The 57,671-nt window shown below is 33.4% G+C and carries 43 protein-coding genes and 1 tRNA gene (2 of these 44 running past the window's edge); 35 read left to right on the top strand and 9 right to left on the bottom strand.

The features are described from left to right. Window positions 1-263, bottom strand: the start of a protein-coding gene (locus JJQ60_RS07130) for a geranylgeranylglycerol-phosphate geranylgeranyltransferase (RefSeq protein WP_201918117.1). The gene continues 640 nt to the left of window position 1, outside the view; 263 of the gene's 903 nt are visible here — the first part of the coding sequence; its start codon is at window positions 261-263; the stop codon falls past the left edge of the window. 243 nt (window positions 264-506) lie between these two features. Between JJQ60_RS07130 and JJQ60_RS07125 the strand changes: the two genes are divergently transcribed. The 6 genes from JJQ60_RS07125 to JJQ60_RS07100 all read left to right on the top strand — a co-directional run bounded on the left by JJQ60_RS07125 (window position 507) and on the right by JJQ60_RS07100 (window position 7,388). Next, window positions 507-1,910, top strand: coding sequence for a sensor histidine kinase (locus JJQ60_RS07125; protein WP_201918115.1), 1,404 nt, complete (start codon window positions 507-509; stop codon window positions 1,908-1,910). Between the two features lie 5 nt (window positions 1,911-1,915). Continuing rightward, on the top strand, window positions 1,916-2,596 hold the full coding sequence (locus tag JJQ60_RS07120; protein WP_201918113.1) for a response regulator transcription factor: 681 nt from the start codon (window positions 1,916-1,918) through the stop codon (window positions 2,594-2,596). A gap of 50 nt (window positions 2,597-2,646) precedes the next feature. Beyond that, window positions 2,647-3,429 carry a CPBP family intramembrane glutamic endopeptidase gene (locus JJQ60_RS07115; protein ID WP_201918111.1) on the top strand — a complete coding sequence of 261 codons (783 nt, stop codon included), beginning with the start codon at window positions 2,647-2,649 and terminating at the stop codon, window positions 3,427-3,429. A gap of 60 nt (window positions 3,430-3,489) precedes the next feature. Then, the gene (locus JJQ60_RS07110; RefSeq protein ID WP_201918109.1) at window positions 3,490-3,930 is read left to right on the top strand and encodes a hypothetical protein; all 441 of its coding nucleotides are present in this window, start codon (window positions 3,490-3,492) and stop codon (window positions 3,928-3,930) included. A 26-nt stretch (window positions 3,931-3,956) separates the two neighbouring features. Continuing rightward, entirely contained in the window at window positions 3,957-4,370 is a 414-nt protein-coding gene (locus JJQ60_RS07105) for a hypothetical protein (RefSeq protein WP_201918107.1), read from the top strand. A 144-nt stretch (window positions 4,371-4,514) separates the two neighbouring features. Then, entirely contained in the window at window positions 4,515-7,388 is a 2,874-nt protein-coding gene (locus JJQ60_RS07100; RefSeq protein WP_201918105.1) for an RICIN domain-containing protein, read from the top strand. A gap of 19 nt (window positions 7,389-7,407) precedes the next feature. Here JJQ60_RS07100 and rlmH read toward each other — a convergent pair whose 3' ends face one another. Then, a complete protein-coding gene (gene rlmH / locus JJQ60_RS07095) occupies window positions 7,408-7,881 on the bottom strand; it encodes a 23S rRNA (pseudouridine(1915)-N(3))-methyltransferase RlmH (RefSeq protein ID WP_201918103.1) in 474 nt (157 codons plus the stop codon). A 149-nt stretch (window positions 7,882-8,030) separates the two neighbouring features. Here rlmH and nadC point away from each other — a divergent pair, with 149 nt between their 5' ends. The 7 genes from nadC to priA all read left to right on the top strand — a co-directional run bounded on the left by nadC (window position 8,031) and on the right by priA (window position 14,906). Next, complete coding sequence (gene nadC / locus JJQ60_RS07090; RefSeq protein ID WP_201918101.1) at window positions 8,031-8,888, top strand: carboxylating nicotinate-nucleotide diphosphorylase; 858 nt, start codon at window positions 8,031-8,033, stop codon at window positions 8,886-8,888. A 3-nt stretch (window positions 8,889-8,891) separates the two neighbouring features. Next, window positions 8,892-9,809, top strand: a complete 918-nt coding sequence (locus JJQ60_RS07085) for a YihY/virulence factor BrkB family protein (protein WP_201918099.1) — start codon at window positions 8,892-8,894, stop codon at window positions 9,807-9,809. Window positions 9,810-9,852: 43 nt separating this feature from the next. Next, a complete protein-coding gene (locus tag JJQ60_RS07080; protein WP_201918098.1) occupies window positions 9,853-10,413 on the top strand; it encodes a chalcone isomerase family protein in 561 nt (186 codons plus the stop codon). Between the two features lie 163 nt (window positions 10,414-10,576). Next, on the top strand, window positions 10,577-11,143 hold the full coding sequence (locus tag JJQ60_RS07075) for a chalcone isomerase family protein (RefSeq protein WP_236669059.1): 567 nt from the start codon (window positions 10,577-10,579) through the stop codon (window positions 11,141-11,143). 101 nt (window positions 11,144-11,244) lie between these two features. Next, on the top strand, window positions 11,245-11,667 hold the full coding sequence (locus JJQ60_RS07070) for a DUF2147 domain-containing protein (protein ID WP_201918096.1): 423 nt from the start codon (window positions 11,245-11,247) through the stop codon (window positions 11,665-11,667). Between the two features lie 68 nt (window positions 11,668-11,735). Beyond that, window positions 11,736-12,302 (top strand): chalcone isomerase family protein, encoded by a 567-nt coding sequence (locus JJQ60_RS07065; protein WP_201918094.1) that lies wholly within the window; start codon window positions 11,736-11,738, stop codon window positions 12,300-12,302. A gap of 150 nt (window positions 12,303-12,452) precedes the next feature. Further along, entirely contained in the window at window positions 12,453-14,906 is a 2,454-nt protein-coding gene (gene priA / locus JJQ60_RS07060) for a replication restart helicase PriA (RefSeq protein WP_201918092.1), read from the top strand. Window positions 14,907-14,955: 49 nt separating this feature from the next. On the opposite strand, the gene JJQ60_RS07055 is transcribed toward priA, so the two are convergent. Then, on the bottom strand, window positions 14,956-15,669 hold the full coding sequence (locus tag JJQ60_RS07055; RefSeq protein ID WP_201918090.1) for a LytR/AlgR family response regulator transcription factor: 714 nt from the start codon (window positions 15,667-15,669) through the stop codon (window positions 14,956-14,958). Between the two features lie 164 nt (window positions 15,670-15,833). Between JJQ60_RS07055 and rpsF the strand changes: the two genes are divergently transcribed. The 16 genes from rpsF to JJQ60_RS06975 all read left to right on the top strand — a co-directional run bounded on the left by rpsF (window position 15,834) and on the right by JJQ60_RS06975 (window position 47,231). Beyond that, window positions 15,834-16,172: a 30S ribosomal protein S6 gene (rpsF, locus tag JJQ60_RS07050; protein WP_201918088.1), complete on the top strand. Its 339-nt coding sequence runs from the start codon at window positions 15,834-15,836 to the stop codon at window positions 16,170-16,172. Then, window positions 16,172-16,471 carry a 30S ribosomal protein S18 gene (rpsR, locus tag JJQ60_RS07045; protein WP_201918229.1) on the top strand — a complete coding sequence of 100 codons (300 nt, stop codon included), beginning with the start codon at window positions 16,172-16,174 and terminating at the stop codon, window positions 16,469-16,471. Before rpsF ends, rpsR begins: the two co-directional genes overlap by 1 nt. An 18-nt stretch (window positions 16,472-16,489) precedes the next feature. After that, window positions 16,490-16,942 (top strand): 50S ribosomal protein L9, encoded by a 453-nt coding sequence (gene rplI / locus JJQ60_RS07040; protein WP_201918086.1) that lies wholly within the window; start codon window positions 16,490-16,492, stop codon window positions 16,940-16,942. Between the two features lie 109 nt (window positions 16,943-17,051). Continuing rightward, window positions 17,052-20,264: a TonB-dependent receptor gene (locus tag JJQ60_RS07035; RefSeq protein ID WP_201918084.1), complete on the top strand. Its 3,213-nt coding sequence runs from the start codon at window positions 17,052-17,054 to the stop codon at window positions 20,262-20,264. A gap of 165 nt (window positions 20,265-20,429) precedes the next feature. Further along, complete coding sequence (locus JJQ60_RS07030; protein ID WP_201918082.1) at window positions 20,430-20,909, top strand: DUF6495 family protein; 480 nt, start codon at window positions 20,430-20,432, stop codon at window positions 20,907-20,909. Window positions 20,910-21,168: 259 nt separating this feature from the next. Then, complete coding sequence (hisS, locus tag JJQ60_RS07025; RefSeq protein ID WP_201918079.1) at window positions 21,169-22,539, top strand: histidine--tRNA ligase; 1,371 nt, start codon at window positions 21,169-21,171, stop codon at window positions 22,537-22,539. A 61-nt stretch (window positions 22,540-22,600) separates the two neighbouring features. After that, complete coding sequence (locus JJQ60_RS07020) at window positions 22,601-23,071, top strand: hypothetical protein (protein ID WP_201918077.1); 471 nt, start codon at window positions 22,601-22,603, stop codon at window positions 23,069-23,071. A gap of 253 nt (window positions 23,072-23,324) precedes the next feature. Next, window positions 23,325-28,109 carry a hypothetical protein gene (locus JJQ60_RS07015; protein WP_201918075.1) on the top strand — a complete coding sequence of 1,595 codons (4,785 nt, stop codon included), beginning with the start codon at window positions 23,325-23,327 and terminating at the stop codon, window positions 28,107-28,109. A 138-nt stretch (window positions 28,110-28,247) separates the two neighbouring features. Continuing rightward, window positions 28,248-30,287, top strand: a complete 2,040-nt coding sequence (locus JJQ60_RS07010; RefSeq protein ID WP_201918073.1) for a fibronectin type III domain-containing protein — start codon at window positions 28,248-28,250, stop codon at window positions 30,285-30,287. 2 nt (window positions 30,288-30,289) lie between these two features. Next, window positions 30,290-33,808, top strand: a complete 3,519-nt coding sequence (locus tag JJQ60_RS07005; protein WP_201918071.1) for a T9SS type A sorting domain-containing protein — start codon at window positions 30,290-30,292, stop codon at window positions 33,806-33,808. A 73-nt stretch (window positions 33,809-33,881) separates the two neighbouring features. After that, window positions 33,882-35,237, top strand: coding sequence for a PKD domain-containing protein (locus tag JJQ60_RS07000; RefSeq protein ID WP_201918069.1), 1,356 nt, complete (start codon window positions 33,882-33,884; stop codon window positions 35,235-35,237). A gap of 53 nt (window positions 35,238-35,290) precedes the next feature. Then, entirely contained in the window at window positions 35,291-41,533 is a 6,243-nt protein-coding gene (locus tag JJQ60_RS06995) for an EndoU domain-containing protein (protein WP_201918068.1), read from the top strand. Further along, window positions 41,530-41,979: a hypothetical protein gene (locus tag JJQ60_RS06990; RefSeq protein WP_201918066.1), complete on the top strand. Its 450-nt coding sequence runs from the start codon at window positions 41,530-41,532 to the stop codon at window positions 41,977-41,979. The genes JJQ60_RS06995 and JJQ60_RS06990 overlap by 4 nt, the downstream gene beginning before the upstream one ends. A 101-nt stretch (window positions 41,980-42,080) precedes the next feature. Beyond that, window positions 42,081-42,728 carry a hypothetical protein gene (locus tag JJQ60_RS06985; protein ID WP_201918064.1) on the top strand — a complete coding sequence of 216 codons (648 nt, stop codon included), beginning with the start codon at window positions 42,081-42,083 and terminating at the stop codon, window positions 42,726-42,728. Window positions 42,729-42,899: 171 nt separating this feature from the next. Next, on the top strand, window positions 42,900-44,678 hold the full coding sequence (locus JJQ60_RS06980) for a hypothetical protein (protein WP_201918062.1): 1,779 nt from the start codon (window positions 42,900-42,902) through the stop codon (window positions 44,676-44,678). A gap of 177 nt (window positions 44,679-44,855) precedes the next feature. Then, entirely contained in the window at window positions 44,856-47,231 is a 2,376-nt protein-coding gene (locus JJQ60_RS06975) for a hypothetical protein (protein ID WP_201918060.1), read from the top strand. Window positions 47,232-47,293: 62 nt separating this feature from the next. On the opposite strand, the gene JJQ60_RS06970 is transcribed toward JJQ60_RS06975, so the two are convergent. Beyond that, window positions 47,294-47,367, bottom strand: a tRNA-Met gene (locus JJQ60_RS06970). A gap of 187 nt (window positions 47,368-47,554) precedes the next feature. Here JJQ60_RS06970 and JJQ60_RS06965 point away from each other — a divergent pair. Together JJQ60_RS06965 and JJQ60_RS06960 are read left to right on the top strand one after the other, a co-directional pair. Beyond that, window positions 47,555-47,947: an START-like domain-containing protein gene (locus tag JJQ60_RS06965; protein WP_201918059.1), complete on the top strand. Its 393-nt coding sequence runs from the start codon at window positions 47,555-47,557 to the stop codon at window positions 47,945-47,947. 59 nt (window positions 47,948-48,006) lie between these two features. Continuing rightward, complete coding sequence (locus JJQ60_RS06960) at window positions 48,007-48,855, top strand: aminotransferase class IV (protein ID WP_201918057.1); 849 nt, start codon at window positions 48,007-48,009, stop codon at window positions 48,853-48,855. Here the strand turns inward: JJQ60_RS06960 and JJQ60_RS06955 are convergent. From JJQ60_RS06955 to JJQ60_RS06935, 5 genes are all read right to left on the bottom strand, one after another. After that, window positions 48,852-49,412 (bottom strand): YqgE/AlgH family protein, encoded by a 561-nt coding sequence (locus JJQ60_RS06955; protein WP_201918055.1) that lies wholly within the window; start codon window positions 49,410-49,412, stop codon window positions 48,852-48,854. The two genes, JJQ60_RS06960 and JJQ60_RS06955, sit on opposite strands and share 4 nt — an antisense overlap. A gap of 133 nt (window positions 49,413-49,545) precedes the next feature. After that, window positions 49,546-49,818 carry an HU family DNA-binding protein gene (locus JJQ60_RS06950; protein ID WP_024769076.1) on the bottom strand — a complete coding sequence of 91 codons (273 nt, stop codon included), beginning with the start codon at window positions 49,816-49,818 and terminating at the stop codon, window positions 49,546-49,548. 187 nt (window positions 49,819-50,005) lie between these two features. Next, window positions 50,006-50,953 (bottom strand): methionyl-tRNA formyltransferase, encoded by a 948-nt coding sequence (gene fmt, locus JJQ60_RS06945; protein ID WP_201918227.1) that lies wholly within the window; start codon window positions 50,951-50,953, stop codon window positions 50,006-50,008. 5 nt (window positions 50,954-50,958) lie between these two features. Continuing rightward, complete coding sequence (locus tag JJQ60_RS06940) at window positions 50,959-52,860, bottom strand: RecQ family ATP-dependent DNA helicase (RefSeq protein ID WP_236669058.1); 1,902 nt, start codon at window positions 52,858-52,860, stop codon at window positions 50,959-50,961. Between the two features lies 1 nt (window position 52,861). Next, entirely contained in the window at window positions 52,862-53,419 is a 558-nt protein-coding gene (locus JJQ60_RS06935) for an AAA family ATPase (RefSeq protein WP_201918053.1), read from the bottom strand. A gap of 179 nt (window positions 53,420-53,598) precedes the next feature. On the opposite strand from JJQ60_RS06935, the gene JJQ60_RS06930 reads away from it, so the two are divergent. The 4 genes in view from JJQ60_RS06930 to JJQ60_RS06915 are tightly spaced (at most 20 nt apart) and all read left to right on the top strand, a layout consistent with a single transcriptional unit that may run on beyond the window. Further along, window positions 53,599-54,060, top strand: coding sequence for a (2Fe-2S)-binding protein (locus JJQ60_RS06930; RefSeq protein WP_201918051.1), 462 nt, complete (start codon window positions 53,599-53,601; stop codon window positions 54,058-54,060). 20 nt (window positions 54,061-54,080) lie between these two features. Next, window positions 54,081-56,234, top strand: a complete 2,154-nt coding sequence (locus JJQ60_RS06925) for a xanthine dehydrogenase family protein molybdopterin-binding subunit (RefSeq protein ID WP_201918049.1) — start codon at window positions 54,081-54,083, stop codon at window positions 56,232-56,234. Between the two features lie 11 nt (window positions 56,235-56,245). Then, window positions 56,246-57,316: an XdhC family protein gene (locus tag JJQ60_RS06920; protein WP_201918047.1), complete on the top strand. Its 1,071-nt coding sequence runs from the start codon at window positions 56,246-56,248 to the stop codon at window positions 57,314-57,316. Further along, window positions 57,267-57,671 carry the 5' portion of a nucleotidyltransferase family protein gene (locus tag JJQ60_RS06915; protein ID WP_201918045.1) on the top strand. It continues 240 nt past the right edge of the window, so the window shows 405 of its 645 coding nt (coding positions 1-405); the start codon lies at window positions 57,267-57,269; its stop codon lies off the right edge, out of view. The genes JJQ60_RS06920 and JJQ60_RS06915 overlap by 50 nt, the downstream gene beginning before the upstream one ends.

The following is a 57,671-nucleotide window of genomic DNA, read 5'->3' as shown; positions in this document are numbered from 1 at the left end:
ATAAACAGTTTATTGGCTGTTTTTTCAGGGATTGTGTTCTGAATTAAATTTTTAGGATTTGTATCAGCTTGGTTATAAATCTCAATAATGATATTTCCGGCTGCCGCAATTGAAATTGTAGCGATAATTAATAGAGCAATACCAAAACCATTTAGAGTAATAGCAATACCAAAAGGATCAAAAAGGCCATATTTAATACATAATTGCGCTAAAGCTATAATGAGTAAATTATCAAATTTTATAAGTTTTAGATAGGATGACATAGAGGTGATAGGTTATTTGGAAGCAAATGTAATAATTAATACCAATTTCTAAGGCATTAACATTCATCTTCAAAATGCCTGTATACAAGAGTTTTTAAGAATATTAACGTTAATGCACGGTTAACGGTTCTAATTTTTATGCGATCAATGCTCCTTTATTTTAATTTTGATGATATCATCAATCAAAAATCGAACAGTTATTTAATCTAAAACCATAAAGACCCAAAAAATAATCGCATACTAATGAAAAAACAAAAAATAAATATCCTGATTATTACTTCTATTCTGGCTTTGATAGCCTTGTCTGGGATTCAGGGGTATTTAATTTATAATACATATCAATTAAAAAAGGATGTGTTTATTAAAGAAACAAAGAAAGCAGTGTCTAGTATTGATAATACTAAAGAGATGGATTCTCTAACAGAATTATGGTATAACTCATTATCTGAAAATCTTGTAGAGTATAAAAGGAATAAATACCTTAAAAAAGAAGTTATTACCAAGTTTAAACCAATTACCGATTCATTGAATACCGTTTTTAAGGATTATTACACAAAAGAGATTAGCAAAGTTAATTTGGGTCATGATCTTAAATACAAAAAGACGATACAAAGTGTTATTTTATTTGATAATGATGCTCGAGATACTATTTTTTCTTCAAAAGAGGGGAATGATTTTTTTCTGTTCGGAGAAAATTTTCCAGATGAAGAAGGAAATATGATTAGCAAAGCCCGATGGTTTACAGAACATGATTATGAAGACGATCAAATCGGTAATGGTGATGTTTTTAAAACCACATTAAATATTGAAATTAGAACGCAAGATACCATAAATATAATAGGCTGGAAACGTATCATTTTTGGTCAGATGACAAGCCTTTTTATATTTTCTGTGATACTACTATTGTTTGTTGTGGCTTTGCTCTTTTATTCTATAAAAACATTAATTCAACAAAAGAAAATAGTAGAGGTGCGCAATGATTTTATTAATAATATTACGCACGAGTTAAAAACACCTTTGGCTACCCTGGGTATTGTATCTAAAAGCTTAAGAAATAAAAAGATTCAAGATTCTGTAGCGTCATTTTCTAATTCGCTGGACATTTTGGATAGACAAAATAATCGATTACAAAAGCTAATCGATCAAGTAATGAGTAATACTCTTGGATCCGAAGAAATTGTGTTGTCTAAAGAAAAAGTAAAAGATGATCAATATTTCAATGAAATTATTGAAGATTTTAGGTTGTCTGTTAAAAATAAGGATATTGAGTTTAATGCTGTATTAGAATTGGAAGAAGTAGATCTTACTATTGATAAATTTCTTTTCACTACAGCTCTTTTTAATATTATGGAAAATGCAGTAAAATACGGTAGAGAGAAAAAAGAAATTAATCTAAAAACAGAACGTAATAAGAATACATATAAGATTTTGATCCAGGACAATGGTATCGGAATACCGGAAAAAGAACAGCAAAAGATCTTTGAAAAATTTTATAGAGTTACCACAGGAGATGTCCACGAAGTAAAGGGGTTAGGTTTAGGGTTGTTTTATGCCAATCAAGTTATTAAGGCACATCTAGGAAGTATTGAGCTTGAGAGTAAACCAAATGTAGGAACCACATTTATAATAACTATACCAATAATTTAATCATAATGAAACACATATTATTAGCAGAAGATGATTTTGATTTTGGAAGTATTCTCAAACAATATCTAGAACTTCATGAGTATGACGTTACCTGGGTGAAAAACGGAGAAGAAGCTCTAAGTACGCTAGGAACAAATAACTTTGATATATGTGTGTTTGATGTAATGATGCCCAAAATGGATGGTTTTACACTGGCAGAAAAAGTAATCGAAATTAGACCCGAAATTCCTTTTGTTTTTCTTACAGCAAAAAAAATGAAGGAAGATAAAATTAGAGGGTTGAAATTAGGTGCAGATGATTATATCGTGAAACCTTTTGAAGCTGATATTTTAGTTCTCAGACTTCAAAACATTTTAAAACGAACAAACAAAACTCAATCGATTAAAACAGAAACGGTTTCCATTGGGAAATATAGTTTTGAGCCGATTAATCATAGATTGAAATTTGAAAATGAATCTCAACGATTAACTGAAAAAGAAACTATTCTAATACAATATTTGTGGGAACATAAAAATAGTATGATAAAGAGGGAAGATTTGCTTAAAGATGTTTGGGGTAATGATGATTTTTTCTCTGGTCGCAGCATGGATGTGTTTATTAGTAGGTTAAGAAAATATTTTAAACAGGATAGTCATATCGCTATAGAAAGTGTTAGGGGAGTAGGACTCACCTTTAAAATTGAATAATTAATATCAGTCATCAATCAATAACAATCATCAATCAAAAAACGAACATTATGAATAAAATTAATAAACCACCTATAGTCGTATTTCTGTTTGTCACTATTTTATCACTTGTTTTAATAATAAGAGATCAAATACATGAAGCTTTGTTTAACATAGGGTACGATACATATGCTCAAGGTATAAGTATACGGCTTCTTGTAAATGTTTTATTGATAGTAGGAGCTTTGATATTGATTAAGAAGTATAAATTATCTAATCAAGCAGGAATCGGAAACCTAAAAGCCAAGAATTGGTTATTATTACTTTTTCCTTTTTATATAGTGATTTTAAATTTCATGAATTTAGATGAAATTAAGGATTCTAATTGGCTGAATTTTATTCTGTTTCTTGTATACGTAATCTCTATAGGTTTTTCTGAAGAACTTTTGCTCAGAGGTTTTTTACAGTCTTATTTGATTAAGATATCCAAAAAAACGAAAAGAAATACTGTTTTTGCAGTCGTAGGATCGGCATTCATATTTGGTCTGTTACATCTAATACATTTTGATAAAGGAATTTATGGCGAATTGACACAGGTTGGATTTGCAACTTTTATTGGAGTAATGTTCGGAGGAATTTTACTTAGAACTAATAATATGTTTGGAATCGCTATGCTACATGCACTTATCGATTTTGCAGCTAAGCTTGATGGCGTAGGGATTCCGGTTGACTTTAATAAGGTTATTGAAGAAGATTCTCTTATCAATAGTTTATTAATTTTAGTCATTATATCTCCATGTCTTATCTATGGCTTAATACTTACAAAAAAAGCTAAACCAAGCACAATACAATAATCATCAATCATTAATCCTTTTCGAGAATTCAAGAATTCAAGAATTAAAAAATGAACAATTATGAAAACATTAGTTTTGATTTTAGTCAGCTTAATTATAGGTTTACTTTCAGCAACAGCACAAACAACAACTACCACAACTTCTACATCATCAACCAAGGTTACGGTTAATAGCAATGATAATGATAAGAAGTATTATCGTTCTTTTGCAATAATTGATATGGATGATTCTTTTAGAGTGAAAATTAAGTTTTTAGAATCACTCCAAAAAAATGTGAAATTATATCTTATGGATCAGCTAGGTAAAGATAATATGGTTGCTGATTCTGAATCATATTTGTGGAGAAAAGAATTGGAGAATGAAGAGATGTATGAGGTACAACTTAAAGAAAACAAACTGCGAATTCATGTAAATAAAGAGTTGGCTTCTGATAAACTACTTAAAAAATTCAAACAGATGGGAAAAGAGCTTAAATCTTTAACCTCAAAAAAAGGAAATTAATCAATCATCAATCTAAAACGAACATCATGAAAACAATTATTTGCGTATTAAGCATTGCGTTTGCCATATCTATGGGAAATGCACAAAAATCATCAAAATCAAAGGTGTCAATACATTATTCTGATGATGAATCAGGGAATAATTATAAGGTGAATATCTCTATTACCAATACTGACGACTCTTATGTTTTGAAAGCAGATTTTCCAACACCAAAAACCGAAAAACTTAAGAAGTTTTTAAAAAATCATTTAGAAACAACTATGGTTAAAAAAGGTTCAGAGTACATATGGAGTTATACTAAAAAAGATAAATTGGCTCATACTGTAAAATTGAAGGAAGGAAAACTTGATGTGTACATGAATAAAAAGAATGTGTCAGCCGATTTTGTAGAAGATTTTATAGACATTTTTAGTGATCTAAAAGAGATTGTGAAAGAGTAAACACCACATTTTTTATGGTAAAAGCATTGAGTTATGATTTTTCTTTAACTCAATGCTTTTTGTTTTACAATTGTTTGTGATAGAGTATTGAAATATTTTTAGAAATATCCGTTATGGAGTTACTAACCATAACAAACTCACACAATGAAAAGAATTATTATTCTAGTCTGCATTGTTTTTTCTTTACAGGCTTATTCACAAAGATCTCAGAAGCCATGGACTAATAACCCTAATTACAAAGAGAGTTTTCAAAAAATTAATCAAGATCAAATCAATTTGAAGTATCTTAAGAGATATTTTCAAAAAAACAACCAGAATTCTAAAAAGATCTTGAAAGACACAAAAAAAGGATCCAGAGCAATAGATGGTATTTCATTTGTTAATGGAATTAATCTAGCCTGGATAGAGTATGGGCGCGATGTAGGCGTAGATCCCTTTTTTTCGAGTAATCAATACCATCCAAACCTTATCAAGTTTGGAGAAGTAATGGATTTTGTGAAAGACAGAGGGGGCAACGTAGTGCGATGGTGGTATCATACAAATGGTTCTACCAATCCAATTTTTGATAATAATCAAAAAGTAAAACCAAACCCTTCTTTCTTTCATGATGATGTAAAAGCTATTTTAGACTTGGCGCAAAGTAAAGGACTCAAAGTACAGATTTGTCTATGGTCTTTTGATATGTTAAAAGATCAGTGGGGAGTCGATGCTTCTGCAAACAAAAAACTGCTTACTCAAGATAGCTATATGAATGCATATATTGATAATGCATTATTGCCTTTAGTAAATTTTATAGGCAATCATCCAGCTCTTTTCGCCTGGGAGATTTTTAATGAACCAGAGGGAATGACAAATGAATATGCCGGTCATTGGCCTGGATTTAAAGAAAGAATTACCATGGCTAATATCCAACGTTTTGTAAACAAAACCGCTGGAGCAATTAGAAGAGCGCAACCCGGTGTTCAGATTACTAATGGAGCTTTGGGGTTTCTAACAAATGTTGAAGATTCTTCAAACGGATTTTGGAATGCCTATTCTGATGCAAACTTGCAGTTTCAAGGAAATGATCAAGATGGATATCTTGATTTTTACAATATACATTACTATAACTGGGCACGCTCTAAAGGGTCGCCGTTTCACAATAATTACAATGCTAATAAAATAGACAAAGAGGCAATTATTGGAGAGTATTATCCAGATGATTTATTTTTTAATCAACAGGGTGGAGATAATGATCATACTATACCAACAGTACGTGCTACAGATTTAGGAACTACGCTTTTAAATAAAAAATGGGCTGGCTCATTGGTGTGGTCCTGGACGGATAGAAATTCTTCTGATGAGAGAAATAGAATGGGAACCATTATCAAAAATATAAGTGATAATATCGGTGAAGAAATTATTGATAACGTTTCATTTAATAATCCATCTAATTCAATTATACCTCAAAACTCATATATATTTGCTATTGATTACACTGCGGCAACAGATCGTGAAATTGTTGTAGAGTTTTGGGCATCAGATAGGTGGTTGGGAGAAAATGTAGAGCGTGTATCAAAAGGTTCCGGAACACAATCGATAACAGTTAATCTTTCAAATCCACCTGAAGTTGGCTCAGGTTATTTTTATAAAGCGTATATACGTCCTGTTGGGACCACTTGGAGAGAGGCACTATATAGGACAGAATTTACCGACGTAATTGTAACCAATGCCTTAAGTGATGAGTTAGCATTCAAGAATCCTTCTTCAAATATAGAACCACAAGATTCGTATACTTTTGCTATAGACTACTCTGCTACAATCGATCGAGAAATTGTGGTTGAGTTTTGGGCTCCTGATCAATGGTTAGGAGAAAGTGTAGAACGTGTTTCTTCAGGTACAGGAACACAACCTGTAACAGTAAATCTGGCGAATCCACCACAGCCAGGTTCAGGTTACTTTTATAAAGCATATATACGACCGGTTGGAACCACTTGGAGAGAAGCGCTGTATAGAGTAGAGTTTACCGATGTTACTGTAGCACTTACTCTAAATGATGAAGTAGCTTTTAATACTCCTCTTTTACGCATAGAACCTATGACTTCATACACTTTTACAATTGATTATTCGGCTTCTACAGATCGCGAAATTGTTGTAGAGTTATGGGCACCTGATCGATGGCTTGGAGAAGGTATGGAACTTGTTTCTGCGGGAACAGGAACCAAAGAAGTTACCATAAATCTTACGAATCCGCCGCAGCCAGGTTCAGGTTATTTTTATAAGGCACATATTCGTCCGGTTGGAACTACCTGGCAAGAAGCTATTCAAAGGATTGAATTTAATGATGTTACTGTAGGGATTGAGCAGTTAATTGAAGAAGGAACATATTATATAACTTCTACACAGTCAAATCAAAGAATTGCATCGAGATGGTGGGAAAATTATAATGCCAAAATGTATACTCCAGAAAATACTAATAATGAACGCTGGGTTTTTGAACATCTTGGGAATAATGTATACACGATTAGAGATAGAGCATATAATAGATATCTTGAGGTACGAGATGCCAGATGTGCAAATAGAAGTAATGTAATGTCCTGGAGAAATGCTAATGATGATCATCAAAAATGGAAAGTAGTAGCGAATGGTAATGATGTTTTTTCGCTACTGCCAATGCATTGTCAACAAAAAGCACTAGATAGAGCAGGAGGCAGTTTAAATGCTAATGTGCATTTGTGGGATTTTAACTCTTCTAATAATAATCAACAATGGAAAATCATTTCGTCAACAAGAAATATAGTAAGTTCTGATGCGATTAATGATAAAATTACAATGTTTCCTAATCCAGCTCAAGAACAAATACACCTTGTTGGTCTTGAGAGAGGAGATAGAATTATAATATATAACCTAATCGGAAAAATAGTCAAAAAGATCACAGCAAAAGATACTAAAGAAATGGTTTCAATACGAGGGCTGAAAACCGGCTACTATAGTGTTTCTGTTGTTGGTAAAACAAAACTTACACTATTAAAAAAATAACTTTAAGAATAGATGAGTCTTATCGATGGTGATAAGGCTCATTTTTCAAAATGGTAAATCCCCTATAAAGTTGTTCCGTAAAAAATAAACGTATCATTTGATGAGAAAACGTCATCCTAGATAATGATAGTTTACCGTTTGCACGATTATATACTTCAGGACTAAAACCATAAGGTCCACCAATTACAAAGATTAGTTGTTTGATACCACTATTCATATGTTTTTGTAATAATTCAGAAAAACCTACAGAATCGTATTGTTTTCCATTTTCGTCTAAAAGGATTAAAACATCAGAATTGGATAATTGATCCAAAATCAACTTACCTTCTTTTTCTTTTTGTTGTGCTTCGCTTAGATTTTTTACATTTTTAAGATCCGGAATAATTTCAAAATTAAACTTAATATAAAAACCTAATCTTTTGATATAGTTGTCAGTAAGATCTTCTAATTGTTTATTATCTGTTTTGCCTATAGCCAGTAATTTAATATTCATTTTGTTTATTTTTTTACAATAAGAAAGTGTATATGGTTTCTACTTGTGCTACATATAGTAAAAGTATAATGAGGAAGATTATGTTATTTATGTTTCCGACTTCGTACTTACGACTTCTTTTTTTACATTAGCAAAAATAACCATTCAATATGATTAGTAAAGCTCAATTCGATAAAGAAATTGATTTAATTATTGCCAATGCTATTAGAGAAGATGTAGGAGATGGTGATCATAGTTCGTTAGCATGTATTCCAACTTCGGCTACTGGTAAAGCAAAGCTTTTGGTAAAAGATGAAGGGGTTTTGGCAGGAGTAGAATTTGCCAAGAAAGTTTTTGATTATGTTGATCCCAATATGGATATTGATGTAAAAATAGAAGATGGTTCACAAGTAAAATATGGTGATATCGCCTTCTTTGTGTCAGGAAGCTCGCAATCAATCCTTAAAGCAGAGCGATTAGTTCTTAACGCGATGCAGCGTATGAGTGCAATCGCTACCAAAACCAATTATTTTGTAAAGCTTTTAGACGGCACAGGAACTAAAATTCTGGATACTCGTAAGACCACACCAGGTATAAGAGCTCTTGAAAAGTGGGCAGTTACTATTGGTGGCGGAGAAAACCATAGATTTGCTTTGTACGATATGATTATGCTAAAAGATAATCATATTGATTTTGCAGGTGGAATTACTAGTGCTATAGAAAAAACCAAAAAGTACCTTTCAGATAATGATCTTGATCTTAAAATTATTGTTGAAGCTCGTAATCTTGATGAGATTCAAGAAATACTCAAAACACCCGGAGTATATCGTATATTAATTGATAATTTTGATTATGATGATACCCGAACAGCAGTAAAGCTTATAGGCAATACATGTCTTACCGAATCCAGTGGTGGTATCAATGAAAAGACAGTAAGAAAGTATGCAGAATGTGGAGTCAATTATATTAGTAGTGGTGCTTTGACACATTCGGTATATAATTTGGATTTGAGTTTGAAAGCAGTATAATATATGTCTAAAACAGTTGAGGATAAACTGCGTAAAATTCCTATAATCAATTTTTTGGTTAAATTAGGTAAAAAGCTTGTGCTTCCGGGCTTTGAGGGGTTGTCTGTCTATGATTTGATAGAAATCTATACTATAGGAATTGTAAAAGGCACCTTTTCTGCAAGAGCTAGTGCAATATCCTGGAGTTTCTTTTTATCCTTATTTCCATTTTTATTGTTCCTTTTAAACCTTATTCCATATGTGCCCATAGATAATTTTGAAAATAATTTCTTCGAATTCATTAATGGTGCTTTGCCAAAGCAATCTTCTGATTTTTTTGCTGGAATTTTTGAAGATATAGCCTCTAACCCAAGGGGAGGTTTATTATCTACTGTATTTATTCTTTCGATTTTATTTATGACCAATGGAATTAATGCAGTTTTTTCAGGATTTGAATACTCTTATCACGTTAGTCTTAATCGAAATTTCTTTAGACAATACATTGTTGCGTTAGGAGTTTCTATTATTGTGGCATCGTTATTGCTAATTACGGTGATAGGAACGTTATATTTTTCATATTTAGTGGACGACTTAAGTACAATTGGAGTAGTAGACGATACGGTTTTTTGGTTAACTATAGGCAAATATTCATTATTTGTTTTCATGATATTTGTAATCGTAGCTACATTATTCTATTTTGGCACTTCAGAAGGAAAACAAAATACGTTTTTTTCGCCAGGAGCCTTTATGACCACTTTTTTGATTATTATAACGACCTATTTATTTGGTATTTATATTGATAATTTTTCGAATTATAATCAATTATATGGATCAATAGGCGCAATGCTGATTTTAATGCTATATATATGGCTTAATGCAAATTTATTATTATTGGGTTTCGAACTTAATGCCTCGTTAATCCAATTAAGGAAAAAATTTTAACACTTAATTTTACTAATACAAACACTTAAATTATTATTTAAAAATGAAAAAACTTAGCATATTATTTTTTATCTTAATGTCTGTAACTACTTTTCAAGCACAAACCAAAGTTGGAGATGCCACATTACCTAATAAAGTAGCTTTTAATGGTGAAGATTTAACTATTAATGGAGCAGGTATTAGAGAGAAATTCTTTTTTGACATCTATGCAGGTGGTTTATATCTAAAACAAAAAAGTAGTAATGCAACGGCTATTGCAGATGCAGATGAGACGATGGCGATTAAGTTGCATATATTATCAGGTATGATGTCTAGAAATAAAATGGCAGGTGCTTTAAGAGATGGATTTCAGAAAGCTACAAATGGAAATGTAGGACCTTTAAACGATAGAATAGAAAAGTTTATTGGCTTTATTAAGGATGAAATCGAAGTGAATCAGATTTATGATATCGTTTATGAAAAAGGAAAAGGAAGTGTAATTTATAAAGACGGTAAAGAGAAAGGATTTGTAAAAGGATTAGATTTCAAAAAAGCACTCTTTAAAATTTGGTTAGGAAATAAGCCTGCAGATAAGAATCTAAAGAAAAAGATGTTAGGATCTTAATCAATGATAACACTTAAAAACGGGATGAAAAGCATGATTTTAACGATAAAATACACTTTTTCGTCCTGTTTAATGTATTTTTGTTATGTCGGCATAGTAAAATAAACTATATTTACGCGATTTTTAAAATTAGTTATTAATTACCCCGCATAAATTATATCATATGATCAAAAAAATTACTTTAGTATTAGTAGCATTAATTTCGATTTCTGCTGCTACTGCTCAAATTAGGGTCGGTAAGGCTATTTTACCTTATGAAGAAAATTTTGCAGACACCGATTTAAAATTAAATGGTGCTGGGATGCGAGAAATGTTATGGATTGATCTGTATGCAGGAGGACTTTATTTACAGAACAAAAGTAAAGATCCAAAGGCGATATTGGATGCAGATGAAACTATGGCTATAAAACTTAATATAGTTTCTGGTTTTGTGACACAAAAGAAAATGATTAAGGCCGTTAGAGATGGTTTTAATAAAGCCACTTTCGGCAACACAAAAGCTCTTGATGAGAGAATAAATAAGTTTATAAGATTCTTTTCAGAACCTATAGTAAAGAATGATATTTTTGATATTGTTTATGTTAAAGATAAAGGAGTGAAAGCCTTTAAAAACGGAAAAGAACTTGGTGTAATAGAAGGTCGTGATTTTAAATACGCTTTATTTAAAATCTGGTTAGGAGACGAGCCTGCAAGCGAAGGAATAAAGAAAGGTATGCTTGGATTACAGTAGGAAACCTTACTTAACATATAAAAGCTATCTTAATCTAAAAGATAGCTTTTTTGTTTTTATTTTATATATTGAACCTATTAACAGTAAATCATAATAATACCATGAATTTTTTTAAAGTATTTCTTTTTTTAGTATTCATCTCTGCAGTTACAAATGCGCAGGATATAGTTGGTAAATGGAAAACTATAGATGATACTACCGGTAAAGAAAGATCCATTGTCGAAATCTATAAAAAAGGAGATAAGCTTTACGGAAAGATTGCTCGTATTTTAGATGAATCAGAAAGAGGAAACCTTTGTGAAGAATGTAAAGGAAGTGATCATAATAAACCTATAGAAGGTATGGTAATACTTAAAGGTTTAGAAAAAGATGGGGATGAATATGAAGATGGTACTATCTTAGATCCAGAAAATGGAAAGGTGTATCGATGTAAAATCTGGATTGATGAAGAAAACCCAAATGTACTTAATGTAAGAGGGTATATCGCTTTTCTATACAGAACTCAACAATGGTTAAAAGTTTAACATTTCTTTAGTGTTAGGTTTTTTAGTTTTTGAACACTAACCCAGGGTAATCTATAAAAAACTAAACCATGAAAAGAATAATTACCCTGATTGCTATACTATTTATTTCTAACATATCAATATCCCAAATACGAATAGGAGATGTTGTTGTGCCCGAAAAAGTCAATTTTGATGGAGAAGAATTGGTTTTTAATGGTGGTGCTATGCGTAAGGTACTCTCTTTTAAAACGTATTCGGGAACATTATACACTAAAGCTAAATATAATGATGATAAAAAGGTCTTAGATTCTGATGAGACTATGGCTATTCGATTAAATATAGCTTCTAAAAAGGTGACTAACGAAAGAATGATCAAAGTGTTTAGAAAAGGGTTTGATGATGCTATGTTTGGAAATACTCAAAGTTTAGATGCAAGAATCGAAGATTTTTTGAAGCTTTTTGATTCGCCAATGCAGATCAATGACTTTTATGACCTTGTTTATCTTAAGGGTAAAGGGATTAAAACCTATAAAAATGGCAAAGAACTTGGGTTTATAGAAGGCCGTGATTTTAAATATGCATTATTCAAAATTTGGCTAGGAAATGAACCTGCTTGCCAAATTATAAAAGGCGGAATGTTAGGATTAAGCAAGTAATACACAATAAATATATAGTGAAGTCCGATATAAATTTTATATCGGACTTTTTTTATTCTGATAATTGCAACATATACTAGCTGTTTAATCCAGGTTAAACTTGTATTTTTGTTTCATTAAGATAACTTTTCTACTATTCTGTAATTGGTAATGTCATATTTTATAGATGTAATTCTTCCGATACCTCTTGATAAAGAGTTCACGTATTCAATTACAGAGAATGAAGCCATATTTCTAAAGCCAGGAATGCGTGTAGCTGTACAATTTGGGAAAAGTAAAATATATGCAGCTTTAGTGACTAAGATCCATCGTGATCCACCACAGGTATATGAGGCTAAAGAGATAGAGCATATTTTAGATGAATCTCCAATTGTAACCAAAGAGCAGTTAGAGCTTTGGACTTGGATTTCTAAATATTATATGTGTACCAAAGGAGAAGTTATGAGAGCAGCTCTTCCAAGCGCATTTCTATTAGAAAGTGAGACTATTATTCTTAGAAACGATAAAATTTCTATTGATGAATCTCTTTTAAAAGATGATGAGTTTTTAATCTATGAAGCACTTCAGTATCAGAGTCTACTTCGTATACAAGAAGTGATTAATATTGTAAGTAAAAAGAATGTGCTTCCGGTAATAAAGAGACTGATAGAAAAAGACATTATTACTGTGCAAGAAGAGATTTATGAGCAGTATAAACCTAAGATGGTACGATATGTAAAGTTGCATCCAAATTATTCAAAAGAAGCGGCTTTGCGACCACTATTGGATTCTATGACAAGAGCTCCTAAGCAGAGAGAAGTGTTAATGCAGTTGTTTACGTTACAAGCAAAAGCTACCAAACCTATTAAAGTTTCAGAATTGATCAAACAGTCCAATAGCACTTCTGCAGTTATTAAAACATTGATTGATAAAGAAATTTTAGATGAATATCATTTACAAATTGATCGAGTACAATTTCAAGGCGAAATCCAGGATAACTTCAAAACACTTAATGAGTATCAGCTAAAAGCCTTTGATGAAATAAATCGAAGCTTCCAACAAAAAAGAGTATGCCTATTACACGGCGTTACTTCTTCAGGAAAAACAGAAGTGTACGTTAAACTTATTGAAGAAGTTCTTGTAACAGGAAGACAGGTTTTGTATTTGTTGCCAGAGATCGCACTAACTACTCAACTTATTAGTAGACTGCAAGAGTATTTTGGAGAGAAATTAACGGTATATCATTCTAAGTATTCTGTAAATGAAAGGGTTGAAGCATGGAATAATGTGAAAGAAGGAAAATCTAAGGCGCAAGTAGTTATTGGTGCAAGATCAGCAATATTTCTTCCTTTTGTTGATTTGGGATTAATTATAGTAGATGAAGAACATGAAAGTTCGTTTAAACAGTATGATCCGGCACCTAGATATCATGCAAGAGATACTGCTATCGTATTAGCAAAAATGTTTGAGGCAAAGATTGTGTTAGGATCCGCAACACCGGCAGTCGAGACATATTATAATGCAAAAGAAGGAAAATATGGGTTGGTAACACTTAATAGGCGTTATGGAAATGTACTAATGCCCGAAATTAATTTGGTCGATATAAAGACGAAATATCGTAAGAAGCAAATGACAGGGCATTTTAGTGATACGCTTTTAGAGGGAATTAATGATGCAATAAAAGAAGGAGAGCAGGTTATACTTTTTCAAAATAGAAGAGGGTATTCTCCAGTAGTTGAGTGTAATACCTGTGGGCATTCTCCTCAATGCCCAAATTGTGATGTAAGCCTTACATTTCATAGTCATAAAAATCAATTAAGATGTCATTATTGTGGATATCATATGGCTATGTTGCAACAATGTATGGCCTGTAGTAGTACTGAGCTGTCTACAAAAGGTTTTGGAACCGAACAAATTGAGAAAGAATTGATAGCTCTTTTTCCGGAGTATGTTGTTGGTAGAATGGATCAGGATACCACAAGAGGTAAGTATGGTTACGAAAAGATAATTAATAGGTTCGAACAAGGAGAGATAGATATTTTAGTAGGTACCCAGATGTTATCTAAAGGATTAGATTTTAGAAATGTAAGTTTGGTGGGAGTGATGAATGCAGACAACCTGCTTAATTTTCCTGATTTCAGGGCGCATGAACGAAGTTTTCAACTGATGCAACAAGTGGCAGGTAGAGCAGGGAGAACAAAAAAAAGAGGAAGAGTTTTAATTCAGACCTATAATCCTTTTCATCAGATTTTGCAGCAAGTTTCTGTTCATGATTATACAGGTATGTATAAAGATCAAATAGAAGAAAGACATCAATACAAATACCCTCCATTTTATAGATTAATTAAAATAACCGGGAAGCATAAAGATTATAACAAAGTGAATAATGCAATAAATTGGTTTGCAAAATCCTTAAGAAATGTTTTTAATGAAAATGTGCTTGGTCCAGAATTTCCTCCTATTTCAAGAATAAGGAATCAGTATCATAAAAATATATTAATAAAAATTCCTCAAGGTCAATCGTTAGCAAAAACTAAAGGAGTTATTAAAAAGATGCAGCTTACTTTTTCGAGCATTAAAGAATTCTCCGGAGTTCGAATAATAATAAATGTAGATAATTACTAAAAATTAAAAATCCCGCCAAAAGCGGGATTGTATATAAGTTCTGATTTGTCTAATTGTTCAAAGCTTCAATTAATGAATGCTTCTTGTGTCTACTTAGCGGTATTTTTTCATCCGCAATTTCTATATTACGACTATTGTATCTTTCAACCTTATCTAAGTTAACAATATATGATTTATGAATTCTTAGAAAACGATCGCTTGGTAACTGTGCTTCAAAAGATTTCATAGTTGCTAAAACTACTATTGGATCACCTTCTTCCATAATTAGCTTTACATAATCTCCTAGAGCTTCAACATATTTCAGCTGATTAAGAAATATTTTACGTTTTTTAAGGTTGCTTTTTACAAAAATATAATCATCATCTTCAACATTGGTACTTTCCGAACCTAAGCGCGACATACTTAATGCCTTTTCAACGGCAGCATTAAATCGATCTTTTTTAAGAGGTTTTCTTAAATAATCTACTGCATCATAATCAAAAGCTTTAAAGGCATATTTCGTTTTACCAGTAACAAAAATAATATGAGGTTTGTTCTCTAAATCATCTAAAAGGTCAAAACCAGTAAGTATTGGCATTTCAATATCCAGAAATAATAAATCTACCGGAGTATCTAATAAACCATTTTTAGTTTCAATAGCATTATTCCATTCTGCCACTAATTCTAGTGAAGGATGTTCATCAATTAGCTTAACTATAGCTAGTCTTTGGAGGCGAGAATCATCTACTACCGCACATTTTAATTGAGATTGTTCCACTTGCATAGGTTATATATTCCAAATACAATATTAATGAATATATCTTATTCTCACAAACAATTTTAGCTTTTTATCGATAAAAGTAGTGTTTCATCGAGATGATTTTTATGTTTGAAAATCCAAAAAATAATCTTACTTTTGCAGCCAATTTTAATTTAAATTAGATTTTTATGAATCAATACGAAACTGTTTTCATCTTGAATCCCGTTTTATCTGAAGAACAGATAAAGGAAACAGTTAAGAAATACGAAGACATTCTTGTTTCTAACGGTGCCAAGATGATATCAAAAGAGGATTGGGGGCTTAAGAAGCTTGCTTATGCAATCCAACACAAGAAAAGTGGTTTTTATCACTTATTTGAATACCAGGTGCCAGGTGATGCTATCAACGCACTAGAGGTAGAGTTTAGAAGAGATGAGCGAGTAATGCGTTATCTTACCGTACGTCTTGACAAGCATGCGATTGCTTGGGCAGAGAAAAGAAGAAATAGAAACAAACAAAAAGCTTAATTATGTCATCTATAGAACAACAAGCTAAAGGAAAAAAAGACGGAGAGATCAGATATCTTACTCCTCTTAATATAGATACTACAAAAAATAAGAAGTACTGTCGTTTCAAAAAATCTGGTATTAAATATATCGATTATAAAGATCCAGACTTTTTAATGGCATTTGTAAATGAACAAGGTAAATTGTTACCGCGTCGTCTTACAGGAACTTCGTTAAAATATCAAAGAAAAGTTAGTGTAGCTGTTAAAAGAGCAAGACACTTAGCTTTAATGCCTTATGTAGGTGATTTACTAAAATAAAACTAGTCATAACACATTATGGAACTTATATTAAAGAGAGACGTTGAGAATCTAGGATTCGCAGACGATGTAGTAGAAGTTAAAAATGGTTATGGACGTAACTATTTAATCCCTCAGGGGTTTGCTGTACTGGCAACTCCTTCTGCAAAAAAAGTGCTTTCTGAAACTTTAAAACAACGTGCTTTTAAAGAAAAGAAAGAGATTGAAGATGCTCAAAAAGTTGCAAAGAAACTTGAAGGATTCGAAATCAAAATTTCTGCAAAAGTTGGAACAGGTGATAAATTATTTGGTTCTGTTTCTAATGCAGATGTTGCAGAGGCTTTCGCTAAAGAAGGTGTAGAGATTGAAAAGAAATTTATTACTGTACCAGGAGGAACGATAAAACGTTTAGGTCAGTACGAAGCTTCAGTTCGATTACACAGAGAAGTGATTGCTCCGATTTCTTTCGAAATTGTTGCACAAGCAAAGTAATATATACTAACTCTGGTTAATAACCAGTGTATAAGAATAGAAAAAATCGCTCATTCGAGCGATTTTTTTGTTTTAAATTTATATGTAATTCACACAAAGTTTTTAGTATATGAAAAAAAATATCTTACTGTTTTTAGTGTTAGTAGGGCTAGCTGCTAATGCACAAGTGACAACTTCTAATATTTCAGGAGTGATATACGATAACAATAACCAATTGCTTCCTGGGGCTAATGTTACAGCTGTTCATCAGCCTACGGGAACATCATATGGAGGTGTGACTAACTTTGATGGACGATTTGATCTCATTAACCTTAGAGTGGGTGGTCCTTATAGAATAACAGTTAGTTACGTTGGGTTTAAAAAACAGCTGATAGATGATATTTCTCTTCAATTAGGTCAGACTTTCAACTTGGATGTGATTATGATTGAAGACGACAATCAACTTGAAGAAGTCGTTATAACATCAAGTAAAAGCACAACATTTAGTAGTGAGAGAACTGGAGCTGAAACAAGTATCGGTAATCGAGAATTAAAAACATTACCTACAATTACTCGTTCTGCGGCAGATTTTTATCGATTAGAACCAACAGCATCGAGCAATGGTTCTTTTGGAGGTAGAAATGATCAGTTTAATAATTTTAGTTTAGATGGATCAATTTTTAATAACCCATTTGGGTTAGATGCTGCTACACCAGGAGGTCAGACAAATGCTCAGCCAATTTCATTAGATGCTATTGATCAAATACAGGTGTCTACTGCTCCTTATGATGTTACACAAGCTGGATTTACGGGCGCATCTGTAAATGCGGTTACTAAGAGTGGTACCAATCAATGGAAAGGTACAGTATATGGGTTTTATCGTAATCAGGATATGACAGGTGATAAAGTTGGGGATGATGATATTATAGTTCCAGATTTAACGCAAGCCCAATATGGTATAAGTGTTGGAGGGCCAATAATAAAAAATAAATTGTTTGTCTTTGGTAACTTCGAACGTGACGATCGTGAAGATTTAGGATCTAATTTTTTGGCTGCAAGACCTGGTCTAACAGGGGCAAATGTCTCTAGGGTGTCGGCTGAAGATTTAGATTTTGTATCTCAGCAGTTAGGTGCTTTAGGGTATGAAACAGGGCCTTATGAGGGGTATACTCATGATACAGAATCTACAAAAGGAATTTTGAAATTAGATTGGAATATAAGTGATAAGCATCGTTTAGCATTGATTTATAATTTTCTTGATGCATCAAGAGATCTTCCTGCTAACCCTGAAGCTATTGGGCGTCGGGGACCCGATTTGACTACATTACAATTTAGAAATTCTGGATATACTATAAATAATAAAATTAATTCTTTCTTAGTAGAATTAAATTCCAACTTTAAAAGTAATATTACTAATAAATTTCAGGCCGGATATACATTTTTTGATGACAGTAGAGACCCTTTTTCTGCACCTGCTCCTCCAATTAATATTCAGCAAGGTGGAGTACGATATATTGTGGCAGGTCATGAGCCTTTTTCAATTAATAATCGCTTAGAGCAAAAAGTATTTCAGGTGACCAATAATCTAACTATTGTAACAGGAGATCATACCCTTACTTTTGGGGGTACTTTTGAGCGATTCGAGTTTGATAACTCGTTCAATTTAGGGGTATTTGATTTTGGTGGTGATGAAGACTTAGGTTTAGGTCCTGTTAGTACTTTTTTTGATGCGTTTCAAAGTGTAAGAATAAACCCCGCATCACCAGGAACAAGTTTTGAAGAAGCTATTAATAATGGAACAATTGCAGCGGCACTTGATAACGCTGAAAACGTATTTTTGGCAAATAATTTGGCTGATAGATGGGCGTTGGCTGAAACCAATGTAGGGCAATTTGCATTATATGCTCAAGATAAATGGAAAGTAAATGATAAGCTAACAATTACCTATGGCTTGCGGATAGATCAACCCTTGTATTTTGATACCGAAGATAAAATTGCTGAAAATATAATAAGAGCCGCAGGAGGTACTTTTCCTGATGGGAATTATCAACCGGGAATTACATATTTTGATGAAAATGGATCTCCTACTCAGTTAAATAGCTTGGATTTGCCAACCAGAAAAGTATTGATATCGCCTAGATTTGGATTTAATTATGATGTAAAAGGAGATAAAACTTTTCAAATACGAGGAGGGACAGGTATTTTTACGGGACGTCTTCCTTTTGTATGGATCGGAAATCAGGTGGCTAACCCTAATTTCTTCTTCTACACAACTACAGCGCCAGATTTTCAGTTCCCTCAGGTTTGGAGAAATAGTTTAGGAATTGATTATAAGTTTAAAAATGGAATCGTAGCAACAACTGATTTGATTTATACAGAGGATATTAATGCACAAATGGTTAGAAATTTTGGGTTAGGAACTCCCAGTGGTACGCTCAATGGGATAGATGATAGACCGGTATATTTAGCATCTGATAGAGCTCTTAATGAGTTTGGAGATCCTACTAATGCATATGTGTTTACGAATACTAATGTAGGGTATTCATTCAACTGGTCATTTAAACTGCAGAAAAACTTCAGTAACGGACTATTTGCAAGTGTGGCATATAATTTCTTAGAAGCTAAAGATGCTAGTTCATTAGATGCAGAGATTTCTAGTGATGCATTTGATAGAAATCCTGCTTTGGGTAATGTAAATCAAGCTGTTGAAACAAGAGCTAGATATGGCGATAAACATAGGATTGTTGGGCAAATAAACAAAGCTTTTAGTTACGGTAAAAACAAACAGTGGAGAACATCTATAGGAGCTTTTTATGAATATGCGCAAGGCGGAAGGTTCTCGTATACATATTCTGGAGATATAAATGGAGACGGTTCTCCTTTAAATGATTTGATTTATATTCCTACTCAAGAAGATTTGGCATCCTATAATTTTAGTGGGGATTTTACAGAGCAGCAAACACAAAGAGTAGCTTTTGAAGCTTATATTCAGCAAGATGAGTATTTGAGAGAGCGCAGAGGGAGTTATGCAGAGAAATATGCTATTTTAAGTCCTTGGCGAGGTCGTTGGGATGTAAAACTACTACAAGATTATGATTTCCAAATAGGAGATAGAACAAATACAATTCAATTAAGTTTAGACATTTTAAATTTTGGTAATTTAATAAGTTCTGATTGGGGTGTTATAGAAGTTCCGGTTAATGATCAGCCTATTGGAGTTAGTGTAGATGGTACGGGAACACCAGTTTATACTTTTGATACATCGCAGACAAAAACGTTTGGTAATGATTTTAGTTTAGATTCCAGATGGCAGGCACAAATTGGATTGCGGTACATATTTTAACGAAAAGAGAATCTTTGTAAATAGTAGAAAACCACCCGTTAGATGCAGGTGGTTTTTTTGTAATAGATTTCTAAAATTAAAATGCATGAAAGAATACATAATAAGTACTTCAAAATCGCATGTAATCATCTTTTTATAATTATTTTTGCACTCAATTTTTTTAGAATGAAGTATCAAAGATTAAGCAAAGAACAATTAGAAGAGTTGCATGTTGAGTTTATTAACTTTTTGGCAACACAATCAATTACTGCCGAAGAGTGGAGCGATATAAAGGTTAACAAACCTAATGTTGCTGAAGAAGAGCTAGATGTCTTTAGTGATTTGGTGTGGGAGAAGGTTCTTGCTAGTGCGAAGTATCTTGAGCATTTCTCAAAAGATCAGATTCATTTATTTGAATTAGAGGAGGATCAAATGTATTTAATAGCCGTGAAGGTTAATAATGATGCTGTAGATTTAACTACTAAAGAAGGGTATGCTTGGTTAAGAGATAACTTATTAAATGACGATGTAGTATTTTATAATGCATCCAAAGAGTATAGTAACGACAGAAACCTTGATAAATTTAAATTAATTCAACAAGGAGCAAACATAACCAAGGGAGAGTTATTTCATTATTTTGAAAAATTAATGCAAGGCAATTCTTAGAATTAGATTTCTTAATCGTTTTATAATCTAAATATAATTTTATAAGACAGGGATAATATTTCTGTTTTTTTTGCATGAAAACTATCGAATTTAGGTAAATATTCTCCAGATACCAGATTTTTACATTTTGTATTTACGGTCTTTGTACTTTTTTAGATATTTGCAGCCTTATTTGGTTTAGAGTTTCAAGTGTACAATTCAAAGTTTTTGATGTGCTATAACCTGGAAACCATAAACCTTAAACTATAAACTGATAAAAATGGCACAAAAACCATCAATCCCAAAAGGAACTCGAGACTTTTCGCCTATAGAAGTGGCAAAAAGAAACTTTATTATTGATACGATAAAGAAACAATTTCAACTGTTTGGTTTTCAGCCTATAGAAACTCCTAGTTTTGAGAATAGTGATACTTTGATGGGTAAATATGGAGAAGAAGGAGATCGATTAATTTTTAAGATATTAAATAGTGGTGATTACTTAAGGAAAGTTGATGATGCTTTATACGCAAGTAAGAATAGTACCAAAATGACTTCTAAGATAAGTGAGAAAGCTCTTAGGTATGATCTCACGGTACCTTTTGCTCGATATGTTGTTCAGCATCAAAATGAAATTGATTTCCCGTTCAAGAGATATCAAATACAACCAGTATGGCGTGCAGATAGGCCCCAAAAAGGACGGTTTAGGGAGTTTTATCAATGTGATGCAGATGTAGTTGGAAGTAAATCGCTATGGCAAGAAGTTGATTTTATCCACTTGTATGATAAAGTTTTTACAAAGCTCAATCTTTCAGGGGTTACAATCAAAATGAATAATAGGAAAATACTATCAGGTATTGCTGAAGTTATTGGAGCTAAAGATAAGTTAATTGATTTTACAGTTGCTCTCGATAAGTTAGATAAGATAGGGGAAGAAGGTGTAAAGAAAGAAATGCTTGAAAAAGGGATTTCTGAATCGGCTATAGAAAAGGTAAAGCCACTCTTTGGTTTTACAGGTACTACTCAAGAAAAGTTAGACGAATTAAAAAGTTTATTAACTTCTTCAGAAGAAGGATTGCAAGGTGTAGAAGAGTTGCAGTTTATAATTAATGCGATAGAAAACATTCCTTTGCAAACTGCAAACCTTGATCTTGATGTTACCTTGGCTCGCGGGTTGAATTATTATACAGGCGCCATTTTTGAAGTAGCAGCTCCTGATACTGTAAAGATGGGTTCTATTGGAGGTGGTGGCCGATACGATGATCTTACTGGAATTTTTGGACTAAAGGATGTAAGCGGGGTGGGGATATCTTTTGGATTAGATAGGATTTATTTGGTTTTAGAAGAATTAAATCTTTTCCCGGATACGGTTGCACCAGTTACAAAGGCGCTTTTTATAAATTTTGGTGATGCTGAAGCTCTTTATTGTTTAAAGACGATAAATTTGTTTAGAAGTGAAGGAATTTTGACAGAGCTTTATCCTGATAATGCTAAGATGAAAAAGCAAATGAGTTATGCTAATAAGAAGGGAATACCATTTGTGATATTAGCCGGTACAACGGAAATGAATAATGAAACATTCACTGTCAAAGATATGCAATCCGGAATGCAGAAGGAGATGAATTTTGAAGAGTTAAAGGCAGTATTACAATAAATTTTTCTTAAATTAATAGCTAGTAAATATCACTATAAACCCCTTTGTCAAAATTGAAATTATGAAAAAGACCTTTTTGATCACTGTTCTTTGTTTGTTAGTACTTTCTATAACTTCTTGTAAAAAAGACCCAAAATCGGATAAGGTAGATTCTGTTGAGGTAGTTCAAGACTCCACTGAAGTTGCCGTTGAAGAAGTTGTAGTAGAAAAAAAACCAGTTAAGAAAAAGAAAAAACCTAAAAAGAAAAAAGTAGTAGATAAATCTATACGTATTCCTGGAACTTCATATTCAACGAAAAATGCTGATGCTAAGAGTTATATCAAAAATTATGAAAGATATGTATCAAACTATAGAAAAGCAGTAACTTCACAAAACACAGAGGCTTTTTTTAAACTAAGCGATGAAAGTAATGCGCTTACAAAACAATATAATCAACTAATGTCAAAACTTCCAGGAGAAGAAATTGAAAAGTTGAGTAAATATATGCAAATAAAATCTCAGCAATTGGCAGATTTATCTGCTAAAATGTAAGATTTTTCTCCGTATTTTTATAGGCCATTCTGCTTTTGCAGAATGGCTTTTTTCTTACTTGTATAAGGCAAAACCTTCTTTTATTTGGAATTAAGTGTCTAAAACAATCTCTAAAATTTGATTTTTGACTTGTTTTTTCTTCGCAATTCTCAGGTATAAGTGCATTCTCGTAATGGGCTATGTTTATTGATTTTCAGTTGTTAACATTGTTTTTTTTTCGTAGTATTGCATACCTGAATCTTAACATAGTTTTATGAAAATAAAGTTACTCCTACTTTTGTGGTGTTTGAGTTTAAATTCTTTTTTCCTTATCGCTGGAGAAAAGGATTCTTTATCTGTAAGAAATACTAATCCGGTTGAAGAAAATAAAATAAACACATCTCAGTTTGTTCATTTTCCAGAGCTGGATAAAAAATTCCCAATTCAAAAATCAATTAACATTGATTCATCTCCAGATTTCACTTTTGATAATTTAAAAAGAGAGTTTCCAGCTTCTGCTATTATTGCAGATTCTAAAAAAGAAGCTGAAGAAGGGTTTAAAAAAATTGATAGTGCCGATAGTTGGATTTCTTCATTCGGTACAGAAGATATGCAATCTCTGCCTGTTGGTGTTAAACACAGGTTAGGAGAAGTAGAATATCAACTGGGTATTACGAGAGCAAAATTCACTAAAGAATATACAGAATTAACGGCCTTTGTAAAAGTTATACTTCCTCAATCCAAAGAGGACGGATTACCAATAGAGCTTTTTTTCGGAGCAAATAATGTTAAACTTTCGCATCAAGGTGGGCTTATGGGTGATACAAGCCTTGTATTGCTTGGTGATATGTTTATTCCTTTCAATGGGGGTAATTGGTTATTGATTCTTAAAGGAGGTTTTGATTATAAAACAGGAGATACGCAAAATAAAACATTTGTTACTATCAATTGTGATGGGGTAAAGGAAATGGGAATTGAAGGCGAAGTACAATTTTCTCGTGGTATGGTACTACCAGTTGATGAAACAGGTAAGCTTTTGCCAGAAACCCGAGAATACAAAGGGGCTCTTAAAGAAACAATTCAAATACCCAATAGAGTATCTGGAACTTTTAAAGCGATAGCCTCAGATTGGAATGACCTTATTGTCGAAATAGGACTTTCTCCTTTTGTATTGGCTAGTCAACCAGATAAGTTTATGTTTTCTGTAAATCAAGCTGTTTTTGATTTTAGTGATTTAAGAACCGAAAATGTAAATTTTCCACAACATTATCATGATAATGGATTATTGTTGCCAAGCCCGGAAGCCTGGCGAGGGGTATATGTACAATCTCTAGAAGTAGGTTTACCACAAGAATTTAAAACGGAAGAGAGTATTCCTACAAAGAAGCGAGTTTCTTTTGAGGCGGCCAATCTTTTAATTGATAGCTATGGAGTTTCTGGATACTTTTCTGCAGAAAATTTAATTCCACTCAAATCAGGAAGAACTTCAGAAAAAAAGTCTTGGGCATATTCTGTGGATAAAATAGGAATCGAACTAGCATCAAATAAATTAGTTGGAGCAAGGTTTGAAGGACAAGTTTTACTTCCGATATCGGATAAAGGAGATAAAAACGGAACAACAGCAGAAGGTGAAGATGGTAGGATGGGGTTAGGATACAAGGGCATCATTTCTGAAGACGAATACGGACTTGTAGTTTCGACTTTGGATACCTTGAGCTTTGATGTGTTTAAAGCAAAAGCAGAGCTATTACCAAATTCTGCAGTAGAGCTAATGGTAATTGAAGGTAATTTTAGACCTAAAGCTATATTAAATGGTCGCATGGCTATTTCTGCCAGTCAGAAAGAATCGTTGGCCAACGAGGGACAAACTTATACAACAGGTGAAGGCGATAATGCGAAAAAAGAGACCGTTCAATTTAAAGGAATAGAATTTCAAAATTTAGTGCTTCAAACCACATCTCCAGTAATATCAGTAGATTATTTTGGGTATAAAGATGAGGTTAAAATAGCCAATTTTCCGGTTTCAATCGCTAATATAGCCTTTAGCTCTAATGAGTATGAGGCAGGTATTGAGTTTGATCTTATGATCAATCTTATGGGTAAAGAAAGCAAAGGTTTTGCAGCTGATGCCCGTTTAGGAATCTTTGGGAAGTTTGAAGAGGTTAATTATAAACAACGGTGGAAATATGATCGTTTGGATTTGTCCAGGATTAATATCGAAGCCAATATGGGTGCAATTCAACTTAAAGGAGGTTTGGAGTTGATGGATGATGATCCCGAGTACGGAGATGGTTTTGCCGCAGAAATTGAAGGTACCTTTGGTAGTTTTGGTCCCATAACATGTAAAGCGATTTTTGGAAGAAAAGAATATAGATATTGGTATGTAGATGCAGCAGTTAGAGGGTTAAAGATAAATGTTGGACCATTACAAATATCTGGATTTGCAGGAGGAGCATTTTATAAAATGACCAGAAGGCCAAATGCTGGACCTGATTTTTCTCCCTCAGGACTCTCTTATGTTCCTAATGTAGATTCTGGATTAGGAGTTAAGGCTATGGTATTTGCTGCTATTGGAGATGAAAGTGCTATAGCTGTTGGAGCTGGATTTGAGATTGAGTTTAATAGTAGCGGTGGCGTTAATAGATTAGGACTTTTTGGAGAAGCCCAGGTTATGAAAGCATTCGATTTTGCTAATCCAGTAGCAAAGCTTACGGATAAACTTAGCGGTATGGTCGATAGCGAATTGATAAATGGTGTTATGGACAGCAAAGCGGGTAAAACTTTTCTGGATAAAGCAGATTTAGAATATGAGCCTGAGATCGTCGGAGAAGCAGCAATCAGTGCAAAAATGGGTATGGAGTTTGATTTTGTCAATGACTCTTTCCATGCTACTTTCGACCTTTATGTAAATGTAGCTGGAGGTATAGTACAAGGTAGAGCCTCAAAAGGTCGTGCAGGATGGGGAGTTGTACATATTTCAAAAGAAGAGTGGTATGTGCATATGGGAACACCCACAGACCGACTTGGACTTAAAATGGGAGTAGGGCCAATTTCTTTAGAAACTGGTGGTTATTTTATGATGGGAGACCGTATCCCAGGAAGCCCTCCACCACCAGCAATAGTTGCAGAAATATTAGGTGTTGATGTTGCAGAATTAGACTATATGCGTGATGAAAATGCTTTAGGTGAAGGTAGAGGTTTTGCCTTTGGTGCCGATTTTAGTATTGATACCGGAGATCTACGATTCTTAATACTATATGCTCGTTTCCAGGCAGGAGTTGGATTTGATATCATGTTAAAAGATTATGGAGATGCCAGATGTGTGAATACAGGTGATGAAGTTGGAATTAACGGATGGTATGCTAATGGTCAATCATATGCATATCTGCAAGGAGAATTAGGTATAAATATTAAGCTTTTCTTTATAAAAAAGAAAATTCCGATTATAAGAGGTGGGGCAGCAATATTAATGCAAGGAAAAGGACCTAATCCATTTTGGTTTAGAGGATATGCAGGAGGACACTATAGTTTATTAGGAGGAATGATTAAGGGAAGTTTTAGGTTTAAAGTTACTATTGGAAAAGAATGTGAAATAGATAATGCTTCTCCGTTAGGAGGGATAAAAATGATTACCGATCTAACACCAAAAGACGGTGATACGGACATCGATGTTTTTGCAGCTCCACAAGCAGCTTTTGCTATGAAAGTGAACCAACCTATCGTTATTCCTGAAGATGATGGAGATAATGTTTATAAGATAATACTTGAAAAGTTTACGGTGACCGATGAGTCAGGGAAAGAAATAGCCGGAACATTAGAATGGGGACAAATGAATGATCGTGTTACTTTTATTTCTGAGGATATTCTTCCGCCAAATGCAAAATTAAAAGCTTTTGTAGAAGTTAGTTTCCAAGAAAAAGTTGATGGTGGATTCAAAACGATTTTAGAAGATGGGCAAAAGGCTATAGAGGTTGAAGAACGCAATTTTACAACCGGAACAGCACCAAGCCATATACCTTTAAGTAATATCCAATATTCTTATCCGGTAGTTGATCAACAACTATTTTATCCAGAAGAATATAGTCATGGGTATATTCAGCTCAACAGAGGACAAGATTATCTTTTTGATAATAAATTATGGAAAAGTTCTGTAAAATATATTGATGAAACTGGTGACGTGAAAGAAACGAATTTTGGATATAATAACGCCGATAATAAAGTAAGTTATAAGTTTCCAAAAGTAAGCAAGGATACTAAATACGTAATGTCTGTTGTAAGTTCTCCAAAATCGGGTTCAAACAATGCAACATCGGGTGGTACCACTACAGAAACGACAAGTTATGATGATGATAATACGGTTGAAATTGCTAAAAATGTAGCACAAAATGTTTTAAAAGCTGGAGAAATTGACAGACTTTCTTATGAATTTAAATCTAGTGAGTATAAAACATTTTCGGATAAAATAAAAGATATTAAAATAACAGAAGACAACTGGAGTAAGGTACACTCAGAAGTTATTTACCTTACATCCAAAATAAGCTTCAATGAAGGTTTTGATATTGTCGAGTTAAAAGGAAATAAGTATTCAGAGAACAAAGCTTTAGTGGTCGTAGAATCAGATTTACAAGATTCTTATTTTACTAAAGATATAAATCCTGTTATTTATCAAAAGTATAGACAAGGTAGCAAATATGCCGTTACAAGAGACGTTTCAGAATTTGGTTATGTGCCTAAGAAAGCGTTACCTATCTTAAGTAATTATCTTACTAGCGTAGAATATAATGTAGATTTAAATTGGAGAGCTACACGATTCCCTTACAGATATAATTTACCTGATATCTATTATCAGGATTATATTGATATTAGAGATAGAGTTTTAAATGATTATGCAAAAGGATTGCTTCCTAGTGGATCTCCAGAAATTGATATAATAAATCAAGATTATAAGTTTATGTTATATGGTAAATATAATATTAAACTACAGTATATATTGCCTGGAGGGATCAAAGGGTCGTCAGCCAATTATAAGTATAAGAATAATCTAAAGTTTAGAATGTAATAAATAAGAAGTCGTTTTAAAGATACTTTTAGTTTAAGCTTTTTTTAAGTAGTGTAAAAATTGGTTATGTTGAGAATGATTGGGAAAATAAATACAAGAACCTTATCCATATGCCTTGGGGTATTATGTTTTTGTAGTATGCACTTTCAAGTATTTGGACAGAGCAGTGATGATGAGATTAAGAATGAAGTAAGGGTTGTCGCTAGAGTTCAAAAGGGAAAAGTATTATTAAGATGGGCAGTAAGTACTTCTTCGGCATGGTTGAAAGCTAATAAACATGGATACAAAATAGACCGGTATACTGTTTCAAGAGATGGGCAATTATTATCTCCTCCGGTTAAAACAACGTTGACATCTGTACCTCTTTTGCCATATCCTGTTGCGCAATGGGAAGAAGCGGTTAATACTAATGATTATGCAGCTATTCTTGCACAAGCATTATATGGAGAAGGTTTTCAGGTAGAGCAAATGGAAGGTGGGTTAGCACAGATTATTAATAAATCTAGAGAAATAGAACAACGTTTTTCGTTTGGACTATATGCTGCAGACATGAACTTTGAAGCAGCCAAAATGGGAGGCCTGGGATTTGAAGATACTAATATTGTTTCTGGCGAGGAGTATTTATATAGTGTAGAAACTTTGGTCCCTGTGGATTTGCTAAAGATAGAGCCAGGTTCGGTTTCTGTTAAAGTAAAGGACCCTGAGCCGTTACCCGTACCGTTAGATCTTTATGCAGTGCCAAATGATAAAAATATTTTACTAACCTGGGAGTATGAAATGTTTAAGGGCATATTTACATCATATTATCTAGAAAGGTCAGAAAACGGTAATGATTTTCAACGATTAGGAGATACTCCTTTAGTTAATTTAAATGATAGACCTGGTAGTCCTGCTAAAAGAATGTTTTATGTAGATACCTTATCACAAAATAATAAAACGTATTATTATCGAGTTAAAGGTATTTCACCGTTTGGAGAGATAAGCCCTCCATCAGAAGTTGTATCTGGACAAGGGATTAAAAAGCTATCCGCTGTACCCCACATTTCGAGACACACATTCGATGCTTCTGGCGGAGTTAACATTCAATGGGATTTCCCGAAAGAAACAGAAAATGAAATTACTGGATTCGAATTAGATTGGGCGGCACAAGAAAAAGGGCCATACAAAACTGTAAAAACGGGTATTTCAAAAAGTTCACGTAATACAACCTATAGCGAACCCGAACCTTCTAATTATTTTAGAGTTACCGCATTAGGAAAAAACAACCAAAAAACTACTTCATTAACGGCTTTTGTACAAACTATTGATTCAATACCACCAGCAGCACCAGTTGGTGTAGTTGGTATAGTGGATTCTTTGGGGGTTGTTAAACTGAATTGGACCGCAAATACAGAAAAGGATTTTTTAGGATATCGAGTGTTCAGAGGAAATCTGGAAAAGGAAGAGTTATCCCAGATAACTATTTCTCCGGTTGGAGAAAATACATTTCAAGATACGATACAGGTCAAATCCCTAAACAGCAAAGTTTTTTATCAGGTTGTTGCTGTAGATAAACGCTTTAATATGTCTGATTATTCAGAAAAATTAGCTTTGAAAAAGCCTGATGTTGTACCTCCCTCATCTCCTGTTTTTAAAGAATATAAAGTACAACGAAAAGGAGTTTTTATAGAGTGGATTAATAGTACAAGTGATGATGTTGTCTCTCATAAATTATATAGACAGAATGTTAAAATGTCTGAGCAAGGTTGGCAGTCAATTTTTGTTACAGATACCGTAACGAGTTATACAGATAGTAGTGTAGAAGCTGCAACAAAATATAGGTATGCAATTTTCGCAGAAGATGATAGTGGACTTCAGTCAGCACCATCCACACCAATTACGATAACAAGTCAAAAATCTACCGATGCAGAACTAATCAAAGGATTTTCATTAGTGGCAGATAGGGTGAATAAAAATATTTCGATTTCCTGGCGAAAAATGCCAAAGGAAGTCATAGAAATTATAATTTATAAATCAAAAAAGGAGGGTAAGCCGGTTTTGTTTAAACAAATGCCTAATACTATTAACCGAATAGTAGATAGCTCTATTTCTCCCGGAAATACATATGTATATAGTTTGAAAGCTATTACAAAGAATGGAAATCATTCAAAAGTGGAAACAAAAGAAGTAATTTTTTAGATATGAAAAAAATTATAATGATAATTAGTTGCCTGCTCTTTTTTGCAACTTCTTATGCGCAAGAATCGATTGTAAAGGTTAGAAATTATAGCTATAGCTCTCGTTTCGAGGATAGAAGGTGTGATGAGATTGTTACTCTAACTGCTTTTACAACTGATGGAGGAGAACATTTGCTTATTAGGTATAATATGGGAAATTTTGAAGAGGGAACAGATGCTGATAGAGATTATACTGTACCAGGCATTATAGAACGATTAGAGTTGTATTTATTTGCTAATGATGCCAGAGATCAAGGGGTTAGTACAAGTTGTCGTAAAGGTCGTAGAGTAGAAACAAATCCTCCTTTAAGGAATACTATAGCCATGAATCCTTGTGCTACTGGGAGGTTTGATCATTATCACAATAATAGTAGTGACGTAAACCAGGATATAGAGTTCGATTATGAAGTAATTCCTGTTCCGGTAGTAGATAGAACTACGGTTTCTGATTTAGCTGGTTTTGAGGACCCAATCAACATCACAGCTTCTCCAGGTTTTAACCCAATCGTATATAATTGGCAATACGGTTTTCAGACTGGGACTCAAGAAATAATTTGTGGTATAGTTTCTATCGTTCCTCTTGTTTTTGAATATTGTACAGTACCAACATATGATTGGTTCGAATTGGATGTTACCAATGCACAGGATGCTACAGTGGTCTTAAAGGACTTTCTGGGTGAAGATATTATTGGAGAGAAGATCTATTTTAGAATACAATCTTGTGATCAGAATGCATCAAATATAATTGATTATCGAGTAAGAAAATCAGCTCCACATATTGTTTCTATAGAAACAAAAGATGTTAGCTGCTATAATTCTATTGACCCTAATACAGGTAAAGGTGATGGACTGATTGTGGTTACTTTTGATAGAGAATTGGATAGCGCCAGAGATTTATTTGGTTTTGAAGTTTTTGATCCTGATAAAAATGCGAATGTTACTAATGATGATAATATAAATGTTTTTAATGGATCTCCTGATGAGCCCGGTAATCGTTTAAAACATACCATTACAGGTCTACCGGGTAGTACTTCTTTTTTTACATTAAAAATTATAGGAGAGTATATTTCACTAGATGGTACGGATCACCTTTACTACACTGAAGCGGATAGCCACGAAGAGGATTTCGTTATTGTGAGACCAGATCCTGTCGAGTTTGATAATGATGTCCAGGCAGGTGTAACTGATGTTTGGTGTCATGGAGGAGATGATGGTACAATTACCCTAGTAGCTAAAGGAGGTACTCAAGAAATAGGTAATGAGTATTATGAATACTTAATCAAACGTCAAGATCAGGCATGGAACGATGCTGGGGTAGAATGGCGCCCTTTTTCTAATAATACTACGCACACGATCACAGAATTAAATGCAACCACAGGCATTTTTGCAGGTATTTATAATATACAAATTCGCGATAAAAATGAGTGTGAAGCTAGGGATATTAATGGAACCGATGTTGATGGTAACCCATTATTAGGCCCTATAACTATAAAAACTGTAGAAGTAAAAGAACCTGTTGAGCCACTTACTATCGCTGTAGATTTAGTAAATGAACCAAGAGCTTTTGGCTTTGAAGATGGTCGTATAATAGCAGTTATTAAAGGGGGTACAGCAAAAGCCGATAATAGTTATGATTATCAGTGGGTAGATGAAAACAATGCTCCTGTAAATACCACAATCGAATCGTTTAATGCAGATGGTGACTATACGGTTACTTTGCACAGTATTGGTACTGGTACATACAAGATCACAGCAAGAGATGCAAATCATGGTATTGCAATAAATAAACAGGGATGTATTGAAGAAAGTGATCCTTACTTTCTGGATCAACCAGATCCTTTAAAGGTGAATATCGAGATTCTTAACGAAGTTTCTTGTAATAGAGAAAATGAATACAATAACGGAGTAGACTCTAATGATCCATTCGGCGAACCGGATCAATTTCAAGATGGAGCACTAATTGCTTATGTTACTGGTGGGGTTAGATTTGATAAGACTACAGCCCAAACCGATGAATGCCGAGCCAATTTTATGCCATATTGTTATATTTGGAAAAAAGATGTAGGTGGAGTATGGGTTGATGTTAATGTAAACGATAGTATCGTAAGAAACTTAAGCGAAGGTACCTTTGCTCTTAATCTTGAAGATAAAAATGGTATAATTCTAGGAACTTACACTCCAATAAGTACTGCAAATGGACAAGAGTACGAATTAGTACAGGCAATCGACAGTCTTAAATATTTACCGCAACCCGACAAACTAGAAGTTTCTTTTACAAAAACTGTAATTAGTTGCGCAGAAGGTAATGACGCAATGGCAACTGCTTTTGTTAAAGGAGGTACAAAACCATATACCTACAGATGGAGTAACGGAGACAGAGATACGGCAATCATCGAAAACCTTTTTGCCGGGACATATATATTATATGTAGAGGATGCGAAAGGATGTCAGTTGGAAGGTAGTGTTACAATAGAACAACCGAATGGATTAGTAATAGATCCGATAGTAGTAAAATCTCCAACATGCTTTGAAGGTAATGACGGAGAAATAGAAGTAAATATTACCGGAGGAGTACAACCCTACACATATAAATGGAGTACCGGAGGAAGTTCTAATAAAATATCAGGCTTAACACAAGGTACATATGTTTTAGAAATAATCGATGGTAAAGGATGTAAGGCCTTTGATGAAATGACTCTTACAGATCCAGACCCTATTATTGTTGATATGGAAGAAAAAAGATCACTTTGTGCTGATCAAATTTTAAGCCTTGATATCGCTATTGATGATGCAGCTGCTACATACTCTTGGTCATCAGATAATGGTTTTACAAGCTCTCAGAGTGCAGTAGAACTTAATAAACCCGGAAGATATACAGCAACTATTACCAGTGGATTAGGGTGTATAGGGGTTGGTGATATTGTCGTAGAAGTTTTTGATACCCTTATTGATTCCGACTTTTTGATCACTACTCAGGCGTATACTGGAGAAGATGTTATTTTGGTCAATGTAAGTGAGCCTATGGGAGAACGTGTAGAATGGACAATACCAGAAGGGATTGATGTTGTTTCGCAAACGAATGAAGAATTAATTTTACGATTTGCAGAAGAGGGTGCATATGATATTAATTTAAGATCCTATCAAATGGATTGTTATGAGGATTTTACTAAAACAGTATTGGTGCAACCGGCTATAGAAACTCCTGGGATTAATGCAATTAAAGGAGAGTTTATTGAAGAATTTATAGTGTACCCAAATCCTAATGAAGGTTCGTTCAAAGCGAAAATTACCTTAGCAGAAGCGTCTAATGTTACCATAAAAATAATAGACCTTATGACAGGAAAAATAATGAACGAAAGGACAGAAAATAATAGTATAGATTTTTTATTAGATTATTCTATGTCGATGTCATCAGGAGTATATTTAATACTATTAGAAACACCAAATGGATCATCGCAAACGCTGAAATTAGTGTTTGAATAAAAGTGTTTATGGAGAAATCTATGAATATGTGATTTAAGAAGTTGAATATAAGATTGCAAGGAAATAGCCCTAAATGAAGAAAATTATATTTATCATATCAATGCTTTGCCTATTGAACTGTGCCAAAGAAGAAGCCGTTCCGGTTTTTGCAGATTTCGAGTTCGAAGTATTTAATGATGATTTTTCAATACCGGTTCAAGTAGTTTTTTTTAATAGAACTGAAGGAGGAGAGGATTACGAATGGAGTTTTGAAGGAGGAGTACCTTCAAGATCAGTGGATAGAAACCCAGGAGTAATTCAATATAATGAAAAAGGAGTATATACTATAGAACTAACAGCTAGTAATCAAGACGGATCGATTGATACCAAGGTTCTGGAAATACAAATAGATGATCCGGTTATTGTTGATTTTGAAATTACAAATTTGGTTGATACGTTTTCTCCTGCAAGTTTTACTTTTCAAAATAATTCTACGGGAGCAGATACCTATAGCTGGACGTTTGAAGGAGGAGCACCAGCTTCTTCAACAGAACAAAATCCTGGTACTGTTGTTTTTTCAGAACCTGGAGAACATAAAATACGATTAGAGATAGGTAACGGGCGTGAAACATACGATCTCGAAAAATCAATTACAGTAGATCCTTTTTTAGTTACTGCCTTTGATAGCGAAGTAGCTTTTGTAGATAATGATTTCCAGATTCCTGTTCGAATTCAATTTCAGAATAATTCTATTAGTGCAACATCTTATGAATGGGATTTTGAAGGGGGTACTCCAAGAGTATCAACAGAGCAAAATCCAGGAGTTGTATTTTCTGAAACAGGTATGAAAACAGTTACACTTACCGCCACAAATGGGAAAGAAACAAAGACCATTACAAAACAATTTGAATTCTTTACCAATACAAATTTAAGAGTATTAAACGATATTAGATTAGGAATTAATACAGCGCATTCTAGAAATACGGTGGGTAGTTTTTATAGTATAGATCAGCGTACTGTATATAATAAAGAAGAAATTACGGGGCAACCCGATTTAGGGCAAAATGTTGACTTGGTATTTTTTGGTTTAGATAATACTTTTGATCGTAACCGATTTGTGAGTCCAGACAAAATAAGTACAGATGCCGTTGTCTTTGAAACATTACAAAACCCTAAAACAACTAAGTTTATTAATTCTCAGGAATTATGTAATTGTACAGCTTCTTTAACCTCAGCCCAATTTGATGCAATGCAAAATGATGCATTACTCAGCGCTCTTATTATAGAAGAAACCCCTGGAGGATTACAAGCATTTGATAATGTAATGACTCCAAGAATTGTTTTATTTGAGATGCAAGATGGAAGAAAAGGAGCTATAAAAATTAAAGATTTTATTGACGATGGTCAAAATTCATATATCATAGTTGATATAAAGGTGCAAAAAGAATAAAGTTAAAGAAGGTAAAGTCATAGACATACTTTAATATATTGAAAGACATTATTATGCTAAAAAAAGTTACATTTTATTTTTTACATATACTATTTCTGTTTTCATTAACTGTAAACGCCCAGGTTTTTCCTGTTAATGTAACACCACAAATCATTCCGCCATATAGTTTAAAACTATCAGAGTATGGTTCATCGGCTTCAGAAAAGTTATTATTAAACTTATTATTAACTGATATTACAGAATCGAATCGTCAGGTAAGATTAAAATTTTATTTAGAGAATAACGCAGGTTTATCTGTACAGAGCAGTGATGTTGTTATCGGAGCTAATCCGATTTTCTTAGATGGTGGTGTTCCTTTACGATTAAGTAATATAGATTTACGCCCCTATTTCGAACTTCAGAATTTAAGAGGGATTAATCCTCTTCAATATAGTGTTCCATTAAAAGAAGGTTTGTATCGATTTTGCTTTGAGGTATATGATGCATTATCAAACCGCCAAATTTCTCGTAAAAGCTGTGCAACGGTATATTTAGTACTTAATGATCCACCATTTTTAAATACCCCTAAACGTGGTGAGCAAGTTTTGGTACGTAACCCTCAGAATATTGTTTTTGACTGGACTCCACGTCATTTAAATGCTACAAATGTACAATATGAGTTTACGATCTCAGAGTTGTGGGATACCCAAATGGATCCGCAAGCAGGCTTTCTGGCGAGTCGTCCATTGTATCAAACAACAACTAGAGCAACCACTTTATTATATGGCCCTGCAGAACCACAGTTACTACCTGATAAAATGTATGGATGGCGAGTAAGAGCTGTTGTTAATGATGGAATTAGTGAAACTTCAGTATTTAAAAATGATGGATTTAGTGAAATTAATCATTTTACATATACCGCAGACTGTGCAGAACCTGCATATGTTTTGGCAGAAGGAAAAAATCCTACTACCGAGAAAATTCTTTGGCAAGGAGTAGATCATATTCGCTATAATGTAGAATATCGCAAAAAGGATGCAGAAAGTAGTATATGGTTTGAAGGAGGTACAATTAATGAATACACCAGCATTTATAACTTAGAACCTGGAACAACATATGAGTTTAGAGTAGGTGGACAATGCTTGGATAATGGTCCGTATACCTATTCGCAAATATATGAGTTTACGACCACCCTTGCCGATGATGAAGAGTCAACCTATAATTGTGGGATTACTCCAGAGATAGTAATCAATAACCAGGATCCATTGGAGTTTATGGGAGCTAATGAAACCTTCACTGCAGGAGATTTTCCGGTTACTGTACGAGAAATTAATGGTAGCGATGGCACATTTTCGGGATGGGGATTTATTGTAGTTCCTTATTTACAGGATACTAAAATTATGGTGAGTTTCGATAATGTTAAGATTAATACAGATTATCAGCTTATCGATGGTATTGTGGTTACTGATTATGACGAAGATTGGGGAGGCATGGGATCAGTAAACGAAATAGGAGAGCTTTTTGAAGGAGATAATGATATTAAAGAGATCGACTTGGACTTTGATATTACGATAGATGATATTACTGTAAATGAGGATGGTAGTATCACAGTAACACACCCGGTTAGTGGTGTTACTACAGATTATCCAGCTGGAGATGACGTGGTGATTAGAGATAGAAATAATGATGGGTCTAGTGATACATTTCATATTGATGAAGAAGGAAATATTAGAGAAGGTGGACCAATGGCAGAAGGAGGAGGAGTTACTCCTGAAAACACTCCAGGAGTCGATAAAGATGGAAATGTAGAACAGCTTACTGCAAAAGGAATTAAAGTAACCTTTGAAGATGATAGTAGTTATGCCTATGGTTTTGATGAATTACCATCGGGTCTTGAAAATGATCTAGGGAAATATTACGAAATAATTAATGATGCAGATGGCAAACCTTATAACATTATCAATAAAGCTGTTGCTAATGGAGGTGCAGATATACTAAAAGGAAAAATTGAAATTTCGGATAGTAATATATCCGCAGATAGACTTGTTGTAAAGACATCAAACGGGGAGCTTTTAAAAAGCGAAATTTCTGGTAATACCATAAGTATAGACTTAAAAGGGTATTATTCTTTTGAACATGAGAATATTTATGTGACTTTACAACCAGAAGAAAATTCTGAAGAAAAACAAAGCATAGCGGGAGTGTTCTCTCTTTGGCACTTGTCAAAAAAGGATGTTAATGTAACTATTATCCCGGTGCAGGGAGTTTCTATAAGCGAATCTCAAATTCGTTCTGAAGTTAATAACATATTCGGTAAAGCTTCTGTAAATGTTAATCTTACAATTGCTAATGAATTTACCGTTGATCCATCAGTATATGGTGGAGATAATATCTTAATGGGCGAAAGCGGTGTGTTTGCTAATTACACCAATGAACAACAAGCCATTATTAGATCGTATAAGTCGAGTACATCAACATCTTTAGAATCGTATTATTTATTTGTTTTTGGTAATAATATCAGACCAAGTAGAGATGGTGTTGCCGGGTTCATGCCAATCAAAAGACAGTTTGGATTTATATTTAGTGGTAATGTTTCAAAAGAAGAAGAAGGAAAAAGTAATATATCTGCCACTATAGCTCATGAACTGGGGCATGGAGTCTTCGGTTTAGAACATCCATTTTCAGAACTAGGTACTTCTATAGGAGCTACAGATTGGTTAATGGATTATGGCAATGGTATACAATTATCTCATTTAGATTGGGCGCAAATTCATAACCCAGACTTTAAATTATATTTGTTTCAGGATGATGAAGAAGGTGAATATGGAACATACCAGTTCTTAGTTGGTCTGGATGTTGTTCCAGGGGAATTTAAATCTCACTTGGCTAATTTTGAAGGAGAGAGTATTTCTTTTATATCTTCTGCCGGAAAGATAATTTCGCTACCATCTAATGCACAGGATGTTACATTTAAGAAGAATGGTGCGCTTTTGGCTTTTACGGTCCCAGAAAATGGTGTGCTAGAACGATATGCTTCAGGTAAATGGAATACGACTGAAGAAGATTTTGCAGGATACTTGAAAGAAACTTCTAATACTAAAAAATGGAAAGATGTTGTTTATAGGGACAATTTTTCAAGAAATCTTCCCCAGCAGGTAACAGTCTATTTGGGTAAATTTAAAAAAGAAGGGAATATTTGTGGGATTAATCTTTATAGTCGAAGTTTTGGTAATACTGCAGATAAAAATGATTGGAATAGCGGTGGAAACAAAACACCATTATCTAATACAGATTTTGTAGCAAATAGTCAGCTTTTTAAGGAGAATGTTCCGTCTCCTGAAGCATGCGATTTATGTCCTAAAGGGGAAAAATTCTATAATACCTACAATCATTTAGTTAAAAATGATAATGATGATGCTAATTTAAGAGCTATTAGTAAATATAGTTGTTCTAGCAAATCAGGTGTGGATTATAGCGTGCTTGTTGCGCAAATTCAAGATGATTCTGATAAGGAACTAAAAAACATTTTTTGGTTAAGTGATAAAGCTTTGTACAAGAAAGCTAGGGATGCCTTTTGGGATCAGGATAATGCATTGGCATTATATCTTGAAGCTATAAAAAAAGTAGATAACAAAATAGATGCATACGGTAATCAATTAAACACAGAGTCTTCAGAGGAAAATTTGTATGCAGCAATTTATTATCTGAACGAAGAGTTTATAAAAACCTTATCTATTGACGAGCGTATAAAAATATTATCTGCAATTTTTGAGCATAATTTATTTATTACCGATGATTTTCTTAGCTCAGGAAAAAGTGATGTTTCCATGATTAAAAAAATGCTGACATCGCTAAGCAAAGAAGATTTAACGCTTCTGTTAACTGAAGTTATCAATAATAAAGAGCTGTTTAAAAATGATAATAGGGATGTTCTTTTTGAAATAGCATATGCACTAACAGATGCTGATTTAAAGTCTCTTCACGTACGATCCAAACTAAGAATGTTAGAAGTTCTTTTAAATAAGAGACTTTATAATATGTTTGGTAATAATGAAGATGCTATAGTTGCTAAAATAGTTAAGTCAGTCAAAGATGAAGAGGCAACCGAATTTTTTAAACATTTAGAATCTACAGAGCTTTATAGTATTGATGAAGATCCATTGTTATATCATTTAAAAGAAAAATTGTCAGATTTCTTAAATACTGATGATTCTTATACCGTTTTTTTTAACGAAATAAAAAGATTATCTGATGCTAAAAATAGATTGGCAAATGGAAATCTTGATGTAAAAACTTCAATAATTTGGGACGTAAAACAAAAGGATTATGTTATAGTTTCTTTTGTTATTGATAATAATGATTTTACCTATCACTATAACTCTAAAAATCATACTGTTGGTATTAAAACTTGTGATTCATATGATCTAGTTCTTGTTGAAAAAACTGGAACTTACAGAAAAGTTTGTAATAAAGAAAGACAGTTATTACCAAATGGTAGTTCTCCGTTTGATCTTGTAGGAATTACTGTCCTTAATGATGTTTCACCTTTTGCAAGTGCTTGTAAAGATGGTGAAGGAGAAAGAGAATTATGTGGAAAAATGATTGTTGTTCCTGCGATTTTTATAGATTATTTAGAACAAAAAAAATATGAACAACAGTGGAGTAATTTTGGATGGAATACATTTAATATTATTATAACTGTAGCTACGTTTGGAGAAGGAGCTGCGGCAATAACTGCTATTAGAGGAGCTAGTGCAGGAACTAAACTAGCAATGGCTGGAAAGCATTGGTATACATTACTTGATTTTACTTATACCGTTACAGATTTAGGTTTAAAAGTGGCCAATGTTAACATGCCAAAAGAATGGGGTTATGTGGGATATTTATTCGCAGCTAAAACTAGTTATGATTTAATTAATAAAGGAGGAGCAAAAGGACTAGCATATCTTAAAAAGGCAAGTAAAAGAGAGCGTAGAGAAATATTAGAAGAATTAGATGTAAAGAAAGATGGAAAACCTTTAACTGATGATGAAATTGTTGATTATATATCAGATGTTGAGAAAAAAATAAAAGATCCGAAAACTAATCCAGACGTTAAAAAAGAGTATGAAGATGCTCTTAAGGCATTAGATAATGTTGGAGATACACAGGCAAAGGTGTTATCTAAAATTGACGACTTTGCCGTTAGTAACAAAAGTTTCAAGGATTGGGTAAAATCTTTAGATAACAATCCTGATTTATTAAAGAATTTGGATGAATTAGGAGATGATCTTGAGAAATTTGCTAAAGATTTTGATTTTACTAATGCTGGTAAAGTGGCAAAATTTGTTGCAGAACCTAATTTAGCTAAAGCATGGAAGATTTTAAGGAATCATAGAGATATTAGACGTTTAGACGGAAATATTGAAGTTCTTGCCAAAATCAGTGATAGATTTGAATATGCTGGAAAATCTGGTTTTAATGGTCTTGAAGAAATTTTTAACGGAGGATCCAAAGTCAAGTCGATACAGAATTTTATAAATGGATTAAACAAAGTTGATGAGATTTTTGAATCATCTTTACCTCTTAAATTTAGTGGAATAAAAGCCGGCGAGGTTAAGGTAGTAAGGGCGTTAGATGGTAAAAGTGAAGAAGTTGCCAGAATTGTAAAAGATAAACTGGAAATGAAAAAGTTCCTGGAGGATGGAACGCCCGTTGGGAAACCAGTTGATGGTCATGATATACTTAAAAGTGGAGATGAAGTTGGGTTTAAACCTGTAAATAAAGGGTTAGATTTTTCTCAAATGGATGTCCCTGGTGCTATAAAGCATGTTAAGTATAGAGATTTGAGTGATTTAGCAAGAAGAGATATTGTAGGATGTCATGATATTAATGAATTTAATAAGCTTAGACAGGTCAATGCTGTAAACAATGCTAATTATAATGTAGCTGCTGGTAAAAAACTTGATGAAGTCGAAGAAGTAATAATTATGGCTGAAAAAAGCCATTCGGTACCAGGTGTTAAAGCTATAGAGTATAGAGTACCTTCAACTGATGGTAGATTGGTTGAAAATGTGAATGGAGTAAATGTAAACAAAGGATATACTACAGGTAATACAAAGGGTAAATCATCAACTAAACATTTTGAAAAAACTTTATACGATCCATCTGTTTGGACAGATGCTAAGTTAGAAAAAGCAATTAAAGAAGCTGTTCAAGACGCGGCAAATAAAAACGGAGGTACCGTTCCTACGAAATTTAATGGTAATACAACAGAGGGGTATGAAATTGAAGGATGGTTTAGAAATGGGGTAATAGAAACATTTTATTTTAAATGATGAAAGAATTAACTTGGAAATTTATAGAAAATTCAAAAGAAGTTTCAGGAGGATTTGATATTGTATTTTCTCATGAAATGGATTCTTTGCGATTTTTTTTATTGGGAACTTCTTTAAAGAGCTTACCAAGTTTTATTACAAGTTTGTTAAATTCTGAAGGAGGAGGAGGAGATGAGTTATGTTATTTAGAAACATACTCTAATTTAGATGGGGGCGATTTTGCTACAGGTAATGATTTTGAGATTGATGAAGTAAGAATAGTTCATAGCCTTTTTGATAATGTTATATTAAAAGAAAAATTATTCCTCAAAATCCTTTATGAATATGCGATGAAGGTTTTAGAAATAAATAAAGAGAATAAAGTATTAGGATTAAATTGGATGAATCTTATGAATGATAGTTTAGATAAACTGAAATTGAAAATATATGAGGATCCTTGCGCATAATCATTAATAAGTATTAGTTATGAAAAATAATGCTTTGTTTTTATGGATTTAGATATCTTTAAATATTCATAAAAAGGAATCATATTTTAATTTTCGATATAATGAAACTTCTGGATTATACATTAAAATTTAGCTTTTTCTTGGCTGTAAGTCTTAGTGCTACTTTTATTGCAGGGCCATTAATATATAAAACTGCTATGGAGTCTAAGAATGAAACTTTAGAGACTCGCGAATTAGGAAGTTTAGAGGCTGATTTTTTGAATGAAAATACCACAAAATATATTAAACTAGAGGGAAATTTTTTTAATGGAGAAAGATTTCAGAGAGTATTTAATACCACAGAGAAAACTCATCTTGGACTATTTAAATTTTTTAAGGATAAAAAACTAATCACAGATACTTCGCCAGAAGATTTTTTGCCTATTGTGATTTCGAATGAGAAACTAGTAGAGTTAGGCCAAGTACAAGCCAAGTTTGATAATAAAAGATTATTAGAAAAATTAATAATAGACAATACCTATATAATCGGAGCCCCAGAATCTAGTATTAGGATTGTTGTACTTGTTATCTTGAGCATTATAATAATATTACTAGGAGTAGCTAGCTTTGTGGTTGGTTCAATTATGTTCTATAAAAATTACAATACGTTTAAGAAAACCGGTAAATTACCCGAAATGCCAAATACCGCAGAAAATAAAATTAAAGGAATCAAATTTCTATTAGGTAAAAAGGAAAAGTCAGAAAAATAATTCTAATGATAATTATACAACCGAACTAGTTTTACAAGAATAGTGTAATAATCTTATATCAAGATTTGTCTTTAATTCTAATCAAAGAATCTTTTTTCAAAGTGATTATTATCTCAAAGTCGTCCCAAAATTACCTAAATTAGCAACTTCAAATAACTTAAATAAACAATAATGAACCCCAATTTTCTAAAAATACTACTATCTACTATTTTTCTATGTTATAGCAACCTATCAATAAGCCAGGGTGCTATTAAAGATTCTGTACTACTTGATATTCCTAATATAGGTAAGTTAGGGGGTGCCCATATGCTTAATTGGGCGTTGGATAAAGAAGAAAATAAAATCTATTTATATGCTTATAGCCATGTCAGAGGGTCACAATTTATAAGTAGCGTAGAAGAAATGGAAGCAGCCAAAAGAGAGCATGATAGCAAAGGCTTTTTTGGAAAAATGTTCTCTTCTATGGCAAAAGATAATATGTATAATGATACGACTATACCCGTAGTTATGGAGGGTGTGGTATCTACTCAAGATCTTACAGCGACAGAAACCAAGCGAAACTTATTTCATAAAATAGAAGAACTTCCGGAAGGGAAAAAAGTGTTTTTTAGACCTAAAGAAAATGTTATTGATATTACAGGTTTTGAAACAGGTACGGGGTTAGAGTATCACTATAATGATCTTAATACCGCTTATAAGTATGCTCCTCAATTAGATAAAGAACTGTTATCATTGACAGAGATGAAGTTTAAAGGAGAAGGCTTATTGGGTTTAAAAAATATAAAACCCTGGATGATATCCCGTAAGGCCTTTTTTAGATATGTACCTTTTAAAGGATACATGAGCGAGACTGAAAAGAAAGATCTAATTAATCTTAAAGATAATCCAGAATTAGATGGATATGAAGTCGTAAGAGATAGCGATAATGCTATAGGTAAAAATCATATTGTTTGGTTTGTAAAAGAGAAAGATGATTCTGATTATAAGATGTTATCTTTTAATGAAGAAACTCAAGAAACAAAAATTCAATCTTTTACATTTGATACACCTAGAAAGCCTAAAGTAACAAGTAAAGTTGTATACAACAAAAATCTAGAACCAACAGGCTTTGTTACTGTTTTTGGATACCATAAAAAAGGGAAAAAATCTGAAACGTATACAAAAACAGATTTTGATATGCTATATACAGATGCTTCCGGAAACATCAAGGTTCAAACCAAGTTTTCTCACGGTACCGAAAAGAAGTATAAACGCGTAGTGTCACCAATATTACTGATTGATCAAGGTGATAATACATTAAAAATTGTAAACAATCATCAATTATCATTATTAAGCAGCACGTTTGAAATATTTACTCTTAACAAGGATGGGGTTTTAAATGTAGAAACATCAGAAGATTTTTTCAAAGTAGAAGGCGAGACTAAAAGAAATTACTACAATTATCTTGTAGATTTCAATTCAATTGATAAAATGGGAGAATATTATGTAATACGTAAAGATAATATTGAAAATACAACCGTGCCTTCTAGTGATCCAAATAGTTCTTTGCCACAAAAAGTAACAAACTATAAAGGATATAACTTTACATTGCTTGATGGTACATTTAAGCCTATTAAGTTTGGAGCCTTACATTCATCTTTTAATGAAAGAGAAAGCTTTAGTTTTCAAGACATAGAATTAACAAATAATAGATATGTAATGTTGGCCGAAAGAGCAGGTAGATACTTTCTTACTACTATTACTCCGGATGAAGGGGTTGCTACTATCAGTCTAGAAACTGAGTATGGAAAGAAATCATCCTCAAAACTTTATTTTGGAAGTTATATGCATGATTTTGCATTAGTTAATGAAGATAAAAAAGAGCTTTACATTCTTCACCAATATTACACTAAGGCTCAGACCGGTGAGAAAATACTGGATAAAGCCGCAATTGTTAAAGTAGCCTACTAAGGGAACACTATATTTCAATAGCAAAAACAGACAAAAAACCACTCTATTTAGAGTGGTTTTTTCTTTGAAATCTCCTTAATTTTTTGTTATTTCGCGCGTTCAATTTCTTTAGTATTAAGAAGTTGAGGGGAAAACAGAGTATAGCCTTTTTGATTAAAACCTACTAATGCAAAGCATTTGAGAAAACTACTACTAGTATTCTTATTATTACCTCTTATATCTCTCAGCCAAACGCTGGACTACGAGACTATTACTCAAAGCAAACCCTTTAAAATTAGTGGGCAAGTTTCTGCAAATGGAGTATATTATACATCCAATCAAAATAATAGCCGAGAACCATTTACTTATTTTTTACAAGGAGCATTAAACGTAAGTATTTATAGTTTTTCTATTCCGATATCGTATAGTTTCTCTAATCAGGGAGAAGATTTAGGGTATCAATTACCCTTTGATTTTAATCGTATAAGTCTTCATCCTAAATATAAATGGATTACTGGTCATATTGGTAATGTAAATATGACTTTTTCTCCATATACATTAAATGGTCATCAGTTTACAGGAGGAGGAGTAGATCTCACACCACCAGGGCCACTAAAAGTTAGTGCAATGGCTGGGCGATTACTCAAGGCAACTAACGATGATGATGACCCTAGAACAATTCCTGCTTTTAACCGAATGGGATATGGACTCAAAACTAGTTTTGAAAAAGAACGATATAAGATTGGAGTGATTGGTTTTTATGCTAAAGATGATCAGACTTCGATAGATTCTATTCCTGAAGCTAAAGGAGTTTTACCACAAGAAAATTTAGTAATAAGTTTAGAAGGTGAAGTAAAATTGGGAAGAAGTTTTAGTTTGCAAGCAGAATATGCAGCAACTGCGATTACAAAAGATACTAGATCAGAAGAAACTGATCTTTCAGAAGTTTCGCCAATTGCCGCTTTTTTTAACAATCGCGCTTCTACAGAATATTATAATGCCCTACGTACTCGATTGGGATATGCCATCGGAAGAGTAAATCTTGGCCTCGGTTATGAACGCATAGACCCGGGATACGAAACCCTGGGAGCGTATTTCTTTAATAATGATTTCGAAAATATTACGCTCGATGTGTCGAATACATTTTTTAAAGATAAATTAACTTTGGCAATTAATATCGGTTACCAAAGAGATGACCTGGATAACTTAAAGGCTAATAATACCAACCGAACAATTGGATCATTAAATGCTACTTTGGCTGTGTCAGAAAGGCTTAATATAGCAGGGTCATATTCTAATTTTACAACCTTTACCAATATAAAACCGAATCAATTTGATGAGATTAATGATGCCGATTTACTTGATGAACAGATAGAAGAGTTAGACTATAGACAATTATCTCAAACGGCTACAATGACGATTAGTTATACACTTTCTCAAAAAGAAACATCTCGTCAAAATCTTACACTTAATTACGCTTTAAACGATGTAGCAAATGAACAAGGAGGAATTGTTAGGCTTGGAGATGCTTCTACTTTTCATAATATGAATTTAGGGCATACTATTGATTTTTCAGAAAGAAACCTCAGTATCAGTACATCGGTAAATGGTACATATAATACCATTGGTCGCGAAGAAGCTACTACCTGGGGGCCAACGGTAAGCATTGGGAAACGATATTTTGAAAAAACATTAAATACAAGACTTTCCGCAGGATACAATACTTCAAATAGTAGTACGGCAAAAACAAATATTGCTAATCTAAGAGGTGCTATAACCTATACATTAAAAGAAAGACATAATTTTAATCTTAATGGAGTACAATTGTTCAGAAGTGGTGGAAGTAATGGAGATTTAAGCGAGTTTACGGCTACCTTTGGATACAACTATGCATTTGGACTTAAAAAACCTAAAATTAACTTCAAAAGAAAACCTAAAAAACCAAAAGAAGATAATGATTCTATTAAAATTCAATATAGAAAGTATCGTTTTGAAGGTTTGCCAAAAGATATTACACCACAATTATTAGCGCTACCCGAAAAAGAAGGCTTTGCTCATATTATTAAAGATCAAAAAGGAGAGTTAAGCGAATTAGGAGAGCAACTTAAAGAAACAGAAGAAAAAGATAAGCGAGTATATAAAGAAATCGGAATTAGCTATCTAAAGGCTATGGATGCCTATTTTGACTTTGCCGAATTTTACAATGAAAAACTCTATGAAGCTTATCTGAAACTTGTACAAGAAGCTAGAGAGATTGATCGACAAATACGAGATGAGTTTACAGTCTTAAGTGCTAAGATTAATAGTGCAGAAGAGAAAAATGACGAAGATCTCGAAAGACAAAAAGTACTCGAAAAACGATACGAGTCGCATACATTACTTTTAAACTCGTTGATCAAATGGGATTTAACTTCTTTTGATATCAAAAGTCCGGAAGGAGACCTCAAAGCACTTAAAAAACGAAATGCATCAAAAGTCTTCTCAATGTATCAAAATGAAAAATCTGAAGATCATATCATTAAATTTATTGAAATACGTCTGGCGGATATGTTCCATAAACTATTGAAGGAGTAAATAAATACAATATTTACTATATTAAATAAAAAAGGTTGTCTTTTAGACAACCTTTTTTATTGTAGCGAGAGGGGGACTTGAACCCCCGGCCTCCGGGTTATGAATCCGACGCTCTAACCAGCTGAGCTACCTCGCCATTTTTTGCTTTATTAGAAATATGATCTGTTTAATTAAAAATTAATACTGACATATATCCCTTAGGCGGGTGCAAATATAAAAACAAAATGGATTGTCGCAAACAATAATGAAGAATTAATTTTTTTTTCAATGTCCTTTTAAAGTCGACAATTAATCTATATATTGGCTTATCAACAATTAATAATATGTCTGAAAAAACAAAATATGAACTTGAGTTCGTGGTTCAATCTTCGCCACAACTATTATATCAATATATTTCTACTCCTTCTGGGCTTTCTGAATGGTTTGCAGATAACGTAAATTCTAGAGGTGAGTTGTTTACATTTATATGGGATGACTCTGAAGAAGAAGCTAAACTTTTAAGTAAAAAAAGTGGAGAGCGTATTAAATTTAGATGGGTAGCAGATGAAGATGACGGTAATGATTATTTTTTCGAAATGCGAATTCAGGTAGATGAGATAACAAAAGACGTTTCTCTTATGGTTACCGATTATTCTGAAGATGATGAGATGGACGAGAATAAGATGCTTTGGGATAATATGATAAGCAATCTGAAACATGTTTTAGGTTCGGCTTAATTCTTTTTTTGTATAATAATTTATCTCTCCCATAAGAGTACACTTATGGGACTTTTTTTATGGTTAATATTAACGGAAAATTACTTGAAGATACTTTAGCAAATATTGCTTTGAATAATAGGGGATACGCTTATGGTGATGCTCTATTTGAAACTATTAGGGTTAACTCTGGAAAGATTTTATTTTGGGAAGATCATTACTTTAGGTTAATGGCTTCGATGCGTATTCTAAGAATGCGGATACCGATGCATTTTACTCCAGAATTTTTGGAGAAAGAAATAATCGATCTAATTACAAAAAATGAATTATTAAATTCATCTGCAAGAATAAAACTGATGGTTCATAGAGTATCTGGTGGATTATATACGCCATCTTCCAATGATATTGAATATAATATATCAGTTTCTCGATTGGATTCATCGTTCTATACGATTTCAGAAAATAGATGTGAGGTTACACTATTTAAAGACCATTATGTAGCTACAGATTTACTTTCTACCATTAAGTCAAATAACAAACTGGTCAATATTTTGGGAGGAATATTTGCGAAAGAAAATGGTTTTGATAATTGTATTTTAATGAATTCTAATAAAATGATTATTGAATCATTAAATGGTAATGTGTTTTTGGTAAAAGGAAACCTTATTAAAACACCTCCTATTTCTGATGGATGTCTAAAGGGTGTACTTAGAACTCAATTATTAAGAATTCTTGAAAAATTACCAGAGTTTGAAGTTGAGGAAGGCTCAATTTCTCCATTCGAACTACAAAAAGCAGATGAATTATTTATTACAAATGTAATTAGTGGGATATCACCTATAACAAAATTTAGAAAGAAAGAATACGATACTAAAACAGGTAAAAGATTATTAGGCGTATTAAATGCCAGAATTAGACTTGAGAATTAATTATATGTAGGATTTTCTGGAGCATTAGACCAAAGCATATATTCGCCTCCTAATTCGATCATTTTTTCTTTCCAGAAGGTATCATAAGATTTTCCGAAGATGTTCTTTTTATAGTTGTTTTCTACAATTACCCACGAATTAGCCTCGAGTTCTTGGTTTAGTTGTTCAGAATCCCAGCCAGAGTATCCCAGAAAAAATCGGATCTCGTTAGAGGTGATTTTATTTTCGGCAATTAATTTTGATACAATAGAGAAATCACCACCCCAATAAATCCCACCAGAGATCTCTACACTATTAGGAACTAAATCAGGTACTTTATGGATAAAATAAAGGTTATCTTGCTCTACGGGTCCACCATTATATATTTTGAAATCGGCTTCAATATCTGGCACAAGATCAGCCAGAGAATACTCTAAAGGTTTGTTCATTATAAAACCAATAGATCCCTGTTCACTATGATCTGCTAAAAGAACTACAGAGCGATTAAATGATACATCTCCAATTATGGAAGGCTCAGCAACTAACAGATGTCCTTTTGAGGGTTGAAGTGATATCATACGATGGTTTTGATTATCTTAAAGCTAAATAATTATTTCTAATAATCAAAGTAGTTCGGCTGTTTTTGTAGAAAAACCATAAAAAAAGCTCCCAATTTTGGGAGCTTTTTAAATAATATCGAAAACGGACTGATTAGTTTACTGAACTAGATAAATCAGCACCAGCCTTAAACTTCACAACGTTTTTAGCAGCGATTTTGATAGTCTTTCCAGTTTGTGGGTTTCTACCTTCTCTTGCAGCTCTTCTAGAAACTGACCAAGATCCGAAACCTACTAAAGAAACACGTCCTCCTTTTTTAAGAGTACCTTCAACGTTTCCTAAAAAAGATTCTAAGGCTTTTTTAGCCGCTGCTTTAGTGATTCCAGCGTCAGCTGCCATTGCATCGATTAATTCTGTTTTGTTCATAATTCTGTTTTTAAATTAATTGTTGGTTAAACCAATCTTTATGTTAAACGCTTTACAAATTTATACGGATTTATGATTCATGCAAGGATTAGCCTAGTAAATACGGGCATTTGTTGATAACTCAAGGCGATTGTTAATAAACAATGATCATTTTTATTAATTTTTAAACCTCGGTTACACTAGTATTTCAGGACATTCTTGCATCTCGGTAAAAAGTATATCCATTTAATAATGCTTTAGATTCCATAGCCTTTTTTCCAGGAAGTTGAAGTTTATCAACAATAATATATCCATTTTCTACTGCGACTTTTAAAGTCGAATCTTCAATAATTACTTTTCCAATGTCAAAGTTATGGGCTTCTTCTATGGGTTTAGCATTATATATTTTTATGTTATGATCTTCTCCTTTATTATGTAATACACACCAGGCAGCAGGGTATGGACTCAAACCCCTAATCAAATTATTAATGGTATAAATATTTTTTTTCCAATCAATCTTCGTGTTGTCACGATTTAGTTTATAGGCTGTCTTAAAACTAATGTCTTTTGGCTGGGGTTTAACTTCAATAGTATTAGTTTCTATTATTTTAATGGTTTGGATTACTAATTCTGCTCCTTCGATCATGAGTTTATCATGCAGAATGCCTGCTGTATCATTATTATCAATATCAACCTCTTTTTGCAGGATGATATGTCCGGTATCTATTTTTTCGTCAATAAAAAATGTTGTAATGCCTGTTTTTTGTTCTCCATTTATAATAGTCCAATTAATAGGTGCCGCCCCTCTGTAATTTGGTAGCAATGAGGCATGTAAATTAAAAGTGCCATATTCTGGCATATTCCATACTGATTTTGGTAGCATTCTAAAGGCAACCACAATGTTTAGGTTTGCTTGTAGCGATTTTAATTCTTCAAGAAAACCTTCATCTTTTAGATTGGTGGGTTGTAATACATTAAGATTTTTGGATAAAGCATATTCTTTAACTGCAGAGGCTTTAAGTTTTCTTCCTCTACCTGCTGGTTTATCTGGAGCAGTAATAACACCAACTACATTATAATCGTTTTCTATTATTGATTTTAAGGTTTCTACAGCAAAATCTGGAGTTCCCATAAATATGATTCGTAAGTCTCTCATCATTTTTATACTAATTGATAGTTGTTGTCGTGATTAATTGTTATGATTTGGTGTTCGTTCATTGCTCGCAATACTTCTAATGTTATTTTTTCGGGGTAGTTTAATTTAGAAATCAAATCCCTTGAAGATAATTTTTTTTCTTGTAAAAGCCTTATAATATCCTCTTGAATTTTGTTTACATCAATTTTACTTGTATTTGATTTTGTAGTCATACAAAAACTACAAATACCACAATCTTTAGTGTCCTGCTCTCCAAAATAGCGAAGTAATAACCTGCTTTTGCAAGTTGTTGTGTTTTCTGTATACTGTATTATCGCATCTACTTTCTGTATTTTGGACTTGTTTTGCTCTAAAAGATGATGTTTTATACGGTTAACAGTATGGTCATCTTCTCTTGGCATTAAGAAGATTATTTCGGCATCAAAAACTTTATAGTTAAACTCAATTAATTCAGCGTCTTTTAGCTTATTTAATACATGTATTATTTCTGTTTCTGAGGTCCCAATTTTTGAAGCTAAAAGAGAAAGATTAATATCTACCTCTTCATCAAAAACACCGCCGTATGTTCTCAGTATAGATTTAGTAACTAATTCGTATTGTGAATTGTTTTTTAAAAAATCCAGAAGATGATTTCCGGTTACTAAAATGTGTATGGCACTTTTTTTTGTGTACCGTTGCATAAACCTAATCACACCACAACGATCCAGAAACTGCAGAGTATTGTATGAGGTTAACGTATTTAGTTCATAGGTTTTGCAAAAGGCATTAAAATTAAAATCATGTGTGGATTGTTCTCCTTCTCCGTAAGATATCTGAAAATAATTGCACAATTTTCTATAGACTAATTTTACGGTGTCTACACTAGGCAATACTTTTATAAATTGATTGTTTAATCGCGTGTTGTCATTCTGGTTTTTTAACAAAAAAGCAAAGGATTCTTTTCCGTCGCGTCCAGCTCTACCAGCTTCCTGGAAATAACTCTCAATACTTTCAGGTACGTTGTAATGAATCACAGTGCGCACATTAGGTTTGTCTATCCCCATCCCAAAGGCATTGGTAGCAATCATTACTCGTACTTCTTCATTTACCCATTGCTTAAATCGTTCTGCCTTATCTTTTTCGTCAACACCTCCATGATAATATGTCGCTGTTATACCATGAGAATGAAGAAACTCACTCAATTCAATGGTTGCTCTTCGGTTTCGTACATATATAATTGATGTTCCCGGGTGTTTTTCAAGAATCTGAGTAAGCTTATAATTTTTATCAGTTACCTGTTCTACCCAATATCCTAAATTGGGTCTAAAAAATGATTGCTTTAAAAGTTGGGGTTGAAAAAGATCCAATTCAACAACAATGTCTTGAACCACATTTGTGGTTGCAGAAGCTGTTAAGGCTATCATGGGCACCGTTGGATGTATTTCCCTTAGAATTTTAATCTTTTTATAAGATGGTCTAAAATCATTACCCCATTGGGATATACAGTGGGCTTCGTCAATGGCAATCAGGTTAACATTCATTTGGCGTAACCGCTCTTTTACAATTTCTTGCTGAAGGCGTTCAGGAGAGAGATATAAAAATTTGTAATTTCCATAGATGCAGTTGTCGAGAAGAGTATCTAATTCTGAATATTTTATTCCACTGGGGAGTGCTATTGCCTTAATGCCTTTTTGTTGAAGGTTTTGTACCTGATCATGCATTAAAGCAATTAAAGGCGAAATTACGACGCATATTCCTTCTTTTATTAGTGCCGGTACCTGAAAACAAACAGATTTTCCACCTCCAGTTGGCAACAATGCAAAAGTATCTTGACCTAATAAAACCGAATCAATAATTTCTTCCTGTAATGGTTTGAAACTATCATATTTCCAATACTGTTGTAATATTTGGAGTGGAGTTTTGATCAATCTATAGTATGTTTTTTAGAATGAATGTATTACGCTCTGTAACGGTACCAAAAGGGACTTCTATACAATTGTATCCCAATTTGGTATATGTGTTCAACAAATGATGATGAATCTCTTCGGCCTGCTCAAAACTCTCAAAACGTTCTTCATCAGATACGTATATCTCTTTCCAGGGAGGTAGTATAAAGACATGATCATACACATGCTTCTTGCATTCGTTTATGAAATGGTTTTCATACTGTTGCTCAAAATAATCCATATAAGCTAGTACATCGGGGATACCTCGATCATAAAACAATACCTCATTATCTTTTGATAACCCGTCTTTAAACTGTTGTATTCTTGCATTAAGGATTTTGGTATTAAACTCATACGGATCAGAAACAGAAACTATTGGGTTTGAAACCATAGTGTTAGAGCCGTTATTTTTCTTTGCTTCTTGCGTCATAGTTCGTATCACTTCATGAAAACAGTAGAATTTTGATTCTTCAAGTTTGATGATAACAGAAGTTTTACCTGTTCCCGGTGCACCGGTAATTACAATTCTTTTCTTTGTCAAAGGAATAATTTTGATACAAATTTCGGAATTATAAAAGGATTTTAAAAATACTATTAAGAGAAGTATAAAGCTCTGTTAAAGTTGAATTTGTGAAAGTGAATTTTTAGTAACTTCAATAGCGAACAACCGATAATTACTTTATTTAGACTAGTTAAACATAAATCAAAAAACGAAAACTCATGCCAGTATACAATTTAAAAATAAATGGGCAGTCACAAGCTGTTGAAGCAGATCAGGACACCCCTCTTTTGTGGGTGCTTAGAGATCATTTAGATATGGTTGGAACAAAATTTGGCTGTGGTATAGGCCAATGTGGTGCATGTACCGTTCATGTCGATGGATCGGCTACTAGAAGTTGTCTACTCAAGGTTTCTATGGTAGAGGAAATGGAAATTACCACTATCGAAGGAATTTCTGAAGATACTTCTCACCCTGTTCAACAGGCCTGGAAAGAAATTGATGTACCTCAATGTGGATATTGCCAGGCAGGACAAATTATGTCTGCGACAGCATTTCTAAATCAAAATGCAAGCCCTAGCAAAACAGAAATCAGAGATGCAATGAGTGGAAATATATGTAGGTGTGCATCTTACAATAGAATTGAAAAAGCTGTGGAACTTGCTGCTAGTAAAATGAGCTAACCCATTTAAATCTTCACATAATGAAAAATATAGTATCACCTTCCTTCAGTAGAAGGTCTTTTATAAGAACATCGGCTTTAGCTGGTGGCGGAATGTTAATTGGGTTTAATTTATTTCAAGCTTGCAAACCAGAAGCTACTCCTCCTGTGGATATATCTCAACTCAATTTTAATGATTTTAATGCTTTTATTAAAATAGCGGATAATGGTATGGTAACAATTTTTTCTCCTAATCCAGAAATAGGACAAGGGGTTAAAACGTCTATGCCTATGCTTATTGCAGAGGAGTTAGATGTTTTGTGGGAAAATGTCCATGTAGTGCAGGGTGCTTTGGATACCAAAAATTTCACCCGACAAGTAGCTGGAGGTAGTCAATCTATACGACATGGCTGGGAACCTTTACGACAAACTGGTGCCACGGCTAAGCAAATGTTGATTAACGCCGCTGCAGCCAAATGGGGTGTAGATGCTTCAGAGTGCAAAACTAATAATGGAGTAATCACCAATTCGAAAGGAGAAAAATTAGGATATGGAGAGGTAGTAAAAGAAGCAGCTAATCTTCAGGTTCCAGAAAATGTAACCTTAAAGGATCCTAAAGACTTCAAAATCATTGGTACAGATGCCTATAATGTTGATATCGATAAAATTATTACTGGTAAACCTCTATTTGGTTTGGATTACAAAGAAGATAATATGCTAATAGCTTCGGTATTGAGACCGCCTGCATTTGGTAAGAAACTGGTTGATTTTGACGATACGGCAGCAAAAGCAATATCGGGTGTAAATGATGTGGTGAAATTTGGTGATAAGATTGCAGTTTTGGCAAAAGATACTTGGACAGCCATGCAAGGAAAGAAAGCTTTGAATGCAAATTGGACGTCTGATTCAAAATTAGAAAGTACCGAAGAGCATAACAAAATACTTACCGACCTTCTGAATGGTAAAGAGTTTAAAACCCTGCGAGCTGATGGAGATGTGAAAAAAGCATTTGCCGGGGCTGATCAAGTTATAGAAAGAACTTATGAATCTCCATTTTTACCTCATAACTGTATGGAACCTATGAATTTCTTTGCAGATGTTACTGCAGAAAAAGTTAGATTAGTTGGTCCTATACAGACTCCTGCTCGAACGGCTAGCAGAGTTGCCGAATTATTAGAGAGAGATGTTAAAGATGTTTCTGTTGAAATGACTAGAATGGGAGGCGGTTTTGGAAGACGTTTATATGGAGATTTTGCTTTAGAAGCGGCTGAAATATCTAATTTAGCTAAAAAACCGGTAAAAGTAGTGTACTCTAGAGAGGATGATATGTCTGCAGGTATATATAGACCCTCTATAAAATATAAAATTAGCGCATCAATTAAAGACGGACAAATCACCGGATACCACCTTAAAGAAGCCTCGGTAAATACCAATATGTATGGGTTAATTCCTAACTTTTTCCCCGCAGGCGCTATCGAAAACTACCAGGTAGACGTTGCCGCTTATGATAGTAATATAACTACAGGGGCCTGGCGTGCACCATATACCAACTTTTTATCATTTGCAGAACAGAGTTTCTTTGATGAATTAGCAGAAATACTTGAAATTGATCGAATTAAACTTCGATTGGATTTACTTCAAAAAGTAAAAGGTACTACAGATGAGCGAATCCAATATTCACCAGAACGATTGGAAGAAGTGATTAAAGTAGCTGTAGAGAAATCCGGATGGGGAAATGCCAAAGAAGGAGTTTTTCAAGGTTTTAGTGCATACTATTGCCATAATACTCATGTAGCCGAAGTTGCTGATGTTGTCTTAGAAAATGACACTCCTGTAGTAAAGAAAGTTACATGCGTAGTTGATTGCGGAATTGTTGTAAATCCTTTAGGAGCTAGAAATCAAATTGAAGGAGGAGTTATAGATGGTATAGGACATGCAATGTATGGTGATTTTTCATTTAAAGATGGAGAACCCATAGATAAAAATTTTAATACCTATCGCTTAATACGTATTAATGAAACTCCTGTTATTGAAACTCATTTTATAGAAAATGATATTGCTCCAACAGGGCTAGGAGAGCCAACGTTACCTCCTGCTGGTGCTGCTATTGCTAATGCAATTAAAGCAGCAAAAGGAATACGACTATACAAGCAGCCTTTCGTAAAGCATATGAAAGCTAAAGCACCTTTAGGGTAGAAGTAGTTGATATGACGCACGAGTTTAAAGAAATTATTGAATCGTATACTATTGCCAGGCAGCAGGGTATTCCTGCTGTTATGGCTACAGTAGTTGATGTTGAAGGTTCTTCTTATAGGAGGCCTGGTGTTGGTATGCTCATTCTTAAGAATGGTGTTTCAAAAGGGGCAGTTAGTGGCGGTTGTGTAGAAAAAGAAGTTTTTAGACAGGCACAATCTGTTTTTGAAACAGGTATTCCTAAAATCATGACGTATGATGGTAAATATCGTTTGGGGTGTGAAGGAGTATTATATATCTTGATTGAAACTTTTGATATTGATGAAAAAGTAATTGCTGTAATTCAACGACAACTTGCAACAAGGGCACCATTTGAAATTACATCTTTGTATCACAAAAAAGAACAAAGTACTATTGATATGGGGTCTATTGTTCGGTTTAAAACTGGTCAAGAATTTCCCTTTTCAAATACTTTGGATTTTGAAACTATATCTCATCAAACTCTTTTAGAAAGCTTTCAAAGAAAGATGCAACCTTGTTTTCGTCTAGTAATTATAGGAACCGAACATGACGCAGTTCAATTATGCCAACTGGCATCAGCAACAGGTTGGGAAATCGAAATAATTGGTTCTCCTAAAAACCCTAAACGGCTAAATGAATTTCCGGGAGCAAGCAAAGTGTATAATCTTTCTCCTGAAGATTTAAAAATTAGTCATGTAGATCATCAAACAGCAATCATTCTGATGACTCATAATTTTGCAAAGGATTTATTATACCTTCAGGCTATAAAAGAGTATGCGCCAATATATATAGGTCTCTTAGGGCCTGCACGTCGTCGAGAAAAACTTCTGACGGCATTTATAGAATATTATCCAGAAATTAGGGATGAGTTTTTAGAGGCTATTCATGGACCAGCAGGATTAAATTTAGGGGCAGAAACACCGCAAGAGATTGCTATTTCAATAATAGCAGAGATTTTATCTGTTTGTAGAAATCAAAATCCCATACCCCTACAGCAAAAAGATGGGGCGATTCATGATGATCATAAAAGAAAAAGTAGACATGTCTTCTCACCAAAAACTTAAAGTGGCTCATGTTATTCTCGCTGCGGGTAATTCAAGTAGAATGGGAGAACCTAAACAATTATTACCTTGGAAAGGCACAACACTTATAGGTCATGCGATACAAGAAGCTTTAAGAATAGAAGATGTTTCGGTATTTGTGGTTTTAGGAGCATATTATGATTCGATTTATGAACGAATACATCATTTTCCGATTACTATAATAAAAAATGAAGATTGGAAGAAAGGAATGGGATCATCAATACAAGTGGCAATTAAAACAATAATACAAGAAAAATTGATGTTTGATGCGGTATTAGTTTCATTAGTGGATCAGCCATTGATAGATACAACGCATTTTAAAAATCTAATTTCTGAA

Origin of the sequence: Aquimarina mytili, from assembly GCF_016735115.1 — a bacterium.
GTDB classification, from domain to species: domain Bacteria; phylum Bacteroidota; class Bacteroidia; order Flavobacteriales; family Flavobacteriaceae; genus Aquimarina; species Aquimarina mytili.
The sequence above is the reverse complement of the archived record's forward strand: the minus strand, read 5'-3'. Positions and strand labels throughout refer to the sequence as shown.

Bases quoted from the DNA above. Each gene is read 5' to 3' on its own strand.
- rplI (WP_201918086.1), top strand. From the start codon at position 16,490: ATGGAACTTATATTAAAGAGAGACGTTGAGAATCTAGGATTCGCAGAC.
- JJQ60_RS07125 (WP_201918115.1), top strand. From the start codon at position 507: ATGAAAAAACAAAAAATAAATATCCTGATTATTACTTCTATTCTGGCT.
- nadC (WP_201918101.1), top strand. From the start codon at position 8,031: ATGATTAGTAAAGCTCAATTCGATAAAGAAATTGATTTAATTATTGCC.
- JJQ60_RS06950 (WP_024769076.1), bottom strand. From the start codon at position 49,818: ATGAACAAAACAGAATTAATCGATGCAATGGCAGCTGACGCTGGAATC.
- JJQ60_RS06925 (WP_201918049.1), top strand. From the start codon at position 54,081: ATGAAAAATATAGTATCACCTTCCTTCAGTAGAAGGTCTTTTATAAGA.
- JJQ60_RS07100 (WP_201918105.1), top strand. From the start codon at position 4,515: ATGAAAAGAATTATTATTCTAGTCTGCATTGTTTTTTCTTTACAGGCT.
- JJQ60_RS07035 (WP_201918084.1), top strand. From the start codon at position 17,052: ATGAAAAAAAATATCTTACTGTTTTTAGTGTTAGTAGGGCTAGCTGCT.
- JJQ60_RS07080 (WP_201918098.1), top strand. From the start codon at position 9,853: ATGAAAAAACTTAGCATATTATTTTTTATCTTAATGTCTGTAACTACT.
- JJQ60_RS07065 (WP_201918094.1), top strand. From the start codon at position 11,736: ATGAAAAGAATAATTACCCTGATTGCTATACTATTTATTTCTAACATA.
- JJQ60_RS07115 (WP_201918111.1), top strand. From the start codon at position 2,647: ATGAATAAAATTAATAAACCACCTATAGTCGTATTTCTGTTTGTCACT.
- JJQ60_RS07005 (WP_201918071.1), top strand. From the start codon at position 30,290: ATGAAAAAAATTATAATGATAATTAGTTGCCTGCTCTTTTTTGCAACT.
- JJQ60_RS06990 (WP_201918066.1), top strand. From the start codon at position 41,530: ATGATGAAAGAATTAACTTGGAAATTTATAGAAAATTCAAAAGAAGTT.
- rpsF (WP_201918088.1), top strand. From the start codon at position 15,834: ATGAATCAATACGAAACTGTTTTCATCTTGAATCCCGTTTTATCTGAA.
- JJQ60_RS06965 (WP_201918059.1), top strand. From the start codon at position 47,555: ATGTCTGAAAAAACAAAATATGAACTTGAGTTCGTGGTTCAATCTTCG.
- rlmH (WP_201918103.1), bottom strand. From the start codon at position 7,881: ATGAATATTAAATTACTGGCTATAGGCAAAACAGATAATAAACAATTA.
- JJQ60_RS07000 (WP_201918069.1), top strand. From the start codon at position 33,882: ATGAAGAAAATTATATTTATCATATCAATGCTTTGCCTATTGAACTGT.
- JJQ60_RS07075 (WP_236669059.1), top strand. From the start codon at position 10,577: ATGATCAAAAAAATTACTTTAGTATTAGTAGCATTAATTTCGATTTCT.
- JJQ60_RS07020 (WP_201918077.1), top strand. From the start codon at position 22,601: ATGAAAAAGACCTTTTTGATCACTGTTCTTTGTTTGTTAGTACTTTCT.
- JJQ60_RS06960 (WP_201918057.1), top strand. From the start codon at position 48,007: ATGGTTAATATTAACGGAAAATTACTTGAAGATACTTTAGCAAATATT.
- JJQ60_RS06985 (WP_201918064.1), top strand. From the start codon at position 42,081: ATGAAACTTCTGGATTATACATTAAAATTTAGCTTTTTCTTGGCTGTA.
- fmt (WP_201918227.1), bottom strand. From the start codon at position 50,953: ATGAGAGACTTACGAATCATATTTATGGGAACTCCAGATTTTGCTGTA.
- JJQ60_RS07085 (WP_201918099.1), top strand. From the start codon at position 8,892: ATGTCTAAAACAGTTGAGGATAAACTGCGTAAAATTCCTATAATCAAT.
- JJQ60_RS07070 (WP_201918096.1), top strand. From the start codon at position 11,245: ATGAATTTTTTTAAAGTATTTCTTTTTTTAGTATTCATCTCTGCAGTT.
- hisS (WP_201918079.1), top strand. From the start codon at position 21,169: ATGGCACAAAAACCATCAATCCCAAAAGGAACTCGAGACTTTTCGCCT.
- JJQ60_RS06930 (WP_201918051.1), top strand. From the start codon at position 53,599: ATGCCAGTATACAATTTAAAAATAAATGGGCAGTCACAAGCTGTTGAA.
- JJQ60_RS06955 (WP_201918055.1), bottom strand. From the start codon at position 49,412: ATGATATCACTTCAACCCTCAAAAGGACATCTGTTAGTTGCTGAGCCT.
- JJQ60_RS07120 (WP_201918113.1), top strand. From the start codon at position 1,916: ATGAAACACATATTATTAGCAGAAGATGATTTTGATTTTGGAAGTATT.
- JJQ60_RS07105 (WP_201918107.1), top strand. From the start codon at position 3,957: ATGAAAACAATTATTTGCGTATTAAGCATTGCGTTTGCCATATCTATG.
- JJQ60_RS06980 (WP_201918062.1), top strand. From the start codon at position 42,900: ATGAACCCCAATTTTCTAAAAATACTACTATCTACTATTTTTCTATGT.
- JJQ60_RS07055 (WP_201918090.1), bottom strand. From the start codon at position 15,669: ATGCAAGTGGAACAATCTCAATTAAAATGTGCGGTAGTAGATGATTCT.
- JJQ60_RS07010 (WP_201918073.1), top strand. From the start codon at position 28,248: ATGCACTTTCAAGTATTTGGACAGAGCAGTGATGATGAGATTAAGAAT.
- JJQ60_RS07015 (WP_201918075.1), top strand. From the start codon at position 23,325: ATGAAAATAAAGTTACTCCTACTTTTGTGGTGTTTGAGTTTAAATTCT.
- priA (WP_201918092.1), top strand. From the start codon at position 12,453: ATGTCATATTTTATAGATGTAATTCTTCCGATACCTCTTGATAAAGAG.
- JJQ60_RS07030 (WP_201918082.1), top strand. From the start codon at position 20,430: ATGAAGTATCAAAGATTAAGCAAAGAACAATTAGAAGAGTTGCATGTT.
- JJQ60_RS06920 (WP_201918047.1), top strand. From the start codon at position 56,246: ATGACGCACGAGTTTAAAGAAATTATTGAATCGTATACTATTGCCAGG.
- JJQ60_RS06995 (WP_201918068.1), top strand. From the start codon at position 35,291: ATGCTAAAAAAAGTTACATTTTATTTTTTACATATACTATTTCTGTTT.
- JJQ60_RS07110 (WP_201918109.1), top strand. From the start codon at position 3,490: ATGAAAACATTAGTTTTGATTTTAGTCAGCTTAATTATAGGTTTACTT.